Annotated in this window: 60 protein-coding genes and 1 pseudogene (2 of these 61 cut by a window edge); 51 read left to right on the top strand and 10 right to left on the bottom strand. The window is 46.2% G+C overall.

All coding sequences use genetic code 11. The annotated features are described in order from the left end of the window. On the bottom strand, window positions 1-571 hold the 5' portion of the coding sequence (locus tag ACQQ6X_RS17605; protein WP_149032714.1) for a methyl-accepting chemotaxis protein. It extends 1199 nt beyond the left edge of the window; only the first 571 of its 1770 coding nucleotides appear in the window; the start codon lies at window positions 569-571; its stop codon lies off the left edge, out of view. Between the two features lie 467 nt (window positions 572-1038). Here ACQQ6X_RS17605 and ACQQ6X_RS17600 point away from each other — a divergent pair, with 467 nt between their 5' ends. The 10 genes from ACQQ6X_RS17600 to ACQQ6X_RS17555 all read left to right on the top strand — a co-directional run bounded on the left by ACQQ6X_RS17600 (window position 1039) and on the right by ACQQ6X_RS17555 (window position 9419). Next, window positions 1039-1509 carry a GNAT family N-acetyltransferase gene (locus ACQQ6X_RS17600; protein ID WP_063209079.1) on the top strand — a complete coding sequence of 157 codons (471 nt, stop codon included), beginning with the start codon at window positions 1039-1041 and terminating at the stop codon, window positions 1507-1509. A 60-nt stretch (window positions 1510-1569) separates the two neighbouring features. Next, complete coding sequence (gene rpiA, locus ACQQ6X_RS17595; RefSeq protein ID WP_305166368.1) at window positions 1570-2238, top strand: ribose-5-phosphate isomerase RpiA; 669 nt, start codon at window positions 1570-1572, stop codon at window positions 2236-2238. Further along, window positions 2238-2672 carry a VanZ family protein gene (locus ACQQ6X_RS17590; protein WP_149032715.1) on the top strand — a complete coding sequence of 145 codons (435 nt, stop codon included), beginning with the start codon at window positions 2238-2240 and terminating at the stop codon, window positions 2670-2672. Before rpiA ends, ACQQ6X_RS17590 begins: the two co-directional genes overlap by 1 nt. 212 nt (window positions 2673-2884) lie before the next feature. Further along, window positions 2885-3346 (top strand): MarR family winged helix-turn-helix transcriptional regulator, encoded by a 462-nt coding sequence (locus ACQQ6X_RS17585; protein ID WP_029514766.1) that lies wholly within the window; start codon window positions 2885-2887, stop codon window positions 3344-3346. 181 nt (window positions 3347-3527) lie between these two features. Next, the gene (locus tag ACQQ6X_RS17580; RefSeq protein ID WP_305166367.1) at window positions 3528-4586 is read left to right on the top strand and encodes a cobalamin B12-binding domain-containing protein; all 1059 of its coding nucleotides are present in this window, start codon (window positions 3528-3530) and stop codon (window positions 4584-4586) included. A gap of 56 nt (window positions 4587-4642) precedes the next feature. Continuing rightward, the gene (locus tag ACQQ6X_RS17575) at window positions 4643-6358 is read left to right on the top strand and encodes an ATP-binding protein (RefSeq protein ID WP_305166366.1); all 1716 of its coding nucleotides are present in this window, start codon (window positions 4643-4645) and stop codon (window positions 6356-6358) included. 62 nt (window positions 6359-6420) lie between these two features. Further along, complete coding sequence (locus ACQQ6X_RS17570; protein ID WP_305166365.1) at window positions 6421-7674, top strand: MDR family MFS transporter; 1254 nt, start codon at window positions 6421-6423, stop codon at window positions 7672-7674. A gap of 19 nt (window positions 7675-7693) precedes the next feature. Beyond that, on the top strand, window positions 7694-8248 hold the full coding sequence (locus tag ACQQ6X_RS17565) for a nucleotidyltransferase family protein (protein ID WP_305166364.1): 555 nt from the start codon (window positions 7694-7696) through the stop codon (window positions 8246-8248). Window positions 8249-8289: 41 nt separating this feature from the next. Beyond that, window positions 8290-8712 (top strand): GNAT family N-acetyltransferase, encoded by a 423-nt coding sequence (locus tag ACQQ6X_RS17560; protein ID WP_063209064.1) that lies wholly within the window; start codon window positions 8290-8292, stop codon window positions 8710-8712. A 68-nt stretch (window positions 8713-8780) separates the two neighbouring features. Then, a complete protein-coding gene (locus ACQQ6X_RS17555) occupies window positions 8781-9419 on the top strand; it encodes a GDSL-type esterase/lipase family protein (RefSeq protein WP_305166363.1) in 639 nt (212 codons plus the stop codon). Window positions 9420-9525: 106 nt separating this feature from the next. On the opposite strand, the gene ACQQ6X_RS17550 is transcribed toward ACQQ6X_RS17555, so the two are convergent. The 3 genes and pseudogenes from ACQQ6X_RS17550 to ACQQ6X_RS17540 all read right to left on the bottom strand — a co-directional run bounded on the left by ACQQ6X_RS17550 (window position 9526) and on the right by ACQQ6X_RS17540 (window position 11919). Beyond that, entirely contained in the window at window positions 9526-10203 is a 678-nt protein-coding gene (locus ACQQ6X_RS17550; RefSeq protein WP_305166362.1) for a tetratricopeptide repeat protein, read from the bottom strand. A 180-nt stretch (window positions 10204-10383) separates the two neighbouring features. After that, a pseudogene (locus ACQQ6X_RS17545) lies at window positions 10384-10617 on the bottom strand (GNAT family N-acetyltransferase); the annotation flags it as partial. A 264-nt stretch (window positions 10618-10881) separates the two neighbouring features. Further along, the gene (locus tag ACQQ6X_RS17540) at window positions 10882-11919 is read right to left on the bottom strand and encodes a stalk domain-containing protein (RefSeq protein ID WP_305166360.1); all 1038 of its coding nucleotides are present in this window, start codon (window positions 11917-11919) and stop codon (window positions 10882-10884) included. Window positions 11920-12165: 246 nt separating this feature from the next. On the opposite strand from ACQQ6X_RS17540, the gene ACQQ6X_RS17535 reads away from it, so the two are divergent. Then, window positions 12166-13317 carry an iron-containing alcohol dehydrogenase gene (locus ACQQ6X_RS17535; RefSeq protein WP_305166359.1) on the top strand — a complete coding sequence of 384 codons (1152 nt, stop codon included), beginning with the start codon at window positions 12166-12168 and terminating at the stop codon, window positions 13315-13317. A gap of 159 nt (window positions 13318-13476) precedes the next feature. On the opposite strand, the gene ACQQ6X_RS17530 is transcribed toward ACQQ6X_RS17535, so the two are convergent. Continuing rightward, window positions 13477-13770, bottom strand: a complete 294-nt coding sequence (locus ACQQ6X_RS17530) for a MazG-like family protein (protein ID WP_305166358.1) — start codon at window positions 13768-13770, stop codon at window positions 13477-13479. 137 nt (window positions 13771-13907) lie between these two features. Between ACQQ6X_RS17530 and ACQQ6X_RS17525 the strand changes: the two genes are divergently transcribed. The 3 genes from ACQQ6X_RS17525 to ACQQ6X_RS17515 all read left to right on the top strand — a co-directional run bounded on the left by ACQQ6X_RS17525 (window position 13908) and on the right by ACQQ6X_RS17515 (window position 16094). Continuing rightward, window positions 13908-14330: a MarR family winged helix-turn-helix transcriptional regulator gene (locus ACQQ6X_RS17525; protein WP_305166357.1), complete on the top strand. Its 423-nt coding sequence runs from the start codon at window positions 13908-13910 to the stop codon at window positions 14328-14330. Window positions 14331-14402: 72 nt separating this feature from the next. Beyond that, on the top strand, window positions 14403-14984 hold the full coding sequence (locus ACQQ6X_RS17520) for an NAD(P)H-dependent oxidoreductase (protein WP_305166356.1): 582 nt from the start codon (window positions 14403-14405) through the stop codon (window positions 14982-14984). 270 nt (window positions 14985-15254) lie between these two features. Further along, the gene (locus tag ACQQ6X_RS17515) at window positions 15255-16094 is read left to right on the top strand and encodes a DegV family protein (protein ID WP_430493476.1); all 840 of its coding nucleotides are present in this window, start codon (window positions 15255-15257) and stop codon (window positions 16092-16094) included. 74 nt (window positions 16095-16168) lie between these two features. On the opposite strand, the gene ACQQ6X_RS17510 is transcribed toward ACQQ6X_RS17515, so the two are convergent. The 3 genes from ACQQ6X_RS17510 to ACQQ6X_RS17500 all read right to left on the bottom strand — a co-directional run bounded on the left by ACQQ6X_RS17510 (window position 16169) and on the right by ACQQ6X_RS17500 (window position 20335). Next, window positions 16169-16801: a BclA C-terminal domain-containing protein gene (locus ACQQ6X_RS17510; protein WP_305166354.1), complete on the bottom strand. Its 633-nt coding sequence runs from the start codon at window positions 16799-16801 to the stop codon at window positions 16169-16171. Window positions 16802-17012: 211 nt separating this feature from the next. Beyond that, a complete protein-coding gene (locus ACQQ6X_RS17505) occupies window positions 17013-18239 on the bottom strand; it encodes an MFS transporter (protein ID WP_305166353.1) in 1227 nt (408 codons plus the stop codon). Between the two features lie 68 nt (window positions 18240-18307). Further along, a complete protein-coding gene (locus ACQQ6X_RS17500) occupies window positions 18308-20335 on the bottom strand; it encodes a beta-galactosidase (RefSeq protein WP_305166352.1) in 2028 nt (675 codons plus the stop codon). 137 nt (window positions 20336-20472) lie between these two features. Between ACQQ6X_RS17500 and ACQQ6X_RS17495 the strand changes: the two genes are divergently transcribed. The 8 genes from ACQQ6X_RS17495 to coaD all read left to right on the top strand — a co-directional run bounded on the left by ACQQ6X_RS17495 (window position 20473) and on the right by coaD (window position 27571). Further along, window positions 20473-21309, top strand: a complete 837-nt coding sequence (locus ACQQ6X_RS17495; RefSeq protein ID WP_305166351.1) for a helix-turn-helix transcriptional regulator — start codon at window positions 20473-20475, stop codon at window positions 21307-21309. Between the two features lie 193 nt (window positions 21310-21502). Continuing rightward, the gene (locus tag ACQQ6X_RS17490; protein WP_142612936.1) at window positions 21503-23320 is read left to right on the top strand and encodes an APC family permease; all 1818 of its coding nucleotides are present in this window, start codon (window positions 21503-21505) and stop codon (window positions 23318-23320) included. 217 nt (window positions 23321-23537) lie between these two features. Beyond that, window positions 23538-24656, top strand: a complete 1119-nt coding sequence (locus tag ACQQ6X_RS17485) for an acyltransferase family protein (protein ID WP_305166350.1) — start codon at window positions 23538-23540, stop codon at window positions 24654-24656. A gap of 170 nt (window positions 24657-24826) precedes the next feature. Further along, window positions 24827-25459 (top strand): hypothetical protein, encoded by a 633-nt coding sequence (locus tag ACQQ6X_RS17480; RefSeq protein WP_305166349.1) that lies wholly within the window; start codon window positions 24827-24829, stop codon window positions 25457-25459. Continuing rightward, window positions 25452-25967 (top strand): accessory gene regulator ArgB-like protein, encoded by a 516-nt coding sequence (locus tag ACQQ6X_RS17475; RefSeq protein WP_326401633.1) that lies wholly within the window; start codon window positions 25452-25454, stop codon window positions 25965-25967. Before ACQQ6X_RS17480 ends, ACQQ6X_RS17475 begins: the two co-directional genes overlap by 8 nt. A 5-nt stretch (window positions 25968-25972) precedes the next feature. Next, window positions 25973-26095, top strand: coding sequence for a cyclic lactone autoinducer peptide (locus ACQQ6X_RS17470; protein WP_081276882.1), 123 nt, complete (start codon window positions 25973-25975; stop codon window positions 26093-26095). A 320-nt stretch (window positions 26096-26415) separates the two neighbouring features. Then, window positions 26416-27057 carry a 16S rRNA (guanine(966)-N(2))-methyltransferase RsmD gene (gene rsmD, locus ACQQ6X_RS17465; RefSeq protein ID WP_149032734.1) on the top strand — a complete coding sequence of 214 codons (642 nt, stop codon included), beginning with the start codon at window positions 26416-26418 and terminating at the stop codon, window positions 27055-27057. Further along, on the top strand, window positions 27050-27571 hold the full coding sequence (coaD, locus tag ACQQ6X_RS17460) for a pantetheine-phosphate adenylyltransferase (protein WP_064798126.1): 522 nt from the start codon (window positions 27050-27052) through the stop codon (window positions 27569-27571). The genes rsmD and coaD overlap by 8 nt, the downstream gene beginning before the upstream one ends. Here coaD and ACQQ6X_RS17455 read toward each other — a convergent pair. After that, window positions 27534-28817 carry a nucleoside recognition domain-containing protein gene (locus ACQQ6X_RS17455; protein ID WP_305166347.1) on the bottom strand — a complete coding sequence of 428 codons (1284 nt, stop codon included), beginning with the start codon at window positions 28815-28817 and terminating at the stop codon, window positions 27534-27536. The genes coaD and ACQQ6X_RS17455 overlap by 38 nt on opposite strands. Window positions 28818-29013: 196 nt before the next feature. Between ACQQ6X_RS17455 and ACQQ6X_RS17450 the strand changes: the two genes are divergently transcribed. After that, the gene (locus ACQQ6X_RS17450; protein WP_305166346.1) at window positions 29014-30045 is read left to right on the top strand and encodes a SepM family pheromone-processing serine protease; all 1032 of its coding nucleotides are present in this window, start codon (window positions 29014-29016) and stop codon (window positions 30043-30045) included. On the opposite strand, the gene ACQQ6X_RS17445 is transcribed toward ACQQ6X_RS17450, so the two are convergent. Beyond that, entirely contained in the window at window positions 30035-31270 is a 1236-nt protein-coding gene (locus ACQQ6X_RS17445) for a nucleotidyltransferase (protein WP_305166345.1), read from the bottom strand. The genes ACQQ6X_RS17450 and ACQQ6X_RS17445 overlap by 11 nt on opposite strands. Before the next feature lie 326 nt (window positions 31271-31596). On the opposite strand from ACQQ6X_RS17445, the gene ACQQ6X_RS17440 reads away from it, so the two are divergent. From ACQQ6X_RS17440 to ACQQ6X_RS17305, 28 genes are all read left to right on the top strand, one after another. Next, a complete protein-coding gene (locus ACQQ6X_RS17440) occupies window positions 31597-32115 on the top strand; it encodes a YceD family protein (RefSeq protein ID WP_064798124.1) in 519 nt (172 codons plus the stop codon). A gap of 190 nt (window positions 32116-32305) precedes the next feature. Further along, window positions 32306-32479 carry a 50S ribosomal protein L32 gene (gene rpmF, locus ACQQ6X_RS17435; RefSeq protein WP_013370634.1) on the top strand — a complete coding sequence of 58 codons (174 nt, stop codon included), beginning with the start codon at window positions 32306-32308 and terminating at the stop codon, window positions 32477-32479. 276 nt (window positions 32480-32755) lie between these two features. Further along, complete coding sequence (fapR, locus tag ACQQ6X_RS17430) at window positions 32756-33352, top strand: transcription factor FapR (protein WP_014599659.1); 597 nt, start codon at window positions 32756-32758, stop codon at window positions 33350-33352. Beyond that, entirely contained in the window at window positions 33336-34328 is a 993-nt protein-coding gene (plsX, locus tag ACQQ6X_RS17425) for a phosphate acyltransferase PlsX (RefSeq protein WP_305166344.1), read from the top strand. The genes fapR and plsX overlap by 17 nt, the downstream gene beginning before the upstream one ends. 8 nt (window positions 34329-34336) lie before the next feature. Beyond that, window positions 34337-35326 carry a beta-ketoacyl-ACP synthase III gene (locus tag ACQQ6X_RS17420; RefSeq protein ID WP_149032740.1) on the top strand — a complete coding sequence of 330 codons (990 nt, stop codon included), beginning with the start codon at window positions 34337-34339 and terminating at the stop codon, window positions 35324-35326. 81 nt (window positions 35327-35407) lie between these two features. After that, the gene (gene fabD, locus ACQQ6X_RS17415; RefSeq protein ID WP_305166343.1) at window positions 35408-36349 is read left to right on the top strand and encodes an ACP S-malonyltransferase; all 942 of its coding nucleotides are present in this window, start codon (window positions 35408-35410) and stop codon (window positions 36347-36349) included. A gap of 51 nt (window positions 36350-36400) precedes the next feature. Continuing rightward, window positions 36401-37150 (top strand): 3-oxoacyl-[acyl-carrier-protein] reductase, encoded by a 750-nt coding sequence (gene fabG, locus ACQQ6X_RS17410; protein WP_305166342.1) that lies wholly within the window; start codon window positions 36401-36403, stop codon window positions 37148-37150. A gap of 108 nt (window positions 37151-37258) precedes the next feature. Beyond that, window positions 37259-37492, top strand: coding sequence for an acyl carrier protein (locus ACQQ6X_RS17405; protein ID WP_007429985.1), 234 nt, complete (start codon window positions 37259-37261; stop codon window positions 37490-37492). A 228-nt stretch (window positions 37493-37720) separates the two neighbouring features. Then, window positions 37721-38959 carry a beta-ketoacyl-ACP synthase II gene (gene fabF, locus ACQQ6X_RS17400; protein WP_149032742.1) on the top strand — a complete coding sequence of 413 codons (1239 nt, stop codon included), beginning with the start codon at window positions 37721-37723 and terminating at the stop codon, window positions 38957-38959. Window positions 38960-38971: 12 nt separating this feature from the next. Beyond that, window positions 38972-39670, top strand: a complete 699-nt coding sequence (rnc, locus tag ACQQ6X_RS17395; RefSeq protein ID WP_305166341.1) for a ribonuclease III — start codon at window positions 38972-38974, stop codon at window positions 39668-39670. A gap of 255 nt (window positions 39671-39925) precedes the next feature. Further along, window positions 39926-43495, top strand: coding sequence for a chromosome segregation protein SMC (gene smc, locus ACQQ6X_RS17390; RefSeq protein WP_305166340.1), 3570 nt, complete (start codon window positions 39926-39928; stop codon window positions 43493-43495). Between the two features lie 38 nt (window positions 43496-43533). Continuing rightward, window positions 43534-44550, top strand: a complete 1017-nt coding sequence (gene ftsY, locus ACQQ6X_RS17385) for a signal recognition particle-docking protein FtsY (protein WP_149032744.1) — start codon at window positions 43534-43536, stop codon at window positions 44548-44550. Between the two features lie 156 nt (window positions 44551-44706). After that, entirely contained in the window at window positions 44707-45357 is a 651-nt protein-coding gene (trhA, locus tag ACQQ6X_RS17380; protein ID WP_305166339.1) for a PAQR family membrane homeostasis protein TrhA, read from the top strand. A gap of 166 nt (window positions 45358-45523) precedes the next feature. After that, window positions 45524-45892 (top strand): YlxM family DNA-binding protein, encoded by a 369-nt coding sequence (gene ylxM, locus ACQQ6X_RS17375; protein WP_305166338.1) that lies wholly within the window; start codon window positions 45524-45526, stop codon window positions 45890-45892. A 50-nt stretch (window positions 45893-45942) separates the two neighbouring features. Next, window positions 45943-47319, top strand: a complete 1377-nt coding sequence (gene ffh / locus ACQQ6X_RS17370; protein ID WP_305166337.1) for a signal recognition particle protein — start codon at window positions 45943-45945, stop codon at window positions 47317-47319. Between the two features lie 68 nt (window positions 47320-47387). Next, window positions 47388-47660 (top strand): 30S ribosomal protein S16, encoded by a 273-nt coding sequence (gene rpsP, locus ACQQ6X_RS17365; protein WP_013370647.1) that lies wholly within the window; start codon window positions 47388-47390, stop codon window positions 47658-47660. A gap of 23 nt (window positions 47661-47683) precedes the next feature. Further along, window positions 47684-47914 (top strand): KH domain-containing protein, encoded by a 231-nt coding sequence (locus tag ACQQ6X_RS17360; RefSeq protein ID WP_013309863.1) that lies wholly within the window; start codon window positions 47684-47686, stop codon window positions 47912-47914. A 97-nt stretch (window positions 47915-48011) separates the two neighbouring features. Further along, window positions 48012-48527, top strand: a complete 516-nt coding sequence (gene rimM, locus ACQQ6X_RS17355) for a ribosome maturation factor RimM (RefSeq protein ID WP_305166336.1) — start codon at window positions 48012-48014, stop codon at window positions 48525-48527. Next, entirely contained in the window at window positions 48527-49339 is an 813-nt protein-coding gene (trmD, locus tag ACQQ6X_RS17350) for a tRNA (guanosine(37)-N1)-methyltransferase TrmD (RefSeq protein WP_305166335.1), read from the top strand. The genes rimM and trmD overlap by 1 nt, the downstream gene beginning before the upstream one ends. A gap of 230 nt (window positions 49340-49569) precedes the next feature. Beyond that, window positions 49570-49914 (top strand): 50S ribosomal protein L19, encoded by a 345-nt coding sequence (rplS, locus tag ACQQ6X_RS17345; protein WP_007429998.1) that lies wholly within the window; start codon window positions 49570-49572, stop codon window positions 49912-49914. A gap of 101 nt (window positions 49915-50015) precedes the next feature. Further along, window positions 50016-50642 carry a signal peptidase I gene (lepB, locus tag ACQQ6X_RS17340; protein WP_149032750.1) on the top strand — a complete coding sequence of 209 codons (627 nt, stop codon included), beginning with the start codon at window positions 50016-50018 and terminating at the stop codon, window positions 50640-50642. A gap of 87 nt (window positions 50643-50729) precedes the next feature. Next, complete coding sequence (ylqF, locus tag ACQQ6X_RS17335) at window positions 50730-51590, top strand: ribosome biogenesis GTPase YlqF (protein ID WP_063209153.1); 861 nt, start codon at window positions 50730-50732, stop codon at window positions 51588-51590. Between the two features lie 206 nt (window positions 51591-51796). Further along, a complete protein-coding gene (locus ACQQ6X_RS17330; protein ID WP_305166333.1) occupies window positions 51797-52444 on the top strand; it encodes a ribonuclease HII in 648 nt (215 codons plus the stop codon). A 93-nt stretch (window positions 52445-52537) separates the two neighbouring features. Continuing rightward, window positions 52538-54664, top strand: a complete 2127-nt coding sequence (locus ACQQ6X_RS17325; protein ID WP_305166332.1) for a DNA ligase — start codon at window positions 52538-52540, stop codon at window positions 54662-54664. Then, the gene (locus tag ACQQ6X_RS17320) at window positions 54661-54960 is read left to right on the top strand and encodes an EscU/YscU/HrcU family type III secretion system export apparatus switch protein (RefSeq protein ID WP_017427916.1); all 300 of its coding nucleotides are present in this window, start codon (window positions 54661-54663) and stop codon (window positions 54958-54960) included. The genes ACQQ6X_RS17325 and ACQQ6X_RS17320 overlap by 4 nt, the downstream gene beginning before the upstream one ends. After that, complete coding sequence (locus tag ACQQ6X_RS17315; protein WP_305166331.1) at window positions 54960-55343, top strand: YraN family protein; 384 nt, start codon at window positions 54960-54962, stop codon at window positions 55341-55343. Before ACQQ6X_RS17320 ends, ACQQ6X_RS17315 begins: the two co-directional genes overlap by 1 nt. A 156-nt stretch (window positions 55344-55499) precedes the next feature. Then, window positions 55500-56051: a nitroreductase family protein gene (locus ACQQ6X_RS17310; protein ID WP_305166330.1), complete on the top strand. Its 552-nt coding sequence runs from the start codon at window positions 55500-55502 to the stop codon at window positions 56049-56051. A gap of 161 nt (window positions 56052-56212) precedes the next feature. Continuing rightward, on the top strand, window positions 56213-57396 hold the 5' portion of the coding sequence (locus ACQQ6X_RS17305; protein WP_305166329.1) for a YifB family Mg chelatase-like AAA ATPase. It continues 436 nt past the right edge of the window; only the first 1184 of its 1620 coding nucleotides appear in the window; its start codon is at window positions 56213-56215; the stop codon falls past the right edge of the window.

Genomic DNA, 57396 nt, shown 5'->3' with positions numbered 1-57396 from the left:
CATCAGCATCGACAGCAAAATAAGCAAAGATTTTGCCGCTAGGATCTTTAATCGGTGTCATCAAAGTTGTCCATGTGCCAAAAGTGTCATCATAGAAGCTGGTGAATGTAGGTTTGCCGGAGTCCAGCATACTTGTTACACCTACAGCCACAACATTGGGTTGCTCGTACATAGCGCCGACACCCATCTTGTCTTTTTCAAAGGATTCTCTCAGGTCTGTTGGCATGGCAATAATGGATGTCTGATTGCCATTTTCCAGCTCTGTTCCGAAAATATAGGCGTGAGAGATATTCGGGTTTGTCGCCATGATGTTATCAAGATAGGTACGGAGCTTGGTTTGAATGGGTCCATCATAATTTTTTTCTTGAACTGCCTGTGATACTTCATCGGAATTAATGCCTTGTGCCCACTTCAATGTGATTTTTTCCACTTGCCCATGCAATTGGTCAATCAAAATCGTACGTTGGATCAAATAGCTAGACACAATTAGGACTAGCCCGATCAGTACGATATTGAAGAAGGATAATAATAAGTTTTTGGTGAAGAATGATAAGCCACTCCACTTTTTCAAAATGTTCCACTCCCTGGTAGTATTTTTGTATATGGTGTTGAACCGCTTATCGAATGAGATAATCAAGTCCCCCTTACAAACACAATAAATAGAGATAATTGACCCTTGATTTTTTTGTAATAGGTCTTAAGTCTTTTGCGGACAAGTAATATATCCCTATATATATGTCGTACGAAAAGCTCTTGAAATGAATACCTAGCACAATAAAAAATTAATTTTTAATAGATAAACGCTGTGTGTATTTCAGTATTTTCCAGTTTATACTCACGCTTGAAATTCGAGTTCATTTCAGTCCATAAGCAACTATTCAACAGAAACCATCATACTTTATAATAGAGTCAAATGCACTTATGAATTTGGGACATTTTTCATATTTGATGCTGCAAATGCTTGATTTATCGCGGTTTTCGGGAATTGTTCGCGAATTGAGTCCATGTATCTATGTATAGAGAAGAGGGATGAGAAAAGTGTCCAAGCTTACAATTTTAAAGGTTGAGAGCGATCATGCGGATCTGCATGATTTGATTCATAGGCTGGATGAAGACCTGCTGGAAAGGTATCCTGCCGACCAAATTTACTTGGTGGATTTTTCCAATCCAAAAGTTAAAAATATGGTTTTCGCTGTTGTGTATGTAGATGAAAAGCCGGTTGCTTGCGGAGGGCTTAGGCCTATAGATGCGGAAGAGATGGAGCTTAAGCGATTTTATGTCGATTCCTCTTATCGCCGACAAGGAATTGCAGTTAGCTTATTATCTTTCCTGGAGGAGGAAGCCAGTAAACGGGGGATTATAAGGATTAAACTAGAGACCGGAGCGGCTCAACCTGAAGCGATTGCTTTGTATACCAAGCAGGGATACGAACCTATCGAACGCTTTGGGGAGTATGAACATGATGAAAATAGTCTTTGTTATGGTAAAAAGCTGTCTCTGTCTTTATAAAGCGTTCTCATATAAAATAGATGATGATCAACACTAGCCTATATAGCGGGAGAGATGATAATGAATTTGAAGCAAAAAGCGGCTGAGAAAGCAGTGGAAGCGATTCAGGATGGCATGAAAGTAGGACTTGGTACAGGCTCGACAGCCTATTGGGCTATTCAAAAAATCGGAGAGCGTGTGGCACAAGGATTACATATACAGGCTGTAGCTACATCCCAAGCCTCGGAGGATCAGGCCAGGGAGCTAGGGATTCCCATCATACCATTTGATCAGATTGGAAGGCTTGACGTTACCATTGACGGTGCGGACGAGGTGAATGAGCAGCTGGTATTGGTGAAAGGTGGAGGCGGGGCTCTGCTGAGAGAGAAAATTGTGGAAAGCAATACCGACCGATTAATTATTATTGTGGATGAGTCCAAGGATGTGAAGGTGCTAGGAGCATTCCCTTTGCCAGTCGAGGTGGTGCCTTTTGCCAGTGAATGGACGTTGGAGGCTTTGCGGCAGACAGGCTGTAAAGCGGATTGGCGTATGAAAGACGGCGAGCGCTATCTTACGGATAACGGTAATTATATTGCCGATTGTCGCTACGGTACGATCGAGAACCCGCACGAGCTGGAAATTCGCTTGAACCACATTCCGGGTGTAGTCGATAATGGACTGTTCATTAACATGGCGGACCAAGTCATTATCGCGCGAGCGAATGGACAAATTGACATCCGGAACAAATAATGTCAGGTAACCGTTTGTTTTATAATGTGGCATTCGTGTTATTGATATTGTATACAGGGCTTCTATTATATTGGATGTTTCTCGGTTTTGGTCGTACGTTACGGCCAGGACCTCCGTATTCATATAATATGGTTCCATTGGAGACGATCGGCCGATACTGGCGGGCAATGCATTTTTCCCCTTTTCGGGTATGGGGTGTTAATTTGCTTGGGAATATTGGTGTGTTCATTCCCTTCGGTATTCTTCTGCCCATCATTTGGGTGCCTATGCGCAGGGTAGGCAGAATGCTATTAGTAGTGCTGATCGCACTGGTCATTCTCGAAGTAACCCAGATGCTGCTGGGTGCAGGTACAGCGGATGTGGATGACATCATACTGAATGTACTGGGAGTATTATGCGGACGTGTTGCCTACGTATTTTTACGTAAGAAATGAGGGAATGCATCATAATCGCCTTGCTCTCGCAATCAGTGCTTAATAACTGGTTGAGAGCAGGCCTTTTTTACATAATCAACTACAACTTTTGCATACTAGATGGTAATTCCTTCAACACCGACCGTAAGAGCGGGAAAAAAGTGCTCAAACTTGACAAAAGCATGCAATTAAGATATCTTTGAATAAAGATATGAGTAACGGAGGCTGTTAATATGTCTGTAAAACCAGATGATCAGGACTTAGCGCTGAACTTGTTTGTTGTCCTGGCTCGTGCGTATAATTCGGTCACGTCTCGCACGAATCGGGACATTCATAGTCATGGATTAAATACAACTGAATTTGGTGTGCTGGACTTGCTGTATTATCGCGGACCCCAGCCTTTGCAGAAAATTGGAGAAAAGGTACTGATCTCCAGTGGGAATATTACGTATGTGGTAGATAAGCTCCAGAAAAAAAACTTGCTTACCCGCCGTGCGTCACAAGATGATCGGCGTGTAATTTATGCAGAATTGACTGACGAAGGACGTCATTTCTTTGAACAAATATTCCCGCAGCATCATCGTGTTATTATGGAGACTGTGGATGGCTTATCTGTGGAAGAGAAGGAGCAGGCTATTCATCTGCTAAAAAAGCTTGGGCTAACAGCTGAGGGACAGAAGAGTAACGGATCATAAGGGTTGCATATCTGATTAAATCAGCTTTGAGATAAAATACCGACTTTTCGGTATTTTATTTTTTTGTCTTATTTTGGGCAGTAGGGACGCAAATCAGGTATAATTGTCTAATAGTCTCGATCTGAGGCATCCCCCTAGAAGCTGTTCGAATACAAATACCTTGCCGGGGAAGGAGCTGTACATGAGTATACAGCAATACACCGCAGGTGAGTCGCTATTGATGCAAGCCGGAAATTTGGCTGAATTAGTTACCCATAAACAATACGAATTACAGCCGGATCTTTTGGAGCGCTTTGGGGACAACGGTAAAATAAAAACAAAACAGGACTCTATATATAGTTTGAACTATTTAGCTGAAAGTGTAATTATGAACAGTCCTATTTTATTTACGTATTATGTTGCCTGGTTAAAGAGACTTCTAGAAGGGTTCGGCATAACCCGAGAAGATTTAATCATCAATTTCCAATTAATTCGGGAGACCGTGGTAGAGCACTTCCATCACTCGGATAAAACGACAGTGCTGATGCATCTGGAATTGGGGATACAACAAATTGGGAAGAAAGAGGAGTATGCCTCTTTTATTAAAGATGATAATCCCTATGCTGCAGATGTGACTCAGTATTTGGAATATCTACTCTCAGGTAATCGCAGGCAAGCTTTGGAAGGAATCGTCCGATTGCTTGATGAAGGTACATCTATTCAACATACTTACAAATATATTTTTCAAATCTCGCAATACGAAATAGGCCGTTTGTGGCATGAAGGCAAAATCACGGTTGGTCAGGAACATTTTTGTACTGCCGCGACTCAGTTTATTATTTCCAGCTTGTATCCCAGATGGATAGGTACTGGAAATAAGGGGCGCAGTCTCGTAGCAGCGTGTGTAGGCAGCGAGCAGCACGAAATAGGTCTGCGTATGTTAGCTGATATATTCGAGATGGATGGATGGGATACGTACTATTTAGGGGCTAATGTACCTGACAGGAGTCTGCTTCAAGCTATTGTGAGTTACAAAGCAGATGTGGTGGCTATCTCAGCCACCATGGCTTACCATGTCCATCTGGTGAAAAAGTTGATTGCTGTTATCCGCCAAGATACAACTACTAGGCATGTGAAAATTATGGTCGGTGGTCTGCCTTTTAATCTCGATCCACAATTATGGCAGGAAGTGGGAGCGGACGGATACGCACCGGGTGCAGAGGAAGCGCTGGAGGTAACAGAGGACCTACTTTTCACTTAAGAGATAATGTTAGTGTTGGCAACCCGTAAGTCATTTTGTAAAGGGGGCCTTTTAATATGAAGGAACCGGCAGCAGAAATGGCTGTCCTGCGGAGAACGGTCGAACAATTAACGGACGAGGTTGTGAAAAGCAAAGCTGAGGAAGAAAAGCTGCTGAATGAATTTTCAGCGATGAACAACGAGCTGGTCAATCTGCAGCGTCAGCTTGCCAAAAGCAATGCGGAATTAAAGCGGACAAAGGAAGAAGCGATACGGGCTAATGATCTGAAGAGTACTTTTCTAGCCGTGGTTAGTCATGAATTCAGAACGCCAATGAACGGAATCCTGGGGATGATCGAAGTGTTAGGTTCATCCAAACTGTCTCCAGAGCAACGGCAGGCCATCAATGTAATACGTGAGTCTGCTTGTCTGCTCTTAAACATGATTAATAATTTGCTCGATATATCCAAAGTAGAAGCAGGACAGATGGAACTGGAGATCGGAAATGTCAGAGTCCAGGCGATTATGAGCCACGTTGCTCAGCTGTTGGAGCCGCAAATCTATCAGATGGGCAATCGTTTGAGTATAGAGACTGATCCTGGCGTGGCAGAGCATCTCGAAGGAGATTCGGCAAGGATCATGCAGATCTTGCTTAATCTGTTGAACAATGCGAATAAGTTTACGAGCGAAGGGAACCTTGTTGTTCGAACAAAATTGGTTGAGGAAACAGCAGATGCTCAACGTGTTCGTTTTGAAGTACAGGATTCGGGCATCGGGATTTCACCGGAGGATCAGGACAAGCTGTTTCAGCCTTATGTGCAAGCCGGTGAAAGCAGCGCTTCCCAATATGGAGGAACGGGACTGGGCCTGTGGATATGCAGCTCATTTGTGAAACTTATGCAGGGAGAGATTGGGGTCGTCAGCGAAGAAGGCCAAGGCTCCACGTTCTGGTTTGAAATTCCCTTCAGGAAGGCTTCAGGACAGGCAGACGAAATAGAGGAACATGAAAATGGTGAATTGACGGCACACAGCGAGTTGCTTCGTGAGCATAGTCATTCTCAAGCTATTTTGGTGGCTGAGGATAATCGGGTGAATCGTCAAGTGGTGCAATCACAGCTCAACCATCTTGGGTTCCAGCGTATTGACTTTGTGGAGGATGGACAAGCCGCAGTTAGAGCGGCTGCGGAACGATCCTACGCCTGTATTCTAATGGATCATCACATGCCTCTGCTAAATGGTCACGATGCGGCGAAGGCAATTCGTCAGTGGGAAGCAGAAAATCAGCAGCCGCCCGTGCCGATCATTTCGTTGACCGGAAATGGGTCTGGAGAAGACCAGGCCCGTGGGCGGGAAGCTGGAGTGAACGATTACTTGATAAAGCCAGTGACGATTGAAAATCTCACAGAAAAGCTGGTTAAATGGCTCCCCACGCCGGAGTCTGAGCCTATTTTGAATGAGGATGTTATTCGTGAAATTATGCTGCTGGACGAGGATGGCAGCACGGGATTACTAGAGTCATTGGTCGAAATGTATACCAGTGATACACCTGCCAAAATCAACAAGTTAATAGAACTGGTTGCTGCAGGCGAAACCATAAAAGTAGTAGAGGCTGCTCATGAGCTGAAATCAGGCAGCGTGAGTCTGGGGGTCGGACGTTTGTCCAAGTTGCTGTCTGATATTGAACAGCTTGCACGGGAGAACCGACTTGGGAATGCACATGTGAAGTTGTCTGCGCTCCAGTCCGTCTATCAGGCAACGTGTGTAGAACTGGAACGTTATATTCACCAGTGCTAGACTGATGCTTCCCCTTTGTTAGACTTGCACTTGCACCTAGAAGGAGGATCTAAGTTAAATATATGAAAGAACAGCTGCGTTCCATTCACCCGCTGGCCTGGACAATTATAGCGGGTACCATTTTTGGTCGGATGGCGACCTCTATGAGTATTCCGTTTTTATCTATTTACCTGACCACTCATCTAGGGGTGTCCCCCTTTCATACAGGGGTGATCGTGTCGGTCAGCTCGCTGGTTGGCATTTTTGCCAGTTTTTACGGTGGATATATTTCAGACCGGATCGGACGGCGTAAGGTGATGCTGGTATCCATCGCGAGTTGGGCGCTTGTATTCGTCGCTTTTGCGTTGGCAGAAGTGGCTTGGGCCTTTTTTGTCATTAATGCTCTGAATGGACTGTGCAGATCTTTATTTGAGCCAACTTCGCGGGCGCTATTATCAGATGTAACCCCCAAGGAGAAAAGATTGCTCGTCTACAACATGAGATATGCGGCGATTAATGTTGGTGTGGTAGCAGGGCCACTGCTTGGTTTGATGTTAGGATCGGCGTCTACAGGTACGCCGTTCATGGTAGCCGCTGGTGTCTATGCTCTATACGGGGTACTGCTGTTGATCCAGTTTACTCGGTATGCATCGGATCTGCATATCGGCACAACAGCGGGAGAGGCTCCGCTGCGGATGGGCGAAGCGTTCCGAACCGCTAGTCGAGATCCCATATTTATGCCGATTCTGCTGGGAACCGTATTCTGCGTAATGGGCTATGCCCATTCCAATTCGACGATGCCTCAATTTTTATCATTGTCCTTTGAGGAAGGTACCCGGTGGTTTACATATATGCTAACGGTCAACGCGGTTTGCGTCTTGGCTTTTCAGTATCCGCTGGTGCGGTTGGCAAGCCGCTTTTCTCCAGTGAATTCCTTAATAGCAGGGAATATATGTATTGCAGTCAGCCTGCTGCTGTGCGGTATGTTAAATTCAGGCTGGATGTTTATACTGGATATGGTGCTGTTTACAGTAGGTGAAGTGTTATTATTCACGATGCTAGACGTACTGATTGATCAAATTGCTGATGCTCAATATAAAGGGACCTACTTTGGTACGATCGGCTTTAATAATTTGGGCAGTGTACTGGCTCCTTTATTTGGTGGCTGGTTGCTGGATATTTACGGTCAAACGGCACCGCTTGCCGTTTTTGGTCCGGTTTCACTGTCGGTTGTGATTGGGATTCCGTTCCTGCTAGTCGCACGCCGCCGTCTGGCGCAACGTACAACTCGGTTTGCGGCCCAGGAAGGAGATTCCGTGCAGCAGCTGTCATCATAAAAAAGGGGCTGAGTACAGGATGCAGTCGGAAGAAGATGTGCTACGAATTATACAGTATATGAATGATCCACAGGTCTTGGAAGACTTGAGCTATGTGCGCGAGTTGAAGCTTCCGCAAGGCTGTATAGCCGCAGGCTATGTACGCAATCGTGTGTGGGACAAGCTTCATGGCTATACAACGGCCACGCCTCTAAACGATATCGATGTAATTTATTTTGACCCCAAAAATACGCTAGAGGAACGAGATGAGTTTCTGGAGCACTCCTTGAATCGTAAACAGGCAGGAAGCAACTGGTCTGTCAAAAATCAAGCGCGGATGCATATTCACAACGGGGAAGCTCCGTATTCTTCGATAGAGGATGCGATGAGCCGCTGGCCAGAGACGGCCACAGCTGTAGCCATTCGATTGAATGCCAAGGATCAAGTGGAGGTCATTTGTCCGTATGGATTGAAAGATTTGCTGGATATGCGGGTACGTCAAAGCCCCTTGTTCCGTCACACTACGGCTTTTCGCCAGCGTGTATTTGAGAAACAATGGTTAGATAACTGGCCATTGCTTATTATGGAGAATTAAAGTATAACCTCATTTTAGATGATAGGGAGAGACGACTAACGATGTTTAAAAATATAAAACCAGATTCAGATCGTGAGGAGGTGCTTGAGCTGCTTACCTACGCCGTGCTAGATCATCCTGAACGCGGGGAGGCTGCTTTGCGTGCTTATCAATCCTCGGATGAATGGAATTTGTTCGGTGTGGAAGATGAAGGACTTATTGTAGGTGTTGTCGGTTTTGAGGAGCGTGAGGATGAAACGATCGTGCTCCATCACCTGGCTGTATTACCTGAAAATCGTCATAGAGGCTATGGCAGAGGGATGTTGCTCACGCTTATTAAGGAACGTAGCCCGAAGCGCCTTACGGTGGATACGGATGCAGAGGGGGCAGATTTTTTCCGCAACGTGGGCTTTGCTGTCTATGGATCGGAGGATTTGCCAGATGGTGGGCAATTCCATTGTGTATATGAAATAGACGAAGAATAAGCGAATCTCCGGGTCCCGCTTCCTTTTTTCTACATAATATATGTTATGTCGGAGGGAGGTGGGTTTCATTGGCGTATCACTACACAGCGATAGGAGATTCTTTAACGACAGGTGCAGGGACGTTGCTGGGTGGCGGCTTTGTACCTGTCTATCAGCGAATGGCGGAAAGATATCTCCGCGCACCAGTCAGTTACGAGAATTTGGGAATCAACGGATTGACGTCGCAGGAGCTGCTGTCCATGGTTCGCAACAATTCGTTTTTTCGGTCGGCGATCAGCCGGGCTGAACTCATAACGGTGACGATCGGCGGGAATGATCTGCGTCCATATATCAGTTCACTTGCTGGAAGCCGAGGCTTGTCGGGTTCTTCCATTCCACAAGCGCTGAATCACACCAAAGAACATGTGCGCCAAATTGTACATGCCCTGTATCAAATCAAGCTCGGTCAGCGTGAGCCATTTATCATCCGAATGGTAGGATTGTATAATCCTTTTCCAGGGGTGAGAGAGGCGGGAGTATACGTGCGTCAATACAACTCGTTTCTCTATACATTGGGCGGACCCAATTACCGGGTAGCAAATATTTACCCCGCATTTGAAGGCAATGAACGGGCACTGCTTTCGCTGGACCGGATACATCCGAACAGCCGTGGTTATCGTGTAATTGCGGAAGAGCTGAATCGGCTTGGTTATGCGCCGTTACGGTGAGCGAAAGAGGATGCTCTGGACCAGAAAAAAGTATAATAAAAGAAGAGGTTCATCATGGCAAATTAACTGTTCATGTTGAACCTCTTTTTGCGTTTCAGCATGCGGTTTAGCTGATTATTTTACGGAATAAACTGCGTGCAGCCCACTTGCGCTCACTTCGTTTGCGATATTTCGGCAGAGAACGATAGACAGCAATGGATTGGTTAAATGCAGCGATGGCCTCATCCTTGCGTCCCAGCATACGGTACATCAGGCCTGTCAGATAATAGCCTTCGCTGGAGGAAGACTGAATCTCCTGAAATTGCTGTAGATAGTGTAGTGACTTATTTACGTCCCGTTCCTTGAAAGCTGCAGCTAAATGCAAATAGGGTTCACCGTATTGTACTCGCGGGTTAATGTTCAGTGCTTTGAGTAAATGTCGTTCTCCATCCTCCAGATGGTTTGTGTGTACTTCAGCCGTACCCCGCGCATTCCAATAGTCTGCTGAATCTTCATATCGGGATTGTATTTCCGATAGCAGTTCCAAAGCCTGATGATATTTCTTGCTTTCGATCCAAATACGAGCCAACTCGAACTTGGCAGCCACATCGTTGGTGTTTAATACAATCTGCTGATGCAATCGCGCTGCATTGCGTCTTCTTTGCCATGGTTTGCTGATGCTGGGCAATACACCAACAAAGCTGCGATCCAATATATAGATCACGATTAGGAGTACGAGCATTGCTAAAAACGGGTTGCCGAGCAAACTCCATAATAGAGAGAAAATCAAAAACTTCCCAATCATTCTGCTCCAATCCTCCTGTATATGTATCTATCCATACTTTCCACATTATAGCATAGGGGTAGGAGTAACAGCCAAATGATGTTTGCTACGCTAAAACCTCTTTCATTCGCGTTTAATGTTGCGGGTTATCATTATGCGCTAAATATTCTGCAAAAGTTTCCATGTTGTTCCCTCTTAAAATCAAAATTGTATCGTTTTATATTCCTCAGCAAGAATAGAGTACAAATATGAATCATGAAACTCGCCTTTGTAGTACCAGTGTTCTCGCATTATTCCTTCACGTTGCATTCCAATCTGTTGCATAACCTTCTCAGAAGCTTTATTTTCTGGACGACATGTTGCATAAATACGATGGACATGAAGTGTGTTAAATCCAAATCCAAGCAGAGCTCGTGCCGCTTCTGTTGCATAACCATTCCTCCTATTTATAATTGGCATAGAGATTCATGTTTTCTGCACAATCTATTAAACCTATTGAAGCAGATTTGATGGGAAAGATGCAAGATTTTGAGTGAAGGTGTTAACGAAGAGGATCGGATTACGTATTGAACAATGGGAACGAATCAAAACCTTTTGCCGCCTAGACGCAAACCGCAAGGGAGCGTCTGGCAAAAGGCAATCAGAAAATATTGGTTGTGGTAATGAGACAGCCTGTATTTATAGGTTATCCGGCTTGTCCTAAAACATCCTGCGCGCGGTTACAAAACGTTTCTTCCATTTATCGTCAAACGTGTCAAAATGAACGCCACGTTCTTTGGAAAAAGTATGCAGCAATTTGTTGTCCCCTGCATAGATCGCCACATGGCCGATCTCCAGCCCACGCGCACTGAAGAACAGCAGGTCGCCTTTGCGCAGCTCGTTCAGCCCGACCTCCCGGCCTTCTTTAGCCTGATCGTAAGAGGCACGAGGGAGGTCGATGGAGAGGGTATGCCGGAACACTTCCCCGACAAAAGAGGAACAATCAAAGGTCGATGTCTGTCCGGTTGCTGCGCCGAATTCATAAGGGGTGCCGAGAAATTTCTCCCCATAGGCGATCAGTTCATCTCCCTGCTGTTCCGCCAAGGCTGGGCTGGAATAGTCGCTGTATTTTGGTTTTGCCGATATGTATCCGGTCAGGTTGTCTTTCGTGCGCACTTCCAGCCAGAGAGCATTGACCTCGCGGATGACCTGAACCTTTTCACCAGTTGGAATAAGCCGTAGCGAAGGGGAGGCTTCTGATGAATCCGGTTTGCTGCGCAGGTTGACCCCGGAAAGAATCGTTGTGGAAAAATCCTCTTTTTTGGAGCTGATTCGGATCGTCCGGGTTAGGGCATCCCACTTCACTGTGCTTCCAAGTGCTTCACTTACAAAACGCAATGGAATCATTGTGTTGCCCTCAACAATCTTTCCGGGAACGCTCAGGGATATCATTTTACCGTTTAAGTTGGCGGTGACTTCCCCGATACGATAGGTCAGCGTCGTGCTGCTTTTAGTTGCTGTTACGGTTTTGCTGGGTCTGTTCCAGGAAAGCACAGCTCCTTGCGCCTCAAACAACTGCCGCATGGGAACGAGTGTTGTCCCGTTTAGCATGAGTGGTGGCGCAGCAAGCTGGAGCAGGTGGTCATCCACATAAACGCTTGTCACTGGAGTGAGCGGCACCGACTTGGCGTAAGACGGAGTTGTCTGGAGCAGTGTTCCTGCCAGCAGAGCCAGCAATATTTTCTTATTCATTGTCATGCTGTCATCACCTCGTTGTAAATGTGTTCATCTAAGTTGTACGAAGCTGCCTCCGATTAGTTGTGTACCAAATACTGGACTAATCGACAAACCAATATAAACAAAAATAAAACAAAGTTATATCTGTGTTTTTATATTGACATCAAAATTAAATAAAGATAAAATTACAAATGTGAAATATTTCACTTTGGAATAGTTCTGTATTTAGCGAGGGATCAAAAGTGAATCCTTAGGAGGCAGATTTTTATGAGCGCACATGTATTTTTTGTACCATCTATCAATCTGATGGGAAAAGGCTGTTTGCATGAAGTTGGACCCTATATAAAAGAACTACATTTAAACAAAGCGCTGGTTGTGACGGATAAGTTTCTGATGAAGAGCGGTATTGCAGGCAAGGTTACCTCCTTGCTGGATGATATAGGTATGGACTATGTGGTATACGATGAGGTCAAGCCTAATCCAACCTGTAAAAATGTGCATGATGGCGTTCAATTTCTACAAGAAAATGGCTGTGACTTTTTAATTTCCATTGGCGGAGGGTCTCCACAGGATACGGCCAAGGGAATCGGCATTATTGCTACCAACGGGGGACATATAACGGAATATGAGGGCGTTCATAAATCCAAGCATAAATCACTGCCGATTGTAGCTATTAATACAACGGCAGGAACTTCCGCTGAAATTACGATTAATTATGTCATTACGGATGAAGAGCGTAAGATCAAAATGGTTATGGTTGACAAGAATAGTGTAGCTACGATTTCGGTCAACGATCCTGAATTAATGGTAGACAAACCCGCCGCATTAACGGCAGCTACAGGACTAGATGCTTTGACTCATGCCATTGAAGCTTTGGTTACTCCAGGTGCCTATCCTGTAACGGATGCAACTGCGCTAGCAGCAGTAGAGCTTATTTTTAGCAATTTGGCCCGTACGGTGAGCGACGGTCATGATATAGAAGCACGAGAACAGATGGTTTATGCTATTTTCTTGGGAGGACTTGCATTTAATAATGCCGGATTGGGTTATGTTCATGCTATGGCGCATCAGCTCGGCGGGGTATACGATTTGCCTCATGGTGTTTGTAATGCCATGCTACTGCCCATTGTGGAGGAGGAGAATGCCAAGCATGTTCCAGAGAAGTTTCGTGCCATCGCTAAGGTGATCGGGTTTGAGGATAAGGGGAAAACGGATAAGGAATGTGCAGACTATGTAATTCAAAGGATCAGGAACCTGTCCAAGGAAGTAGGGATTCCTGCCAAACTTTCTGAACTGGGTGTAAAAGAGGTGGATTTGGATCTGCTTGCCGAGAATTCTATGAAGGATGCTTGCGCTCCAGGCAATCCGTTCATACCTAGTAAAGAACAAGTTATCGAGATGTTTAAGAAAATTCTTTAAATAATAGTGCAATTATTCGTTACATGCTAATAGGGCTGTCCCGGAAATGAGCGAAGAACAATGGGAACAGCCCTTTCTTCGAATTTTCTGCTAAGAGATAGTTAGACCAGAGATAGGACAACCCCATAGACGTAGCAAGGGTAATGGTGGCCTTTTGGCTTAAGTCATTACAGATTCCCATTTGTCCACTTTTTTGCTTAAGAACTGCTGAAGCTCTTCTTCGTCGCTGCTTAGCTTATAAAATAAAGAAAGAGCGACCAGAATCACGTCTGCACATTCCTCTCTGACATCGGAAATATTCAATTGCTTGTATTCGCTTCCGTTTGCATTCATATAAGACAGCATGGCTTGAGAAGTTTCTCCTACTTCTTCGGATAATTTAAGAACCATCTGCTCTAACGTCTTCTTTTCTTGGGTGCTCAAGTATTGGATTTTCTTCAAAATTTGATCCATTTAACAAGCTCCTAACCTATTTTTAATCTTATTATAACAGACTAAAATCTAGTTCTTTGAAGTATTTCATACGTTAAAATCAGATCAGACTAAATAAACACCTTGATATATATAGATGTCTATGTAATAATGCTTGTATGTTAAAAAATAATGCAGCTGCCCTTATAGGAACCATTAGAGACTCGATTAATAAATTGATTGTATCTGAGCTCGAATCCTATGGAGTCGAAGGGATTGTACCTACTCATGGTGGAATACTGATGTTCCTGTATCAAACGGATGGACTTTCGATTAAGGAATTGACGCAAAAAATTGCTCGTCAGCAGCCCACTGTCACTGTTTTGATCGACAAGCTAGTAAAGTTGGGGTATGTAGAAAGAAAAAAAGAAAGGGAGGATAGCCGAGTTACTCTGATCTATCTTACCGAGAAGGGGAAAGAACTGGAGCCTGTATTTAAGACGATCTCTAATAAATTAAAAGAAACCATCTATGGTGGTCTTAAAGACGAGGAACAAAAACAATTGGAATATCTGCTGGAGCATGTAAAAAACAGGTTTTAAATTTTTTTAAGTAAATGTATAGATATCTATACAAATGTCAAAATAACTATAAAACATCTGGAGGTTATTAAAATGAAACATCTCATTATCTACGCTCACTCTAACGCTGAAAGCTTTAATCACGCGATACTGGAAACGGTTGTATCTACCTTGAAGGAAAAAGGTGACGAAGTCGTTGTACGTGATCTATACGCTCTTGATTTTCAACCGGTATTAAAACCTGAGGATACTGCTGCAATGAGAGCTGGACAAACACCGGCTGATATCAAAGTAGAGCAGGAGTATATCACGCAGTCCGATACGATTACGTTTATTTCGCCCGTTTGGTGGACAGGTCTTCCTGCGATCCTGAAAGGATACGTTGATCGTGTATTTGCATACGGCTTTGCATATACGGCTGGTGCAGAAGGGATTAATAAGCTGTTAACAGGTAAAAAGGGGTTTATCGTGAACACACATGGTACGCCCAACGCAATCTACGATGAAATCGGTATGACCGCAGGATTGAAGCTCACATCAGATACAGGGATTTTTGATTTTGTTGGAATTGAATCGGTCGGTCACCTGCTGCTTGGAAGTATCGGCTACCTTGATGAAGATGGTTACAAAGGATTGTTGAAGCAAGTACGGGACACCGTTCAAACAGTGCTGTGAAGTTAGTTCATACTCGTTCAGAAGCGTAGAAGGTTCTTTAAACGATCAGGCCAACCAGTATTTACGGGTTGGCCTTTCTTATACATGCTAATACAGAGATTAGCATAGTTCCAGCCGAGCATAATAATTCACAAATAATTCATTGTTATTATCATTGGCAATTCATTATAGTACATAGTATCATATTTAGCTCAACGTCGAGATAATGAAATTAACCTTTCCTTGAATATGATGAATGCGGATTCTAATGAAAAATAACATAATGTGAGGGTGTACTGGGTGAGATATAAAATCATAGCAGATAGTTGCTGCGACTTAACGACAGAGCTTAAAGAAGAGATGCAAGTAACTACGATTCCATTAAACATGACATTGGGTGAAAAATGCTTTATAGATGATGACACATTGGACTTGCCTCAGTTTATGGAAGAGATGAAGGCCTGTACAACCAAGATTGGTTCCGCTTCCCCATCACCTATGCTATATAAGGAAGCTTTTCAAGGTGTGCATACTTCATTTGCTATTACATTATCCAGCAACCTGTCCAGTTCGTATTCCTGTGCATTGGTAGCAAAGGATATGGCGGAGGAAGAGGGGGCGGATGTTCATGTATTCGATTCAAAAAGCGCGTCAGCCGGACAACTCCTGCTAGTTCTAAAACTACGCAAGCTGATCGACGAAGGATATCATAAAAGCGAGATTATCTCCTCACTTGAGAGCTTTATTAGCAAGATGAAAACCTATTTTGTTTTAGATAACCTGGATAATTTAGTCAAGAACGGACGGATGAATAAAATCACTGGTAAGATACTCTCACTCTTGCATATCAGACCCATTTTAGGTTCGGATGGTGACGGAAACATCGCATTATTTACTCAAGCCCGTGGTCAGAATCAAATCATTGAAAAGTTGGCAGATACTATTGAAAAAAGTGGTCGGAGTACCGAAGGAGAAAGCATCGTTATTACTCACTGCAATAATCCAGGACTGGCACAAAAATTAATGAATACCTTAAAGAATCGCTATCAATTTAAAGATATTCATATTGTGCCCACCAGGGGAATTAGTTCAATGTATGCCAATGACAAAGGAATCATTATCGCCTTTTAAAAGTAATTTGGGTTTATCCTCGTACGATGGATAAACCCTTTTTTAGTATACGAGATCTTTGCAGGAGCATAAGCCTATCCCAATTTTCGAATGAGGACAGAGGCGTTTACGCTGGTGTGAGTTCCTCCTGCCTGTGTTTGCAGGGTAACAGCAGCAGTAGAGCTATGGTTACGCAGAGTAAGAACATCACCGCAAGCCAGGGCGAGAATGGCTTGCCCGGTGTTCTGCTGTGTCCCGGCTCCTGAGCCGTACACAGTTCCCTCGGCCAGTGCACCATTAATAAAGATGGCGAATTGATTAGGTTCTACACCCGACACTGAAAAGTGAATTTCATACTTCCCCGCATCGGCTACAGCAATCTGTGCAGTCCCTGGAAGGTGAGCAATACCGGGCGTAAGTATGCCGTTCGTATCGAAAATGACCTCCCCTTCAATCGGAACGACTTGGGGTCTCACATTATAAATATACCCGAACTGCGCTAAATCACCTGTAGTTCCAGAATCACCTTCAGCGGCATGGTTAATATTCACATGAACCACTTGCTTTTTGACAATAATGTCTTTGTCTTTACCCAATGATTTCCGTTTCGGGCGGACTCTTTTTTTGGGGGGCGTTTCCTCAAATTTCTTTTCTAGCTTATCAAACCAGGCACGGACAAAAACATCTTTTTTACGGCCTTTTTTTCGCTTCAACTCAGGACGACCCAATACAAACACCTCCAGATGGTTTGTTGTATAGTACTCCATTCATCTAGGGGAGGCATGGATGTCTGTCCTGTGTTTCATAGGAAACCAACTATTTTGACCAAAAACAGGCTTCTGTACAAGGTACTTTCGTCTAGTATGTAAAAAAGCACCTTCAAATGTATCCTTGGTTGTCATCTAAGGATACATTTGGGATGCCAATAGTGGGCTTATATCATGATGAAATGGTTTGAAGCCGCTTTTTGCGCACATATAGGGCGTATAGAATGCCGCCAAGCAGGCACAGGATACAAGCGAAGCCCGCCAGTAACCATGCTGAAGCGACAGCTCCTCCACGATCCATACTGTTTCCAAGCCATAAGGGAAGCAGAGCTCCTCCGACTCCGCCTGCACCGATAAGCAAGCTGGTGGTCGATTCTTCTGTACCTGGCATCATTTTACTGGCAAAAACGAGCGCGATAGAAAAGATGCCGGACATGCCGAGTCCCAGCAGTGCTATAAGGACAAAGGCGCCAGCAGTGCCTTGGATCAGCGGGAACACGCACAGTAGCAGAGTGGCTGCCAGTGAGCTCAGAGCGACAAAGATACCGTAGCCGTATCGATCGGCAATGTAGCCTGTAAATAACCGCCCGAAGGCCATTGCCAACCAAAAGCAGGTAACACTGAGTGCTGCTTCGGCTTGCGTGAGACCGAGTCGCTCGATGAACATGGAGGGCAGGAAGTTGGCCAGGCTCATCTCTGTTCCTACGTAGATAAAGAAAAAAACAATAAATAGTATAAGAAGCTTCCAATTGCCTACAGGACTGCTTTTAGAAGCCTTTACTGTAGGAGAATTCAGTGTATTAGTGGAACGCTTATGGTTGTCACCACGGTGTTCTTGTTCGTCCAAGAGAACGTTTAGTGTGCCGAAGGACCCGCGCAGCCAGGCAATAGTGGCTATGGCTGCAAACAAGGAGATGATGGGAAATGCCAGCCGCCACCAACCGAGCGCAATAAACTGGCTGGCGATAGCCGGCATAGCCAAGGCGCCGATTCCGAAAAAAACTTCCAGACGGCTCATGGCTGCGCCCGTTCCTTGGGTAATACCCCCAATCACAATAGTACCTATGTCTGCTTCAACCATGCCGAAGCCAAATCCGGCTGCTGCCCCGACGGCATATAGCCAACCCCAAGGCGGAAGTATGGAATACAGCACTTCAGCCGCACACAGCAGGAGCAGGGCAAATACCAGACTTCGGCGTTTGCCGAAAGTCCGGGCAAGCCACGGTGACAGTAGGACTCCAGCCAGAAAACCGGAAAATTGAGCGAAAATCAGGCTTCCGCCATCTGTATAGCTTCTACCATAATGCTCTAGCAACACGGGCAGTAGAGATCCTACAACCACATGTGCCAGACCAATTAAAAAATAAGACAAGCTGCCGATCCATAGCAGTCGTTTCATGATTAACTCCTTTGGTACCAAATTACCTTTATGCAGTAAAGTAAATGATATAAGTTAGATTTGATGAATTATGCAAGCTCCAGCACCTGGAAGCCATAACCTTCGATAGAAATATCTCCTTCCAGGAACTTGCCAGTGATCAGCTCTTTTCCTTTTTGGTCATCCAGATGATATTGCTGCGTCTGGGCATTATGATTCAGAACGAATAGATATGACTTTCCATCTTTGGACCGTACAGTGGCTTCTATGCCCGCAGGTGCCCGCAACAGGGATGAAATCCCTTTTTGCTCACAAATGTAGGCCAGCAGACCATCGAGGAAAGATTCCTCCGGGTCAGAAGCAACGTACCACGCTTCACCTTGGCCAAAACGATTGCGTGTCAGCGCTGGCATGCCCTGATAGAAATCATCGCCGTATTCTGCCAGCACCTCAGCTCCCTCACTATGCAGCAAGTCGCAGAGCAACCCACATTTATATTCACCTTGTAATACGCCCACTTGTTCTTTCAATAGAATACGATTGATTGAATCCGGCAGAAGTGCATCAATTTCTTCTACCCAGATTCCGAGCAGATTACGCAGCTTACCAGGATATCCTCCGGTTGTGACCAGATCGTTTTCATTTACAATGCCGCTGAAAAAGGTCGTTAGGAAGGTGCCGCCGCGCTCTGTGAATTGTTCCAGCTTCTCTGCAGTCCCCGGCTTGACCATGTAAAGAACAGGCGCGATAATGAGATCATATTTTTGGAAATCTGTGTCCACTGAAATCAGATCTACCTGTACGTTACGCCGGAAGAGGGTGGCATAATATTTATGCACCTGATCTAGGTAATTCAAGGCGACGGAAGGGCCACTTGATTTTTCCAAAGCCCACCAATTATCCCAATCGAATAAAATAGCTACTTTGGCATTAACAGTGGCATCAAGCAGTGTGTTGCCTAAAGCGCCAAGCTCATTGCCAAGCTGCGCCACCTCGCGAAATACGCGTGTGTTCTCATGCCCCGCATGTTCAATTACGGCCCCGTGGAATTTCTCACACGCACCGATCGAGCGGCGAAGCTGGAAAAACATGACTGTGTCCGCGCCATGCGCTACGGCCTGATAACTCCATAACCGCATAACCCCGGGCCGTTTAAGCGAATTATAGGGCTGCCAGTTCTGCTGGCTCGGTGTTTGCTCCATCAGCATAAAGGGCTGCCCATCCTTCAAGCCGCGCATCAGATCGTGCGCCATCGCCGTATAGCTGATCGGGGTATTAGCTCCGGGATAGCTGTCCCAGGATACAATATCCATGTGCTTAGCCCATTTAAAATAATCCAGCTGTTTAAAAAAGCCCATCAGATTGGTTGTTATCACAGCATCGGGTATATGCCTTTTAATCGCATTATATTCCAGCAGGTAGCAATCCAGCATACTGTCTGAATTAAAGCGTGCATAGTCGAGGGATATGCCCTGGAATGTGGAGTGATTCTCTCCCCAATGTTCGCTCAGATTATTTGGAGGTACAATTTCATCCCAATCATAGAAGGTGTGACCCCAGAAGGACGTATTCCAAACTCGGTTTAGCTCTTCCAGTGATCCGTATTTTTGTTTGAGCCACACCCGGAACGCTCCGGCACAGTTGTCACAATAGCAGTCCCCGCCATATTCGTTGGACACGTGCCACACGAGGATCGCGGGATGATCTTTGTAGCGCTCTGCAAGTCGGTCAGCTATCTGCTCCGCGTATTTTCGATAGGTTGGACTGTTCGGACAAGAGTTATGGCGTCCACCGAATTTTCGCTTGCGTCCATCAGCATCGACCCGAAGAATGTCGGGATAACGGGTAGCCATCCAAGCCGGATGCGCCGCCGTACTAGTTGCTAGACAAACAAAGATATCGCTTTCATAAAGGTTATCAATCAACTGATCCAGCCACTCAAAACGATATGTGATTTCGTCAGGCTGATTTTTAGCCCATGAGAACACGTTGACCGTGGCGATATCAATCCCTGCCTGCCTGAACATCCGTAAATCCTCCTGATGCGTGGCCTCATCCCATTGCTCAGGATTATAATCCCCACCATAAAATACTTTAGGAAGTTTGCTGCTTATCACGCTAATCACCTCTGTATATAAGAATAATCCTATCTTATAATACAAATAACTGCTTTTAAATATAATAAAATGAACATGTATATAATAATAGGGAACTACATGAGAAATAAATAACGCATACGCCGGAGGTGCTTTTTATGATTTTGACTCCCCATCATTTGCGATTTTTCCTGACTACTCGTGAGCACTCTTTACCCCTTTTTATTGAAAGCATCGGATTCAATAGCAGGCAAGAGGATGTATCCCGTCCAGAGGGATATCCGTGTTTTCACTGGATTCAGACGGTCTCAGGTGAAGGGATGTTTACATATAAAGGGGGAACCTTTCGTTTGGGTGAGCATTCCGGGGTGCTACTGCTGCCGGGTGAAGCCCATGCATATAGACGGGCGACCAAGGTATGGCGAACCTTATACATCACATTCGACGGACCCATCGCCGCTGCTGTATTGGCTGCACTCGGATTGAAGCATACGCGAGGGTATCATTGGGACCCGGATAGCGATCTGCACAGCTTTGGGGAAAACATGCTGCACTCCATGGTTAGTGAACGTGATTTGTCCGGATTAGATGCCTCAGCCAATATGTATCGTTTTCTGACTCTGCTGCGTAAATATGGACAACATAGCTCGATGCCTTCCCTATCTCATAATGTGGAACGTTTAACCCCTGTACTGACCTTTATGGAGCAAAATTATGCCAGCCCAGATGTGGGTTTAAGGGATATGGCCGTTATGATGAATGTCAGCGCTCGTCATTTAAACACATTGTTTAAGCAGGCGTTCGGTGTGACTTCCTATGCCTATCTGATTGTAATTCGATTGCGGAAGGCAAAGGAAATGATGACAGAGTATCCGCAATTAACAGTGAAGGAGATTTCGGAGCGCGTAGGCTTCCGAGATGTCAGTCATTTTGTGGCAACTTTCCGCCGTGCGGAAGGAATTACGCCAGAAAGGTTCAAAATATTGTATACATAAGGGTATTTTATCGAAATACTCTTTCTTACTCGAGATTTCTCTTTTTAGGGGGCATTCCTTATTGTTTTTTTCTGGATGAGGGAGTATAAAATAATAGTTCATTTGTTTCATCAATCTGATGTGCAGGTGACATAATAAATATACGATTTATAGTTCTTTTGCAAAACCCTCATCCAAAGAAGGAGTCAACGAAATGCTAAGTAAAGTCAAAAGGTTATTAATCGGTCGTCCGCGAAAGTCGACGGCCCTTGAAGATGAGAAACTGAATAAGCTAAAGGCACTGGCCATTCTGTCCTCAGATGCATTGTCCTCTGTAGCTTACGGAACGGAGCAAATTTTGCTGGTTTTAATTACAGCAGGCTTCGCTGCCTTATGGTATTCGATCCCTATATCCATTGCGGTATTGGGTTTGCTGATCATTCTGATCCTGTCGTATAGACAGACCATTTTTTCCTACCCTGGAGGTGGGGGAGCTTATATTGTCGCACAGGACAATTTAGGTAAGAGCCCGAGTCTGATTGCAGGCGGCTCTCTGCTGGTCGATTATATTCTAACGGTAGCTGTAAGCTCATCGGCAGGAACAGATGCCATCACATCGGCGTTCCCATCGTTACATGATCACCGGATCGCCATTGCTTTGGTGATGATTATCTTTTTGACTATTATGAACTTACGAGGGGTAACGGAATCTGCCTCGGTGTTGGCCATACCGATCTACTTATTTGTTGTTGCCATTTTTGTTTTAATTATTAGTGGTATTATTCATTACGTGGCAGGAGGAGCCCATGCGGCAGCGCCGCAATTCGGAGCCACGGTATCCAATGTTAGTCTGTTTCTTTTACTTAAAGCTTTCAGCTCGGGCTGTTCGGCGCTAACCGGTGTAGAAGCTGTTTCGAATGCCATCCCGAACTTCCGTAAGCCTGCTGCCAAAAATGCGGCAACTACATTGATGATGATGGGCTTGATTCTCGGCTGCATGTTTATCGGAATTAGTTTGCTGGCTTATTGGTATGGTGTTCGTCCTAATCCGCAAGAAACCGTAATTTCGCAAATTGCGAATGCCACTTTTGGGCGCGGTGTGATCTATTACATCATTCAAGGTGTGACGGCGCTTATCTTGTTCTTGGCGGCCAACACAGCTTATTCTGCCTTTCCGTTGCTTGCTTTTATGCTCGCGAAAGACAAATACATGCCGCATATGTTCATGGTTCGTGGAGATCGACTTGGCTATTCTAACGGCATCCTGTTTCTGAGTATCTTCTCAGCATTGCTGGTCATCGTTTTTGGTGGCAACACAGAAAATTTGATCCCGCTTTATGCCGTAGGGGTATTTATCCCATTCACCTTGTCACAGCTTGGTATGATGATCCGATGGATTCGGCTCAAACCTGCTGGCTGGGTCGTCAAATTGGCTATTAATACGGTTGGGATGCTCACTACACTGTCAATTACGCTTATCTTTATCTTTACTAAGTTTAGCCAGGTGTGGGTAGTCTTTATCTTCCTGCCTTTGGTACTGTATTTCTTTATGAAGATTAATAAGCATTACAAAAATACGGCTGAACAACTGCGCATTGATATCACGAAGGACAAACCTATGGTCAAAGGCAACACGATTATTATTCCGGTGGCAGGCATTACGCGTGTCGTCATGAATACCATCAGTTATGCCAAAACCCTGTCGGACAATGTGGTTGCCGTATATGTTGGTGTGGATGATGAAGCGATTCAAAAAATGGAGCAGAAGTGGGAAGAGTGGGATGTGGGTATACGTTTAGTAGTGCTGAGATCCCGTTATCGCAGCATCATCAATCCGCTCCGCAAGTTCATTGATACAGTAGAGTGGAAAAAAGCAGATGAGGATCATATTACAGTTCTCATCCCACAATTTATCACTAAACACTGGTGGGAAAATATATTGCATAATCAGACTAGTTTGCTGATGAGAGCTTATTTAATTAATTACAAAGACGTCATCGTAACGACTGTGCCTTTTCACTTAAACAAATAAAGTCAAATGCATACTACTGGCATCATCTCTAGTTCGTTTTTGTATTAAGGGAATTAGGAACAGGCTGAATGATAGTATGACAAATTCAACACTCTCCGATCGCATCTCTGTGCGGTCAGAGGGTGTTTTTTTGCATCAGGGAGAGTTTACTTGGGTGATACATTTTGTGTATTATAGATACAAAATGTATCATAGAGAATTATCTTGGAGGGATACGATGCCTGAAGACAAGGGGAATAGGGAACAAGACAAGTTGCAATTTGTAGATACGTTAAGGGCGTTGGCGATTCTCGGAGTATTGCTTGTTCATGTCAGCCAGCATGTGGACGGTTTAAACGGTTGGTTGCAAAAAGGCTTAGGTCTGGGAGCTAAAGGAGTCGCCTTATTTTATATGGCGAGCGCTTTTACGCTGTTTCTATCCCTGAGCAGGCGTTCGAGTGACAAGGGAGAAGGAATGACGGCCTACCTGTTGCGTCGGTTTTTCCGGATTGCACCTGTGTATTACGTGATGTTAGGAATCTATTTAATGGTGAATGGGACAGGTCCGCGATTTTGGCTTGGAGATCAGGAGGGAGTTACTGCCACTAATATTGCCGCTCATGTTCTATTTTTGAATGGTCTCAATCCGTATTGGATCAACAGCATTATCGGTGTGGAATGGTCCATTGCGGTGGAATGTATGTTTTATCTATTTATCCCCCTCTTATTTAAGCTGATTCGATCGGTGCGCCATGCGACTTGGTTCATCGTAATGATGCTTGTGGCAAGCTTCGGGCTCAATACAGTGTTTGCTCAATATTCATTGATTAGCGATCACTCTTTATGGGGGCATTATTTATATTTATGGTTTCCGAATCAGCTGCCTATTTTTGGTCTAGGGATATTGTTGTTCTTCATTTGGAAAGACGAGCGTCATTGGAAAAGCGTAGACCCGCTCAGTGGAGGTTTGTTGCTTGTTGCTGTGCTGTTTGCATTTGTTGAAGGTATAACGGATTATCTCATAGGTGTCGGGCTGCTGCTGGGTGCGTATGGTTTGTATCATTGGCAGCCAATGTGGCTGCTTAATCAGGTATGGTCATGGATCGGTCGCCTCAGCTACAGCATGTATTTGACGCATATGTTGGTCCTATGGCTAATCGCACAGATTAAATTACCGTTTGCTCCCCTAGTCAGCCTCACCCTTATGTTCATTATAACGCTGCTATGCACCGTGGGACTTTCCTGGTTAACCTATACATGGATTGAACAGCCCGGCATCCGATGGGGCAAAAAGCTTATATCACGTATAAAATCAGTACGCGAGCAGGAAGATTCGGTCAAAGAAAGTGTAGCCTAGTTGCAACTTGAAGCAGCATCAGATAACATTTGATTGAAGTGCTTGAATAAATCTACGAAATTATTGAAAAGACCTCTTGAAAAGTAGCTCCCAGCCCTTTATATTCGATGTACATCCAAGTTTTTGAATACACCGATGAGGTTTGTTGGAATTGTAAAGGAGATGCACGTATGCTTTTGGAGCCGCTTGGCTTTTTACTTTTCTCTACACTGGAAGGAGTAGCTGTTTTTGCGCTGATTTTAAGTATTTTTAAAGTTAGAATGACTCCTTATCTATGGCAGGCTATTTTTGTAAACCTGATTATGAATATGCAAAGCTATTTGCTCCGAGAGGAATTTTCACTCTCCTATTTGGTACCTGTCATTAATATGCTGTTTTTTATTTTTTTACTTGCTACGGTGGTGAAGATTCCGATTGTTTGGTCAGGTATTATGACGGTTACAGGTTATTTTGCCTATGCTGTTGTTCAGTCGGTACTTCTGAAAGCTATGTTTGGTAACCTGCCAGTATCTGAGCTGCAGGACGGTTCCTTGAAGGGGTATCTGTTACAAGTAGTTAGTGCAGCCACAGGGCTACTTATTTCATTTATATTGTATCGAAAAGGGATCGGCTTTTCCCCAAATTTCAAAAAGCTCAAGTTCAAAGAGGAATATGGCATTGTCATCACGCTGATCATTTTGTCTCTCATTTCAACATCTATTGTGCTTTACTATAATGAAATATGGTTGAGTATGATATTTTTTGCACTGGTATCGGGCTTTTTTATCTACTATGCAGTCGGAAAGGAATACCGGGATGATTGAAACGATGGCTTTGAAACTTGCTAATCAGATTAAACGTACTGTGCCTGATCATCCGGCCTCCGTCCCAGTACTTAAATATGCACTTGCTCTCATCCTGAATGCGACCATGATCATCGTGTTGACACTATTCGCTTCATTCTTCACGGGGCGGACGGTAGAGGCTGTAACGATTCTCGTTGCTTTTGCCTTACTGCGCCAAGTCTCTGGTGGCATTCACTTGAAAACGGGTATGGCATGTGTGCTGGTCACCTCTGTAGCTTTTACATACATATCTTGCATTTCCTTAAATAATGGGTGGACAAACCTGTTTACCGGAATCGCTCTCATTCTTGTTTTGTGCTTTGCCCCTTCCAGAATTGAAAAGCAGTCGCGCATTCCAGTCCGGTTTTATCCCCTCTTGCGATTGTTATCTTCCTTGCTTGTATGTACTAATTTTGTAATTGGTTCTTCTGTAGTAGCTGTTGCTTTCTTGGTTCAAAGCCTAACATTGATTCGAGGAAGGAGGTGAATGGAATGATGAAAAAAATCGTATACGGGTTAGCCACATCGTTGTCTATGTTTGCGACCTTTGCTGTATCAGTGGCAAGTTATGTGTATGTTTATCAAGGGGATACACCCGAGGAACTGCTGAAATAAGAAAAATGCAGAGTAAAAAATAATACATATGAGCTGCTATTGCTATAAAGCAGCTCCTTTTTATGCAAAAAAACAGGCGCTCCACGAAAGAGCGCCCGAATGGGAGAGGAGAAACCGGACGAAGAGCTTATGGGGAAACGTAAGTCTTCTCCGCGGTTGTCTACGACATTGGTTGAATGCCGATATCTTAAGGATGCCCAGGAGATGGTTTTTTATACCTGCTTTATCACTAAGTTTTTCAAACGGCGATGCATGTGGTACGATAACGTCATAATCTTTATATGGTTATGAACACATATAGAAAATAGGTGAGTTTCAGCGTGAGAGTGGTATCGGGTAGTGCCAAAGGAAGGCCGTTAAAGGCAGTTCCCGGCACCGGGACGCGACCGACCACGGATAAGGTCAAGGAAGCGCTATTTAGCATGATAGGTCCTTATTTTGATGGAGGAGTCGCGCTTGATTTGTTTGCTGGCAGTGGCGGCCTCGGTATAGAGGCGCTTAGTCGGGGAATGGACAAGGCAGTTTTTATTGATATGGAATCCAAAAGCATTGATGTCATTAAAGAAAATTTGCGAAAAACTGGATTGGAAGAAAAGGCAGAAGTGTTCCGCAATGATGCCGGACGAGCGCTCAAGGCGCTGGCAAAACGTGGAGCTCTTTTTGATGCTGTTTTTCTGGACCCGCCTTATCGTCTCAAGCACGGAGATGAGTTAATGAGTCGCATGGCTGAGTTGGACTTGCTTCGTTCAGGTGCAATCATCGTACTGGAGTATGAATCGGGACATGAGTATCCGGTAAGTTTCGGGCCGTTTGAACAGGTTAGAAAAGCGGTCTATGGTGAAACGGCGTTATCCATTTATCACTTTGCAAATGATGCTTTGTCGGATGCCGAAGAAGATACAGAAGCCGAAGAGGTCAAATTCGGTATCACCGAATCAGACGGGGAGGACCATCATGATTGAGCACAAACCACGTATTGCCGTTTATCCGGGAACCTTTGATCCCGTGACGATGGGGCATCAGGATATTATTCAAAGAGCGGCTCGACAGTTTGATCTACTGATTGTCGCGGTTCTTAACAATATTAGTAAAAATCCACTGTTTTCACTTGAGGAGCGAATGGAGCTGCTGCGGACGGTAACTCGCGATATTCCGAACGTGGAAGTGGACAGCTTCCGTGATCTGACAGCCAATTATGTACGCCAAAAAGGGGCTCAGGTTATTGTCAGAGGAATTCGGTCAGTGACCGATTTTGAATATGAGCTGCAATTAGCCTCCACCAATCATAAGCTGAACCCCGATGCGGAAACGATCTTTATGATGACCAATCCAGCTTATTCATACCTGAGTTCCAGTATGGTGAAGGAAATTGCGCATTTTGATGGCAAGGTCGTAGATCTGGTGTCACCAGAGGTGGAAGACGCACTGCGTGCCAAGGTCAACGCGATTCGCGGTGGCTCCACCATGAAGTCATAAAGGAAACGGCGAGCAGAGCAAGTATAATTGTGCTCAGGAGTGCAACGGACAGTACGGTTAGTTGCCAGGGATACATGGATGTTCCTTCTATTTGTGTTAGTAAACTGCTAGCTCCAGCCATAACAGATTGCGAGTTGGAATCATCTACACTTTCCGCAAAAGAAGATACAGAACTGCGACTGATGTAAGCAGGGATTGTATTACTGACAATGCGGGTAAGCGGAGTCCATGCCGCTAAGGTAAGACCAAAAGCAATGATCCCATGGAGCACGCGTGATAAGGTAAAGGTGATGCCCTTGTCGGAAGGTCTGGTGACGGCGGTGATTTGAAGCCAGCCGCACAGGCCCCCCCAGCCCAATACAGCACTGATCAATGCTGCTTGTGTACGGAGATCGCTGGGCATCCGGCTGATTTCATGGGAACCCAGATGGATTTCCATCCAGGCGGGCCACACCAGTGAAAGAGTCCCTTGGCCTGAGTATAGGGTTAGCAGCCGAATCAGGACGGAAAAGAAAATAATGAATCCACCTGTCACCATCAGCGTCTGTACAGCATGGGATACGGTTTCGCCTAACAGTTTTCCAAAACTGCGGCCATCCCGTTCTCTGGCAGAGCGGGTAGCTTCCCATGCAGATCGGATCAGGGAGGTGGTAGTGCGGGAATCAGTAGCGCGCCGAATGGCAGCTGGCGTTTCCCGTTTTTTTGATTTTCCGGACGATTCAGGGAGTCTAGCTGTGATCCAGCCTGCTAGCAGCCCGGAAATCCAGTGAACGGCAAGTAACATCCCGCCTGCGGCAGCGTTATGCAGCAGTCCTGTTCCAATGACGAGCAGGATCGTAATCGGATTGCAGAAATGAGCGATAGCAGTCAGACGTCGAAGCTGAAGCGCGGTCATGTCTTCTTGCTGTGCCCATTGGCGTACCGCTTCGGCAGCAGCCGGAAATCCTGCAGTCAGGCCGAGGGCGAGCACCCAGCCGCTTCGTCCGGGTAGTCGGAACCAGGATCGCATGAACGGCTCCAGCAGTACACCTAGACCATGTACCAGACCAAAGGCAATAAGCATTTCGGACAGCATCAAAAAAGGCAGCATGGCCGGGAAAATAATGCTCCACCATAACTTAAGCCCCTGGGTAGAGGCTTGAAATACTTCTTCTGGTGAGGCGACGATAGCCGCTACAAGCAAAATGGCTCCAAGGCCAAGCAGCAAGGTTGTCCAATAAGGAGCAGGGCGGGCTTCCTTTTGCATCAAAGTGTTCACCTCTCATAAATATACTAAGGAGAGTCGGTGCTGTTTCCAGCGTTTATTCACGTTCATTATCTTAGTATAGGTTGCTCGTACGCGTTGTCGTAAACAATGTATGCTTTTTTCGAAGGCTTGAGAACAGATGGTGCAGAGGCACTTGGGTAAGATAGGAGAAGTTAGGCTGCAAGGGGGAGAAGCAATGAAGCGAATAAACCGGAAAAGAGCGTTTTTTACAACCGGTTATGTTTTAATGCTGGCTGTAATGGCCTATGTGCTGGTCTATATGCCAACCCCTTATCTGATCTATGGACCAGGTGGGGCAAACGAGATCAAACCGATGGTTAAAGTACAGGAAGGGGATAGCAGCGAACGAGGGAGCTTTATGATGACGACGGTATCGGCGCGTTATGCCAATCTCATTATGTTGGCGCTGTCCAAGCTGGACAGCAACTCGGAGGTTCAGCGCAAAGAAGATCGTCTGCATGGCAGAAGTGAAGATGAATATGCGGCAGAGCAGGTATGGTATATGGGGGATTCCCAATCTTCTGCGATGGAGGCTGCATACACACGTGCTCATGTCCCTTATCGTATTGTGCCAGATTATGTGTATGTATTTAAGGTTCCGAGATCCAGCAGCGTGTTTGAGCCCGGAGATGAAATATTAGAGCTAAACGGTACGAGGGTAACTGATAATCGCTCCATTCGAAATGCCTTGGGAAATGAGAAACCGGGAACGACGGTGAAAGTGAAGCTAAAGCGGGATGGAAAGTTGCTGGCTGTGCAAGCTCCATTAACGACCATCACGGACAGTGAGACGGGAAAACAACGTTCCGGGTTTGGTGTCAGTATCGCCACAGTACAGAAAGTGGAGCCGAAGGATGGACGTAAAACAATTCATTTTACATCCACAGATGTCGGAGGCCCTTCGGCGGGTTTGATGTTTACTATGGAAATCTACAACCAGTTGACACCAGGTGATTTAAGTAAGGGATATCGTGTAGCTGGTACGGGTACCATTGATAAAGACGGTCAGGTTGGAGCAATTGGTGGCGCCAAGTATAAAATTGTTGCTGCTGACCGTCAGGGCGCGGAATTGTTTTTCGTCCCGGCAGATAATTATAAAGAGGCAAAAGCCAAAGCAGAGCAAATCGGGAGCCAGATGAAGCTTGTTCCGGTTCGCAAGCTTGGCGATGCACTGAATTATATGGAAAAGCTGCCTATTAAACCATAAGGGGCGGTCGCAAGTAATCAGCATACATGGCATGGATGGCAGGACGCGGCATCCCGGCTGCATGTATTGCCGCTGCGGCAGTATCCCAGTCCAGATGTGAATGTGATCCGGCAGACGGCTTGACCCATACTGGCAGGAGGGCTGTGTCTTTCATTTGCGCCAGCAGCTCGCGTCCAGTTCTGTTAAAGCCGAGCACGCGGATATAGCCGGGACCTTTCGCTAGCTCAGCGGGAGTCATATCGACTTTGGCATGATTCAGCAAAATATGTGTACACATTCGCTGAAGCTTCGTACGAGTATAGCGTTTTGTTTTGACAGCGGCAAACAGGGCCTCCACAGAGGGCTGGGGCAGCGTGTACAGCGATTGCTGCAGACGATGCTCCAGCCCTTCGGTAACCTCGTGCAGCTCCGCCAGCTGCTGCGGGCTGCGCGTGATCAGGGCGTTCAGCAGCGGCTGGCAGAACGCTTCCCAATGCAGCGGTGCGCGTCCGGCTTGCCACTCGCGCTGCAAAATCTCCAGGGTCGCCGCAGGTACGTACGGCGATGCGGCCTCCGGCCCGCCGTCCAGCAGCAGCCGGCGGATGGCCGTGGCGCTGGCGATGACTCCGTCCGCAGGCGCCGCGGCTTCGTGGTAGCCCGATCCCGTACGGGCTACCGTAAAGGGCTTGATTGTGCTGTCCAGCCGCTCCAGCGCAATCAAGTAATGCAGCCCGAGCGTATTGTTGGGCTGCTGCATAAGAGCGGCGAGCGCAGCGCCATCCGCTCCTTCGGCCGCCAGCTCGGCTGCGGCTCCTGCGTAGGCGGCGGGATAACTCGCGCCCTTGCTCAGGCGCTGGGCGATGCCGGCTTTGAGTTCAGCCGGCTCTGCCGCCAGCACGCGGGCCAGTGAGTGCAGTGGGGCGATATCCCCGCTCTCGCTGCCAAAGCAGAGCGCATCGACGATGCCCGTCGCGCAGAGCAGGGTCACCGCGCCGCGGGCAAACCATTCTGCGGGCTGGACAGCATAAGCCACAGGCAGCTCCAAAACCAGGTCTACGCCCATAGCGAGTGCCATTTCGGTGCGTGACCATTTGTCTGTAATCGCGGGTTCGCCCCGCTGAAGGAAGGGACCACTCATCACAGCCACCGTGTGCTGTGCACCAGTGATACGGAGAGATTCCTTCCAGTGATGAACATGTCCGTTATGCAGGGGATTATACTCTACAATTATACCGAGTGTTTTCAAAACTGTATGTCGGCTCCTTTCTTTTGGTAGCTTATTACTATCAGTAAATGATGTTTTTGGGTCAGCTATCTGATATTTCATCATGCACATGAACAAGACCATTGAGACCTAGGCCAAAAAGCTTTATACTCGCATTATTGTACACGAAGAGTGGCGGGGGTACGAATACTCATAGGTACATGATGAACACAACACTTTTTCACTCTGCATAGATCTTAATGAACCATTAGAAAACTGACGGATTTGCAAGTGGTGTAAAGTGAAAGGTGTTGACAAACGACTCAATCAGTCGGTATAATAATTTTTGTTTGTTTGGAGTGATAGTGATGCAACTATTTTTTCGCAAAGTAGCAACAAGTGATGGTCCCGTTCCAATTCGTGAATCTCTTAATGTGAGTGAATTGGTAGCGGATCGTGCTGATGTTACAGCCGTTTCCCCGCTGGAGACCGACTTGGTCGCTGTTAGTCTGGGTCAAGGCTCGATGAGCGTGGAAGGCACGTTGACCGCAGGTCTGGACATGCTTTGCTCACGCTGCTTGAGCCCAATGCACGAGGATTTGAAGATTGAATTTCGTGAACGGTTCAAGCAAACCTCATCTTCAAGTGTTGAAGAAGAGGATGAAGATGGCGATTTTATCGCAGTGACGGAGGATTCCTTCGACATTGCACCGTATTGTGAAGAACTGTTTGTATTGCATGTGCCGTTTGCGCCGATATGCAGTGAGGATTGTCAGGGGATCGCACCAGCGGCCGGACAAAACTGGAGCATTGGCTCCGACGACAGTAACGGTGATACGGAAAAGATTGATCCGCGTCTGGCAGGGCTTAAGGATTTTTTTAAATGAGAATTAAGTTCAATTTTGAAAAAAATCATCATCCGCTTGTGCCGGGAAGTTATTGAACCGATACGTGGATGTTGCAGACTTGATTCACCGGCTGTAAGATTATTGTCTTTTGGCATTTTCTTTCAGTCTTGAATGAGATAAGAAGTCATACCCGTCATGCGGGGTTGATCTGTTTAAGGAGGTGGGAATAATGGCAGTACCTCAACGGAGAACATCCAAAACTCGTCGCGACAAACGTCGTACTCACTTTAAACTGGAAGTACCAGGTATGGTGAAATGCTCCGAATGCGGCGAATTGAAACTTGCTCACCATGTGTGCAAAGTTTGCGGAACGTACAAAGCTAGAGAGATCATCTCTCAATAATATCCGATAAGCGGATTCTTTGGAATATTCGCAGAGAAAGTAGCGCTTCACTTCCGTGAGGCGCTACTTTTTTTATCAGCATGCTTTCTTTTTGCGTCAGCATGCTATATACTGTTTTAGTACCAGGTTCTAAGAAAGAAGGGCCTAAGGGGTTCCTTTATACATACAAGAAGACAAACTGGCTTGAAGCTTAGCCGTTAGAATGTAAAATAACTTGAACTGTCGGCTGAACGGCAGTTTACTGTAGGGAAAGGAGGCGTCACTGATATCGAACGTTTGCCGAAGAGACAGAGGCAGCAACGGCTGACTCAATTAATTGATGATAATCCGTTCGTGACGGATCAGGAATTGACAAGACAATTGAAGGTAAGCATTCAGACTATTCGGCTGGACCGAATGGAGCTGGGAATTCCGGAATTGCGGGAGCGGCTAAAGTTGATGGCTGAGCGCTCCTACGATCAGGTTCGTTCCTTGCCTTTACATGAAGTAATTGGGGACATTGTTGATCTCCAGTTGGATCGAAGCGGTATTTCGATTTTCGAGATCAAAGAGGAACATACCTTTTCACGGACAGGCATTGCGCGAGGACATTATGTGTTTGCGCAGGCCAATTCATTGGCCGTTGCCGTAATTAACGATGAGATAGCATTGACCGCTTCAGCGGATATCCGCTTTGTTCGTCCAGTTCACTTGGGTGAAAAATGCATTGCCAAGGCATATGTGCGTTCAAATCCAGAACAAAAAGGGAAGGCCAAGGTGGAAGTGTTTGCCTACGTAGGAGAAGAGATGGTATTCCAAGGTAACTTTGTTATTTATCGCTCCACGGAGGAAGAGTATAGCGAAGGAGGAAGTCAGCATGCGGATCGCCATTGATGCCATGGGGGGAGATAATGCTCCTGAGGCGACAGTAGAGGGCGCGTTATCTGCGGCAGCGGAATGGAAAGATACAGACATTACGCTGGTTGGTGACCAGGAACGGATTGAATTGGTTCTGAACGGCAGGACGCTGCCTACGAATCTCAGTATTCGCCATGCGTCTGAAACGATAGATGCGCAAGACGAGCCTGTAAAGGCCGTGCGGCGTAAAAAGGATGCCTCGATGGTCGTAGCTGGTCGAATGGTTAAGGAAGGCGAAGCGGATGCCATGATATCCGCAGGTAATACAGGCGCTCTAATGACTACAGGATTACTGGTGGTTGGTAGAATGGAGGGCATTGAGCGTCCGGCTCTCGCGCCGATGATACCGACGATTGACGATCAAGGTATTTTGGCGCTGGACTTGGGGGCCAATATGGATGCCAAGCCTGAGCATCTTGCTCAGTATGCACTGATGGGGAGCTTGTACCGTCAGAAAGTTCACGGTGTGGCTTCTCCAAGGGTAGGGCTGCTGAATGTTGGAACTGAAGCTGGAAAGGGCAATGAACTGACAAAGTTGGCATTTCCTCTTATTGAGCAGCTACCTGTCAATTTTGTGGGAAATGTCGAATCCAGAGATGTGTTAACAGGGAATTGTGATGTACTGGTGTGCGACGGATTTGCCGGAAATATTATGCTAAAATCGCTGGAGGGAACAGCTGGAGCGATATTTTCTCTCCTTAAAGAGCAGTTCACCAAATCCTTAAAGACCAAGCTTGCGGCAGCCTTGATTATGCCAGAACTTCGAGGTCTGAAAGGGAAAATGGATTATAAAGAGCACGGCGGGGCCCCTTTGTTGGGGTTGAGCGGACTCGTCTTAAAAAGTCACGGTTCGTCTGATGGCATTGCCGTCAAAAATGCGGTTAGACAGGCTCGCACGGCCTTACAAAACCGGTTGGTGGAAAGTATATCTAAGGAAATCAGCAGGAAGTGAGTGACGATATGAATAAATTACGGCCGGTTGGTGTTATCGGAACAGGGAAATACGTACCTGAGAAAATTCTGACCAATAAAGATCTGGAAGAAATCGTTGAAACAAGTGATGAGTGGATTGTCAGCCGTACAGGGATTCAGGAGCGCCATATTGCTGCTCCAGAGCAGGCTACATCTGATTTGGCATATGAAGCAGCAGTTAAGGCATTGGAATCCGCGGGTATGACGGCACAAGATTTGGACCTGATTATTGTAGCTACGGTTACACCGGATATGGCATTTCCGTCAACTGCTTGTATTCTTCAAGATAAGTTGGGTGCCAAAGGTGCAGCGGCCTTTGATTTGTCAGCTGCCTGCTCAGGTTTTGTGTACGGGCTGGCTACGGCAACGAGCTTCATTAAGACAGGAATTTATAATAATGCGTTAATCATTGGTGCAGACTGCCTTTCCCGGATTACAGATTATACGGACCGCAATACCTGTGTTCTTTTCGGAGATGGAGCAGGAGCTGTAGTGATTGGTGAAGTACCTGAAGGTAGAGGATTCCAATCCTTTGATCTTGGAGCTGAAGGCGCTGGAGGCACCTTGCTCAAGTTGGAAGCTGGAGGCTCACGTTTGCCTGCGAGTACGGACACACTGGAGAATAAACAGCACTATATTTACATGAACGGGCGCGAAGTGTTCAAGTTCGCAGTTCGCGTTATGGGAACTGCAACGGTGGATGTGTTGGAGAAAGCTGGGATGTCCAAAGACGACATTGATCTGTTTGTCCCGCATCAAGCCAATATTCGTATCATCCAATCAGCAATGCAACGCCTGGATCTGCCTGAGGAAAAGGTAGTTATTAATGTTAATAAATATGCAAATACATCCGCAGCATCTATTCCTCTCGCTCTTGTGGAAGCAGCTGAGGAAGGCCGCATGAAGGAAGGCGACCGTATACTCATGGTGGGCTTTGGCGGCGGTTTGACTTGGGGTGCGTCGGTTCTTATCTGGTAATTAAGTGCAATTTTTGATATAATATTGAATTTGACTGGTGTTTTACAGTAGAAGTATGGGAAACAGAGAGGTGCATGCACGATGGGCAAAACGGCATTTATATTTCCTGGTCAGGGTTCACAAGCTGTAGGTATGGCTAAAGATGCTTATGAAGCAGTTCCAGCTGCAACAGAAGTATTTCGTAAAGCAGACGAACGTTTGGGTTTCGCGCTAAGCACACTGATATTTGAAGGGCCGGACACAGCCTTGAAGCAAACATCCAATACGCAGCCTGCACTGTTAACGGCGAGCATTGCGTTGTATGAAGCGTTCAAGGACAAGGGCATCCGTCCTGATTATGTGGCTGGGCACAGTCTAGGAGAGTATAGCGCGCTAGTGGCTTCTGGTGTCCTCACATTCGAGGATGCGGTTGAGACTGTTCGTGCACGTGGTCAGTTTATGGAACAGGCCATACCTGATGGACAAGGTGGGATGGCTGCTGTGCTGGGGGCTGATCGTGAAGCATTGGCCGCATTGTGCCGTGATATCACAGAATCTGGTCAACTGGTTGAGCTGGCTAACATCAACTGTCCCGGACAAATTGTTGTATCGGGTACAAAGGCGGGCGTAGCTGCCGTCGCTGAGCGTGTGAAGGAAGCAGGCGGCAAGCGTGCTATCACCTTGGAGGTTAGCGGTCCTTTTCACTCCTCCTTGATGAAGGAGGCAGCGGACAAGCTCTCTACTAAATTGGAGACTGTGAAATTTGCCGAAGCTCAGGTTCCGGTGGTGACCAATGTAACAGCAAAACCTGTACGTGAGGGAAGTGAAATTCGCCAACTATTGGTGGAACAGGTCTATTCCCCGGTGCAATGGGAAGACAGTGTAGCATGGCTACTGGAACAAGGTGTGGACACCTTTGTGGAGTTTGGACCAGGAAGTGTCTTGACCGGACTGGTTAAAAAGATTGACAAAACGGTAAAGCTGTATAATATTAGTAGCCTGGAGTCGTTCGCTTCTGTAACAGAAGCCTTGGAAGCCCGCTAAAAGTATTAATGATTGCCTTTACGGGTTAAATACTTGCAAGGGAGGACTATGATGTCTAAGCCATTAAGTGGAAAAACAGCGCTGGTTACGGGAGCATCGCGTGGAATTGGTCGTAGTATCGCACTGGCGCTGGCTGAAGCAGGCGCTAATGTTGCGGTAAACTATGCTGGTAGCGAAGCGGCTGCGACTGAGGTAGCAGAATTGATTCGTGCCAAAGGCGTGGAAGCTATTACAGTCCAGGCTAATGTCGGGCGTGCTGAAGAAGCTGATCAGCTAATCAAGGATGTGATTGAGGCTTGGGGCAAGATTGACATCCTGGTGAATAATGCTGGCATAACAAGAGATAATTTAATCATGCGCATGAAAGAAGAGGAATTCGATCAGGTGATCGAAACAAATCTTAAGGGTGTGTTTAATTGTCTCAAGGCGGCCACACGCCCGATGATGAAGCAGCGTTCCGGCCGAATCATCAATATCTCTTCCGTTGTCGGTGTACTTGGCAACGCAGGACAAGCCAACTATGTTGCTGCTAAAGCGGGAGTGATTGGGCTTACCAAATCCTCCGCTAGAGAGCTTGCCTCAAGAGGGATTACAGTGAACTGTGTAGCTCCTGGATTCATTGATACTGAAATGACGCAGGTGCTGGCTGATGATTTGCGTGACAGTATGCTTAGCGGTATTCCGCTGGCCCGTCTTGGACGGCCTGAGGAAATTGCTGATGTGGTGCTCTTTTTGGCCTCGGATGCTTCCTCATATATGACGGGCCAGACCTTGCATGTGGATGGCGGCATGTATATGTAGTTCATGCTGCCATCCACATGCCCCGATGGAGAGTAGTTGATGAAAACTCTCTTCTATGGCATTTTAATTGTAATTTTCGTATAATACCATAAGGAGGAGGTGAGCCGGATGTCCGATGTATTGGAGCGCGTAAAACGCATTGTCGTTGACCGTTTGGGAGCCGACGAAGCCGAAGTTACACTTGAAGCATCTTTTAAAGATGATTTAGGCGCTGATTCTCTCGATGTAGTTGAATTGGTTATGGAATTGGAAGATGAGTTTGATATGGAAATCTCTGATGAAGATGCAGAGAAAATTACAACTGTAGGTGAAGTTGTAAAGTACATACAATCTCATACCTAATTCATGTCATCAAAAGTCCCGTTCTGTTACAGGCGGGACTTTCTCCTAATTATACAGATTGAACTAAAGACGGAATTGCCGCATGTTTTTGAGTTTGGCTCAGCTTCACTTTGTCGAAGGCTGAGTATAATGCGGCATTACTAACTTTAGTTGATTCTATATTATTTTTGTACACAAGCGTGCGCGATCTAAAAATACAATTTGCAGTAGACATAGAGGTGATTATCTTTGAAACAACGAGTTGTCATAACAGGAATGGGTGTAATCACTTCGCTGGGACAGGATTTGAGTACATTATGGGATAATCTGATGGCTGGAAAATCTGGTATCAGTAAAATCGAAGCTTTCGATACAAGTGATTACACTACGAAAATAGCCGCTTCCATTAAAGATTTTAATCCAGAGGATTATATCGATCGCAAGGATGCGCGTAAAATGGACCGCTTTGTGCAGTTCGCGGTTGCTGCTAGTAAAATGGCGCTTGAGGATAGCAAACTCGTAATCGGAGAAAATGTTGATGCCGAGCGCGTGGGTGTATCTGTTGGTTCTGGTATTGGTGGATTGGGTACTTGGGAAGATCAACACAATGCATTGATCGAAAAGGGACCTAAACGCGTAAGCCCTTTCTTTATCCCGATGATGATTGCTAATATGGGTTCCGGCCAAGTTTCGATTTCACTCGGTGCTAAGGGTCCTAATACATCGCCGGTTACGGCTTGTGCCACAGGCAGTCATGCCATTGGTGACTCCTTCCGCATGATTCAGCGCGGTGACGCTGACGCTATGATTTGCGGAGGTGCCGAAGCAACGATTCGACCGATTGGTATTGCTGGATTTTGCTCCATGCGAGCGATGTCCACGCGTAACGATGAGCCGGAAAAGGCTAGTCGTCCATTTGATACTGAACGAGACGGATTTGTTATGGGTGAAGGCTCCGGTGTTCTGATTTTGGAATCGTTGGATCATGCTTTGAAGCGTGGTGCACATATTTACGGTGAAGTAATTGGCTATGGCCTTTCTGGCGATGCCCATCATATGACAGAGCCTGATCCAGAAGGAGCAGCACGCTGCATTAGAATGGCGATCCGTGATGCTGGATTGAATCCTGAAGATATCGATTATATCAATGCACACGGTACATCTACACCGGTTGGTGACAAATCGGAAACAGAAGCAGTCAAGAAAACGCTTGGAGAGCATGCCTATAAGGTAGCGATTAGCTCAACCAAGTCGATGACAGGACATTTGCTAGGTGCAGCGGGTGGCGTTGAAGCTGTAATCTGTGGTCTTGCGCTTCAACATCAGACGATCCCGCCAACGATTAATTTGGATAATCAAGACCCGGCTTGCGATCTTGATTATGTACCTAATAAGCCAAGAAAAGCGGATCTGAATGTGGTAATGTCCAATTCCTTTGGTTTTGGCGGTCACAATGCTACGGTTATTTTAAAAAAATATGAAGCGTAAGGGGTCAGTTCGTTGAGTGGAGACTTGAAGCAATTACAGCAGAAACTTCATATTCAATTCAACAATCGGCAGCTTCTGAAGCAGGCCTTTACGCACGCTTCCTACGTAAACGAACATCGGTTCAGTCAGCATGCAGATAATGAGCGTTTGGAATTTTTGGGTGACGCTGTTCTGGAACTGACGGTGTCTGAGCAATTGTACAATCAGTACCCTAACCGGCCCGAAGGCGAACTAACCAAGCTGCGTGCAGCTATTGTCTGTGAGCCTTCTTTGGTGAAGTTTGCTGTCGGGCTTGAGTTCGGGCAGTATGTACTGCTTGGAAAAGGTGAAGAGCTGACAGGCGGACGTACTCGTCCGGCTCTGTTGGCTGATGTGTTCGAGGCGTTCGTAGGCGCGCTTTATTTGGATCAGGGTCTGGAAGTCGTCCGGTCGTTTCTGGAACGTTATATTTTTCCTCAAATTGTATTAAACGGTAAGCTTCAGATGAGTGATTTCAAAACAGAGCTTCAGGAACTGACGCAGCATCATAACATGGGGATGCTTGAATACAAGATTGTCGAGGAACGCGGACCTGCCCATGAGCGCGAGTTTGTAGCCGAGGTATACATGGACAGCGAACGGCTGGGGGCAGGTACAGGACGCTCCAAAAAAGAAGCTGAGCAGCAAGCGGCGGCAGTTGCTTTAAACCGTTTGAAGCTGGCGGAATCGTAATCGGTACCTGAGCGGCCCGAACGGGTGATGCAAGCAGAGGACACAAAGTAAGAGCAAAGGGCAGTCCGCGGGGAGTCCCGGCCCATATTGGCGAATGGACTGCGTTTTGCTCTTTTTTCGTGGCTTTACTGCTGTAACGTGAGCGTCGATACTGTGCTTTTTTCAAATTAGTCTTATGCTACAATAGGGATAATTCAATCAATCAGATTAATGGAGTTGTACAAGCACATTTGAATGTTAGAGGTGAGATTGAGCATGTTTTTAAAGCGCATTGAGCTGGCGGGCTTCAAATCGTTTGCAGATAAAACGGAAATGGAATTTGTCCGCGGCATTACGGCTGTCGTCGGACCCAATGGAAGCGGGAAAAGTAATATTTCTGACGGAATTCGTTGGGTGCTGGGCGAACAGAGTGCCAAATCACTGCGTGGCGGCAAGATGGAGGACATTATTTTTGCAGGTAGTGATGCTCGTAAGGCTGTTAATTACGGTGAAGTATCGCTCACGCTGGATAATGAAGATCAGGCGTTGCCTCTGGATTTTGGTGAAGTGACGGTAACGCGACGTGTGCATCGGAGTGGGGATAGTGAATATTTCATTAATCGGCAATCATGCAGACTTCGGGATATTACAGAGCTGTTTATGGATACAGGCATTGGTAAAGAAGCTTATTCAATTATTGGACAAGGACGTATTGAAGAAATTTTAAGTACCCGATCTGAGGATCGACGGGGTATTTTTGAGGAAGCCTCGGGTATCGTAAAATATAAATCACGTAAAAAAGATGCAGTTCGCAAGCTGGACGAAACAGAGCAAAATCTGCTGCGTATTCACGATTTGGTCAGTGAACTGGAGGATCAGATTGGACCTCTTAAGGAGCAGTCTGAAAAAGCGATTCATTTTAAAGAGCTGCGCAGTGAATTAAAATCAAAAGAAATTTCGATGTACGTCCACCGAATTGAACAGATTCATACTTCATGGAGCGATGCAACTTCCAAACTAGCTTTGTTGCAGCAAGAGCAGCTTCAATTATCTACAGTGGTGTCCCGCCATGATGCAATGCTGGAAAATGACCGTAATGAATTACGGCAACTGGAAGAGCAAGTAGAACGTCTGCAAAGAGATCTGCTGCAATACAGTGAAGCTACGGAAAAAAGTGAAGGCTATGGTGAATTGCTCAAAGAGCGTACACGTAATTTGGAGGCCAATCGGGAACAATTGATTTTATCCCTCAGCACAAGCGAATCACGGCATTCCGAACGCAAAAGTGAACTGGATCAACTGAATGAGAAGCTGTCAGCGCTGAATGTTGAGCTGGACGAGTTGCGTGCGCGACTGTCTGACGAAGAGGCCAAACTGATTGGCGTCACAGGTGGAATCAGCCAGGAGCAGGAAGAAAGCCTAAAGGGTGGCCTGCTGGAGCTGATGAACCAGATGGCGCAGGCGCGTAACGAAATTCGTTATACCGACCAACAGAAGGAAGCGTTGGAACGCCGAGTGAATCGCGTGAGTGATGAATCTGGCAAATGGGAAGTGCAAAAAGCCGAACTTGAACAGCGCAAAAAAGGATTGGAAGCGGCGATTCAGAAGCTTGGACAGGAAATTAGCAGTTTGCGCAGTGGCTATATCCAGGGAAGTGAACAGTACCAGGCCTTGCAAAAACTACTGGAAGAAAACCAGGGCACAGTTCGTAAATGGGAACAAAAACGAGAGGCCCAAATTTCACGGCGAGATACGATGAAAGAAATGCAGGATGACTTTGACGGCTTCATGCTCGGAGTTAAAGAAGTGTTAAAGGCTTCACGCAAAGGAACTTTGCATGGTGTGCATGGAGCAGTAGCAGAGCTGATTCGGGTACCTGAGCAATTAGAACAGGCGATGGAAACTGCTTTGGGCGCTTCAGTTCAGCATATTGTGATGGAAAATGAATCGGTATCCAGACAGGCGATCAGTTTTCTAAAGCAACGTCAACTGGGCAGAGCGACATTCTTGCCAATGGATGTTATCCGCCCGCGTCAGATCGGTGCGGGGGAACGCCAAATTGTAGAAAGCGCTGAAGGCTTTGTCGGAATCGCTGCAGATCTTATTCAGTACGATGATCGATATGCCGGAATTATAGGCAGCCTCTTGGGGAATGTGGTCATCGCTCGTACGTTGGAAGATGCCAATCGTATTGCGGCCCGCTGTCAGTATAGATATCGCGTTGTCACGCTGGAAGGCGATGTAGTCAATGCAGGCGGTTCTATGACTGGGGGGAGCCAGTTCAAGAAAAATGCTAATTTGCTAGGTCGTAAACGTCAGCTGGATCAGTTGGATCAAGACATTCTGGATACGGAACAGCAAATTGCCAGGTTGCGTCAGAGTGCAATAGATACCAAACGACAGCTAGAGGAGACTCAGACCCGTCTGGACGAACTGCGCCAGGGCGGCGATGTGAAGCGGACCGAAGAGCAGCAAATGGCAATGGAACTCAAACAACTTGAGCATGAACTTCGTCATGTTCTGGAGCAGGTAGCTGCGTCTGGTCAGGAGAAAAAAGGCTTTGATCAGGAAATCAAGGAACTGGAAGCTTCCCGTGCAGAAGCGCTGGTCAAGTTGGCTGCGCTGGAGGAAGAAGAGAAGAAAACGCATCAGGCTATTCACGCTGCCGAATTTGCGCGTAAAGCGAATGAATCAGCTAAAGAGCAACTCCAGGGAGAACTCACGAATCTCAAGGTAAGAGAAGGCAAGCTGGACCAAGAGCGCTTTTCGCTGGAAGAGCAGATTCGCAGATTGCGTGGAGATTATGATACCCTTGGTAAAGATTCAAGACAAAATAAGACCTTGCTTGCTTCCATCGAAGCAGATCTGCTCACTAATGAGCAGGAGACCGTTAAGCAGATTGAGAATCTCAATCAATATCGGTTGAAAAAGGAAGAAGCTGCACAGCAATTGGACCTCAAACGGGCTGCACGCAGTAGCTTGTCCAAAAAACTGGAAGTAGCTGAGAATGATACGAAAGAACAGCGAATCCAGCTTAAGTCGGTGGAGGAACAACTCCGTCAAACGGAAATTGGAGTAAACCGACTTGATGTGGAACTGGAAAATGTTTTGAAAAAATTGAGTGATGATTATGAACTCAGCTATGAGCTGGCCAAACAGCGTTACCCTATACCGGAAGATATTGAAGGTACGCAGAGTGAGGTGGAAAGACTCAAACGCGGGATTTCTGCGCTAGGTGAGGTCAATCTGGGTGCCATAGAAGAATACCAGCGTGTACATGAGCGTTATACGTTTCTCGATGAGCAAAAGTCCGATTTGGTAGAGGCTAAGACAACGCTCTATCAGGTAATTCGTGAAATGGATGATGAAATGTCCAAGCGCTTCAAGACCACGTTCGATGCGATCCGTCGCGAATTTGGAACGGTTTTCTCCAAGCTGTTCGGAGGTGGACGTGCAGACCTTGTGTTGCTTGATCCGGAGCGATTGCTGGAGACGGGAATTGACATTGTAGCTCAGCCGCCAGGCAAGAAACTTCAGAACTTGCAGTTGTTGTCAGGTGGTGAACGGGCTTTAACAGCCATGGCATTGTTGTTTGCCATTTTACATGTTAAACCTGTCCCATTCTGTGTACTTGATGAAGTAGAAGCAGCATTAGACGAAGCAAATGTGGTGCGTTTTGCTCAGTATTTACGTGAATTCTCAGAGCAGACACAGTTTATCGTAGTTACACACCGTAAGGGCACCATGGAAGAATCTGATGTGCTATACGGGGTTACGATGGAAGAAGGCGGGGTTTCCAAACTCGTATCTGTCAAGCTGGACAACGATGAAGCTGAGATTGCCTGACATCAAATAACATACTTTCAGATCAACGGAGGGAATCTATGAGTTTCTTTAGAAAATTGAAGGAAAGCATTGCGAGCAAAACGGAATCAGTCACCAAGCAGTTCAAAGATGGCTTGGAAAAAACACGTAAAGGTTTTGTTGAAAAAGTAACGGACCTAATGATTCGCCGTAAAAAAATTGATGAAGAATTTTATGAAGAACTGGAAGAAATTCTGATCGGAGCAGACGTAGGCGTCAACACGGTTATGAACCTCATTGAAGACTTGCGGGTAGAAGTGAAAAAACGCAAAATCGAGGATGCATCCGAGTTACAGCCTGTATTGTCGGAAAAGCTGTCCGAGTTGCTGCGGGGCAATGACAATAGTCAACTCAAAATGAACCCTGACGGGATTACAGTCATCCTATTCGTAGGCGTCAATGGAGTCGGCAAAACAACGACCATTGGTAAGCTGGCGCACCGTTTTAAACAAGAGGGCAAAAAAGTATTGTTGGCTGCTGGAGATACGTTCCGCGCGGGCGCGATTGAACAGTTGGAGGTTTGGGGTGAGCGGGCAGGTGTAGAGGTTATTAAACAGCAATCTGGTTCTGATCCAGCTGCGGTTATGTTTGATGCTGTACAGGCTGCCAAGCAGCGTCAAGTAGATGTTTTGTTATGCGATACAGCAGGACGTCTTCAGAACAAAAGTAATCTGATGGAAGAATTGAACAAAATATTCCGCGTTATCCAGCGTGAAATTCCAGATGCTCCTCATGAAGTGTTGTTGGTACTTGATGCGACGACTGGACAAAATGCACTTAACCAAGCCAAACTGTTTGGTGAGAAGAGCGGCGTAACCGGTCTGGTACTGACGAAATTGGATGGTACAGCAAAGGGCGGGATTGTCGTGGCCATCCGTCAGGAATTGAATTTACCTGTTAAGCTGGTGGGTTTAGGTGAGAAAGTAAATGATCTTCAACCGTTCGATTCAGAACAATTCGTTCATGCGTTGTTCGCTGGTTTGATCCAAGAAGAGGCTGCCGAAGCAACTGCTGCTGGCGAGGAAGAGCAGAACTAATCCTGCTTGTTTAGGCTTGCTTATAAGTCCGGAACTAAGCAGTGCTCCTGTTGCTGCTTAAGTCCGCCCGGCTGTATAATGAAAGCAAGAGGTTTGACAATGCCGGATAAGTTTTTTGTATGAAAAATATTACACAGGAAGCCGGGTGAAAAAACGATGGCAAACACCTATACTTATTCCCGACGGGAAGAAGTAGCCAACGCGATTACACATGGTATTGGAGCCGTTTTAAGTGTGGCGGCACTTGTGCTGCTCATTGTTTTTGCTAGCATGAAAGGAACTGCTTGGCATGTCGTAAGTTTTACAATTTACGGGATTACGATGCTGTTGCTGTATACCAATTCCACGTTGCTCCATAGCCTGCGTGAAGGGAAATTGAAGGATTTGTTCGAAATATTCGACCATTCTTGTATTTACCTGTTCATTGCGGGGAGCTATACCCCTTTTATGCTCGTTGCATTGCGAGGTACGCTGGGATGGACGCTGTTTGGAGTGATTTGGGGGATCGCTCTGTTTGGTGTATTGTTCAAGGCGTTCTTCACTAAACGCTTCCTGTTTATGTCTACAGCGTTTTACATTATAATGGGCTGGCTCATTACTATTGCCTGGAATCCCCTGACGGCTATTGTTCCCGCCGGAGGGATGACGTTATTGTTTGTAGGTGGTCTCATGTATACGTTGGGCACCATTTTTTATGTGTGGCGAGCATTTCCGTATCACCATGCAATCTGGCATCTGTTTGTTTTAGCAGGCAGCATACTTCATTTTTTGGCTATTCTGCTGTATCTTACTCCTGTAAGGGTGTAAGTGAGAGAGGGGAAAAAGCCGATCCGTACTCCCATTTAGGGGCAGTGGGTCGGCTTTTTTTTGTATGACAAGGGATAACGCTTGACATCTTCTTTTCTTTTATGTATGATAAGGAACGTTGAAAAGAACTGTAAAGTGTTTTTCCTTGACGATGGAGGTATATACGATGAGTCAGGAGAATCGGCTGGAAAAGACAAACCGGATTAACCGACTGTTTGACTTCTATGAACCTCTACTTACAGAGAAGCAACAGATGTTTTTAAAATATTACTTCCATGATGATTTTTCTTTAGGGGAAATTGCATCGGAATTCCAGATTAGCCGTCAGGCAGTCTATGAACATATTAAACGTGCTGAACAGGTATTGGAAATGTATGAGGACAAGCTCGGATTGCTAAGTAAGCATGAGCGGAGAATCCAAGATTTAGAAGAACTCAATGCGACATTATATGATGCGTTCGGTAAAGTTGGTAAGCCCGATGAGGGCACTCTGCAACATGTCCAACAGATTGTAAATCGCCTGCAGGAATTGTAGGTTATATAAAGAAGAACTAACGACCCTGGTAGACAAGGAGGTGCGAAAGTATGGCATTTGAAGGATTATCGACTCGCTTACAAAATGTATTCAGTAAACTGCGCGGCAAAGGAAAAGTGTCTGAGGATGATGTGGCTCAGGCGATGCGTGAAGTGCGCTTGGCTTTGCTAGAAGCGGACGTTAACTTCAAGGTTGTAAAAGACTTTATTGCCAAGGTAAAGGAGAAATCCGTTGGTAAGGAAGTGATGGACAGCTTTACGCCAGGTATGGTCATCATCGACATCGTGAACAAGGAATTGACTGAGTTGATGGGTGGCAGTCAGGCCAAGCTTGCCAAAGCCAACAAACCGCCTACAGTCATTATGATGGTGGGTCTCCAGGGCGCAGGTAAGACGACGACTTCCGGTAAACTGGCGAAGTTGTTGCAAAAGCAAAACCATCGTCCATTGCTTGTAGCGGGTGACATTTACAGACCTGCCGCGATCAAGCAGCTTCAGATTCTCGGCGAGCAGATTAATGCACCTGTATTTACGATGGGAGACCAGACAAGCCCGGTGGAAATCGCAAAACAGGGTTTGCAGCATGCTAAGGATAACGGCAATGACTACGTTATTATAGATACTGCCGGTCGTCTTCATGTTGATGAAGAACTCATGGAAGAGTTGCGCCAGATTCATACTAACGTCAAGCCTGATGAAGTTCTGCTAGTAGTAGATAGCATGACAGGACAGGACGCAGTGAACGTTGCAGAGCACTTTAACAATAGCCTTGAGTTAACAGGTGTTGTACTGACAAAGCTGGACGGCGACACTCGTGGGGGCGCTGCCTTGTCAGTTAAAGCTGTGACAGGATGCCCGATCAAGTTTGCTACATTAGGTGAAAAGCTGGATGCAATGGAGCCGTTTCACCCCGAACGGATGGCTTCACGGATTTTAGGCATGGGTGATATGTTGTCCCTGATTGAAAAGGCGCAGTCCAATATCGACGCCGATAAGGCGAAGGAAATGGAACGGAAAATGCGTAATGCCGAGTTTACGTTCGAGGATTTTCTGGAGCAAATGGATCAGGTTAAGAAGCTTGGCCCAATTGACCAGATTCTCGACATGATTCCCGGTATGGGCAACATGAAGCAAATGAAAGACATCAAAGTGGATGACAAACAGATGGGCCGGATTGAGGCTATCGTTCATTCGATGACTACACAGGAAAAGCAAAACCCGGATATGATTAATCATAGTCGCCGCAAGCGGATTGCTGTAGGTAGTGGAACATCACTGGCTGAGGTAAATCGTCTGATAAAGCAATTTGACGAAATGCGTCGCATGATGAAGCAGTTCTCAGATATGATGGGACCTAAGGGTGGTAAAAACAAGGCTCTGAAGCAGCTGAAGAGCATGGGCAAAGGTATGAAGTTTCCTTTCCGTTAAAAGGTCAGTAGGCCTTTGGAGTATGGGATAGCAATATACAGTCTACTTTTTGAAGGAGGTGAATTTTCGTGGCAGTTCGTATTCGTCTGAAACGTATGGGTGCACATAAAGCTCCTTTCTATCGCGTCGTGGTATCTGATTCCCGTTCCCCGCGTGACGGTCGTTTTATCGAAGAAATCGGTTACTACAACCCTATTACAGTACCAGCGGTTGTAAAAATTGATGAAGATAAAGCGCTGAAATGGTTGCAAGATGGTGCACAAGCATCCGACACTGTTCGCAACTTGCTTAGCAAAGCGGGCGTGTTGAAAAAGTTTCATGAACTTAAAACACAGAAATAAGGTGCTGATACGGAGGGTCAACCATGGAAGAATTAGTGATAATCATTGCTAAGGCTTTAGTCGATCATCCGGAAGATGTGACCGTGAAGACCTTGGAGAAGGATCGGCTTGTAGTGTATGAGCTTAGTGTACATCCTGAGGATGTAGGCAAAATCATTGGCAAGCAGGGTCGTATCGCCAAGGCGCTTCGCACTGTGGTTGCATCAGCAGCCGTTAAGATGGATAAACGGGTTACCGTAGACATCATATCTTAAAGATATACGAAAGTGGGTTAGGATGTATGTCCTAACCCTTTTTCGTACATGATGAAGATGATATGGAGCGGAACCGATTACGTGCAGGAGGAACACGATGCAGCAAATGTTTAATGTCGGAAAAATTGTGAATACACATGGAATTCGCGGCGAGCTAAAAATATTAACGACAACTGATTTTCTTGAGGATCGTTTTGCCAAGGGCAGTGAGCTGTTGATTGTTCCGGCAGATGGTAAAGCACCGGTTCCCGTAACTGTCGAAACAGCGCGTTTTCAAAAAAATATGGTTATCGTTAAATTTAAGGAATATCACAATATCAATGATGTTGAAAAATATAAAGGTACTTTGTTGAAGGTCTCTGCTGAACGGCTAGGCGAATTGGAGGAAAACGAATTCTATTTTCATGAAGTAATCGGTATGGAAGTAGTAACGGAAGACGGAACTGAGCTCGGTGTGGTAAAAGAAATTTTGACACCGGGAGCGAATGATGTATGGGTCGTCCAAATGCCTAAAGGCAAGGAATTGTTGCTGCCGTATATCGAAGATGTTATTTTGGATGTAAACGTGCGTGAAAAACAGGTTACGGTACGGCTAATGGAAGGTTTGCTGTAATGCGAGTGGATGTGCTAACCCTGTTTCCAGAGATGTTTGACGGAGTTTTTAATGCAAGCATTTTGGGAAAAGCAAGGGATAAGGGGATTGTATCACTGCAAGCGGTTAATTTTCGCCAGTATGCCGGCAACAAACATGGGCAAGTGGATGATACGCCCTATGGTGGTGGGGGCGGCATGGTTTTGAAGCCTGAACCTATTTTTGCTGCGGTGGAAGCGCTGCTGGATAAATCAGAGCGACCAACATCTGAAACTCCCGATGAAGCTGTCCGAGATGAAGATGTCGAACATTACGCAGGCATAAAGGCTCCGCGTATTATTTTGATGTGTCCACAAGGCGAGACTTTTACGCAAAAGAAGGCGGAAGAGCTGGCCAAAGAGGACCATCTTATTTTTGTATGTGGGCATTATGAGGGGTATGATGAGCGTATTCGGGAGCATCTGGTGACAGACGAGCTTTCGATTGGCGATTATGTTTTGACTGGTGGGGAATTGCCGGCTATGGTAGTCATTGATAGTGTGACACGGTTGTTACCAGGGGTGTTGGGGAATGAAACGAGTGCAGTAACAGATTCGTTTAGTACAGGGCTGCTGGAATACCCCCATTATACCCGGCCTGCTGAGTTTCGGGGCTGGAAAGTGCCTGATGTACTCTTGTCAGGCCATCATATCAATATTGACTCTTGGAGACGACAAGAAGCGTTACGTCGCACGATGGAACGTCGACCGGACCTGCTGGAACAGGTTGAGCTGACAGGTAAGGAACGCGCGTGGATTGAAGAGCAGCGCCAATCGGACAAGTCCGGAGACTAGCGATAAAGCGCGATATACATGAGTGGATTTGAAAGCAGGCGGTGACCTGTTTTATAATAAAGTCAATTAAATAATGTTTGGTCAAATCCCTTTTTGTTGTTGCAATGCGGTAACCTCCATGATACAATACATCTGTTGTGTGTAATACGGTGGTCCTCTGTGGATGATGAAGGAAACGAATGTGTTTCCAGAAGAAACATGAACACCTGTACGGAAGGAGGGAGTCATAGATGAATATCGTCCAAGCGATTACTGAAGAACAACTTCGTAAGGATCTGCCTAACTTTCGTCCTGGTGACACTTTAAAAGTGCACGTGAAGGTTATCGAGGGAACTCGTGAGCGTATCCAGTTGTTTGAAGGTGTAGTAATTAAACGCCGTGGTGGTGGAATCAGTGAGACTTTTACAGTTCGTAAAATTTCTTACGGTGTAGGTGTGGAAAGAACTTTCCCACTTCATTCCCCAAAAATCGATAAAATCGAAGTGGCTCGCCGTGGTAAAGTGCGTCGTGCGAAGCTTTATTATCTTCGTGAACTGCGCGGTAAAGCAGCGAGAATTAAAGAAATTCGTCGTTAATACAACGAATAACGAAAGGGGCTTGTTTACAAGCTCCTTTCGTTTTTTCTACGTACATAGGGAACTGTGGATAATTGACCGTAAAGAGAGGACAGTGAGCTATGGAGCAAGAAGTAGGACAAGGAGCTGTACAACAGCCAACTGATCAGGATGGTACGTCCAAGCGTAAACCAAAAAATGAGATTTTTGAGTGGCTCAAGGCCATCATTATTGCGTTAGTGCTTGTCTTTTTAATCCGCTGGCTTCTCTTTAAGCCTTTTATTGTGGATGGCCCGTCGATGCAGCCTAACTTTCATACCGGAGAACGCGTCATTGTAAATGAGATACTGTATGATTTTCGTGCTCCTAAACCGGGTGAAGTGATTGTATTCCATGTCCCGGAAGAAAAAAGAGATTTCATCAAGCGCGTCATTGCTGTAGCGGGCGATACGGTCAAGGTAGAAGGCGACACGATTACAGTAAATGGTAAGCCGATTCAAGAACCTTATCTCAAGGCTCCTTTGGAAGAAGCACATCAAAATGGCGAACTTTACAATAAGTTTACCAATTTTCCAAATGAGAAATTTAAGGATGGAAAAGTGCCAGAAGGGCATATTTTTGTTATGGGCGATAACCGTTCAAATAGTACAGACAGCCGGATGATTGGATATATTGATTTGAAGGAAGTCGTGGGTCGGGCTGATGTGATTTTCTGGCCAGCGAAGGATATGCAGTGGATTAACCACTAGAACTAACAAATAAGCAGCATAGCTGCCGTAATTCTAACGATAAGCCTGAGGGTGAAAGTAGGAGTTACGCTCAACGGGGTGATGACGGTGACGATTCAATGGTTTCCTGGTCATATGACCAGAGCGCGCCGCCAAATTGAAGCAAAATTAAAGCTGATTGATTTGGTTATTGAGCTGATTGATGCTCGATTGCCGCTTTCCAGCCGAAATCCAATGATTGATGATATTTTGCAAGGCAAGCCGCGAATGATTATTTTGAACAAGGCAGATTTGGCGGATCCTGTAGTATCACAGCAATGGATTGCTTATTTTAAGGAACAGGGGCATGTAGCCTTTCCGGTGGATGCCACAACAGGGACGGGGCTCAAGGAAATCCCGATTCAGGCTAAGCTGTTGCTTAAGGAAAAAATAGACCGGCAGATTTCAAAGGGAATGAACCCTCGTCCTATACGTGCCTTGATTGTTGGTATTCCGAATGTAGGCAAATCGACATTGATCAACCGAATGGCAGGACGTAATATTGCAGCTACAGGTGATCGCCCAGGAGTAACGAAGGCACAACAGTGGATCAAGACCGGTGAAATTGAGTTGCTGGATACACCAGGTATTTTATGGCCTAAATTTGAGGATCAGAACGTCGGTTATCGTCTGGCAGTTACAGGAGCGATCAAGGAAGAAATTCTGAATGTAGAGGACATTGCCTTTTTCGCGACAAAGTATTTTATCCAATATTATTGGGATGCCATGGCAGAGCGTTTTGAGCTTACTGAACGTCCTGAGGATACAGAAAATCCAGATGATGTTGTAAGTGTTATGGAGGCTATCGGACGTAAACGTGGCTGTATCGTTAGTGGCGGACGTGTAGATCTCGAAAAGGCCTCAAAGATTATTTTGCGTGAGCTACGTGCAGGAAAGCTGGGGCGGTTCAGTCTAGAGGCTCCATACTGATCGTATTAGTAACCAATATAGAACATTGCATTTTGTGGCAAGGAAGAACCTTCCCCATCTCTCCGGAGAGGAGGAAGGTTTTTTGGTATGTAAAGGTAAATAGAAAAGGGTTTTGAACGGTAGAGGTCTGTGGTAAGCTGAATTCAATCATTAGAGCTACGGCAAGAATGAAGCTTAAACTACGTAAAGATAGGTAGGTTTTGAATATGGAAGCTAAAGAGAACACAGTAAAGGACATGCTACATTATGAAAAAAAATGCTGGGAACAATCTTGTGAGCGGATTGCAGGTATTGACGAGGTAGGTCGTGGATGTCTGTTTGGGGATGTTGTGGCAGCAGCAGTCATTTTACCAGTAGGTGAGTTATTGGAGGGGGTAGATGATTCCAAAAAATTGACGGACAAGAAAAGAGAAGCCTACTACGAACTGATTATGGAGAAGGCGATTGCTGTAGGAGTTGGTTATGTAGACGCGCGGACGATTGATGAAATCAATATTAAACAAGCGGCTCGTTTAGCTATGAAAAAGGCTGTAGAGGCTTTACATATATCTCCTGATTATTTACTTGTTGATGCAGAAAAGGTAGATGTGCCTATTCCTCAGCTATCCATCATTAAGGGAGATGCGAACAGTCAGTCTATTGCGGCGGCTTCTATCATCGCTAAGGTGACCCGTGATCGGCTGTGCAAAGGCGAATGGGATGCGAGATATCCGGAATATGGGATCGGTATACATAAAGGTTACGCTACCAAGTTGCATAGAGAACAAATTTTGGCGCTAGGGCCTACAGAAATGCATAGACGCAGCTTTCTAGGCAATTTGTTGACAGAGCAACCAACGTTGTTTGATCTGTAGACTACTTATTATGAATCGTCACAATACCGATATAAAGTATATCTAATATTACAGGCCCCTTTGAAATAGGGGGAGAGTGAGAGGAGGGGCGATATGAACATCGGATCTGTATTCCGTGGATTACTTGGAGATGTGAAGGCAGGAGAGGCTAAAAAACTTGATATGCAGCCAGGCCAGATCGTAAGAGGAGTCGTATTAAAGGTGTCCGAGGACGGTGATGAGGCTGTGTTGCAAATACAGGGTTCTCAGGTCAGGGCAAAGCTGGAGACCCCTCTTCAACCTGGACAGACTGCAACGTTTCAGGTACAACCGGCTTCTCCCAGCGGAATGACTGTGCTTAAGCCTCTGAACGACGCTGCCAATATGCCACAGCAAACCGTAGCGCTGGCAGACGTATTGGAATCGGTGGGACTGCCGGATACAAATCAGAACAGGGAGCTTATCCAGGCGATGCAAAAGAATGGTGTGCCGTTGACATCGGAAAATGCAGCTTCTTTACGAGACGCATTGTCGAAGCAAGGGGGCAATGTACAATTAGGAACGTTTGTGCAGGCAGCGGCCGTCGCCTTTCAGCGTGGACTCCCATTAACGGCTGAAAGCATAAACGGTTTGCGTCAAACGATGTTTGGGCCCCCTTTAAACGATCTGTTGTCATCGCTGGAGCAAGAACTTGAAACGGTGCTAAAGCAGCAAGGACAGGGAACGCCCACTGACCATTCAATAGGGGAAGCAACCGCGATAAAAAGCGCTGACCGAACGTTAGCTAGTCCAACTGGCACTTCTTCTGTGGTGATTGCAGATGGACAGGAAGGCCAGGCTCTTACATTGTCCAAAGATGTTTCTGCCTCTGCAGCTACAAAGCAGGCAGAAACAGGACAACAAGCCACAGGCGGCAAGGAATTGTTTAAAGGGACTCAAGCAGCCAATCTTGCAGCTACAGTAAGTGAAGCGAGTGTCTTGACTACAGATTCAGATACTCCGGCAGGGTCCACAGTATCTGTAGCCAACGGGACTGCTCAAGGAGAACCGGAGGTAGTTAGTGGGCGTGGAGCGACAGTGGTATTAGATGCTGGCGCAAATACGCCTGAATCGGGCGCTGCTGATGCATTAAACGGCTCGCGCGCTAAAGTGGAGCAATCACAGCAAGCTACTGCGGCAGGTACGCAGCTTAAGGATGCTGATGGTGCTCCGGCATCGGCCTCGGCAGAGCCAACGGGGACGAAGCCTGCCTTAAGCGCAGTCACGGCAGACCGTCCCTCTGCACAGCCAGCGACTGGCTCTGCGCCGCCATCTGCGGCGGGCAACGCTGCTGCGCCAGAGGCGCCGCTCCAGCGGCTGCGCCTCCTGCTGCAAGAGCTGCGTGCAGCAGTGCCGCCTGAGCTAAGCACGGCTGCGCCAGAGCAGCCCGCCGCAGAGATAGCGCAGCCAGCGGCTGGTGCTTCGCGCACGGCAGACGTTGCGGCCTCACAGTCTGCGGCGCCAAGCATGCAGCTTACCCCCACGGAGGACCCGTGGGTGGGCCGTGTGCTGAAGCTGCTCGGTGCAGAGCACGAGCAGCAGGTACTCCGCTCGACTGCGCAGCCCGCGCATGGGGCGGCGGCACGTACGGAGCCGCCCGAGGGAGTACCGCAACCGCTGCCGGGGTTAGCGGCTGCGGCTGACGATTCGGTGTCAACGGCCGCAGACACCGTAAAGGGGGCGCTGCTCCAGCTACTGAGCAGCGACGACCTGCCACCCGCTTTGAAAGAAGCGGCTCAGCAGGTTGTACAGCATCTGACAGGTCAGCAGCTGCTGTTAAATACAGACCGAACGGCGCCTTTTGCACAAGTGCACATGTTTATACCATTCATCGGACCGGATGGTCGTGAAACAGCTACAATCCAGATTCAGTCCCGCCGCGGCAAACGGGGAGAACTGGATGCCTCCAACTGTCGTCTTTGGTTTGATTTGGACATGAAGGGGCTTGGTCCTACGCTAGTGGATGTACAGGTTGTAGATCGGATTGTAAGCCTCAAGCTTCATAATGATCAGGAATGGGCGGCTTCGCTGTTAACCAGTGGACGTGAGTCCATTCGTACCTCGCTGGAGTCGCTAGGCTACCAACTGCTAACACTGCGAACCGAGCCTATGCCCATAAGGACTGAACAGAGCAGCTCCGTCTCTTCAGAGGTACAAAGCTATGTACCTCAGCCATATAAAGGAGTCGATCTTAAAATATGAAAGAGCCCTTGGACCCTCCCTCTCCTTCCATGAAGAAGGCGGTCGCCCTTAAATATACGCCCGGTGAGAGCGAAGCGCCGATTGTTGTTGCCAAGGGAAGCGGCCGCATTGCGGACAGTATTTTAGAAAAAGCCAAAGAGCATGGTGTTCCTGTTCAGGAGGATGCCGCGCTGGTTGAAGTACTATCCAAACTTGATTTGGACGAACAAATCCCGGCTGAGCTCTATCAGTTGGTAGCAGAGGTGTTAACCTATATATACCAAATGGATCGGCTTGCTCCAAGGGACGACTGGTGATGGAGGATGAAATGAAGACTAGAAGCAAGGATCAGCGGAAAGCCAAAGGAGCGATGGGTGAAGAAGCCGCGGCCTTGTTTTTAGAAAACCTGGGTTATCGTATCTTGGAGCGCAATTGGCGATGCCGTAGTGGAGAAATAGATCTGATTGCCAAGCAGGAGCACATACTCGTGTTTATTGAAGTACGTAGCCGGAGCAGTTCCAGATATGGGACTCCAGCCGAATCAGTTACTGCACGTAAAATAACCCAGGTTCGCCAAACAGCCGCAGTATACTTGCATATGAACAGAATGGGAGAAGCTCCGATCCGTTTTGATATGATTTCTGTACGATTATCTGCTGAAACGTCTGTTGTTACAGACCATTTTATAAATGCCTTTTAAAAGAGTAAGAACTTTTTTAGGAGGTTGAAGCACAGGACTGAATTCATATGTACAGGTTGACAGAAAGGAAAGCTGCAGGTATATTTTATTGAGAATAGTTATCATTTTCATTTTATAATGAATATCTAGTCATTGTACCTGCGAAGGAGGATTTACGTGACAAAGCATACCTTTAGTGAACATGTCATAGATGTAATTCAGGAACGCCGGACGATTAAAAAATTCAAACCTGACTCTATCCCGGTAGATACGATTAAAGAACTGCTGGACGTCGCTGTATGGGCTCCTAATCATAAAATGCGTGAGCCGTGGCGTTTTCTGTTGTTTACTGGTGAGGGACGGAAAAAGCTTGCAAAAGCAATTGCAGCCGATATCGGTAAAGACAACAAGTTTGAGAGTGGAATTTTGCATAATCCGATTCAGCTTTTAGTGGTGATGGAAGAAGATCCGCGCCAAGCGGTTTGGGATGAGGATTTTGCAGCAGTCAGCACGCTTGTACAAAACTTTATGCTTGCGGCATGGAGCAAAGGGATCGGAACATTCTGGGTGACAAAACCATTTCTGTATTCGCCTAAGTTCCGTGATTGCTTGGGTATTAAACCAGGTGAGAAGGTAATTGGAATGATATATGCAGGCTATCCAGATGTTATCCCGGAACCAAGACCACGTACTCCAGCGGCCGACAAGCTAACCTTGATTGACAATTGATCTTTTGTCAGATACCTTTGGTAAAGGATTTGAAAACAGGGTTGAGTAGTTAAAATTTAGATCATATATTTGCAGTAAATGAAAATTTGGAAGCACCTTTTTTCATATAGTCAATGATTCCCGGGTGGGACATTTCATATGAGGAGAGGTGCATTTTTGATATGTATGGAAAATTACATGGGGCTTGTCTGTATGGGATAGACGGCGTACTGATCGAAGTTGAGACTGATCTGTCTAATGGTTTGCCTCAAACCGCGATTATCGGATTGCCGGATTCAGCGATTCGAGAGGCAGTAGAGCGTGTGAGAGCAGCAATCAAAAACTGTGGTTTCAAATATCCATCTCAGCGTGTCACGATTAATTTAGCTCCTGCTGATTTGCGTAAGGAAGGCTCATCTTTTGATCTTGCGATCGCTTTAGGCTTGCTGACAACCAGTGAGCAGATTGTATTACCAGTGAAGGAACGAACCCTGTTTATTGGCGAGCTGGCGCTGGATGGCAGCATTCGTTCTGTAAATGGAGTGTTATCTATGGTAGATCTGGCCAAGCGAGAAGGATTCGATTCTGTGCTGCTTCCTCAGGAAAACGCAAGCGAAGCCCATCTAATTACAGATATACGCATTTACGCTATACGTCATCTGACAGATCTTATCCCTGTTAATGATCATGCACAAGATATCACAAATGGTCAAATGACCAATGAGAATTGTACTGCCAGTAAACAAGTGATGATCCATTCGTATGACCATTTACCTCAAGCAGAGCATATACCGTTGTGCGAGCATGAAGCACTAGCCAGTAGTATGGAGGATTACAGCGATGTGCTGGGTCAGCTACACGCCAAACGTGCGTTAGTCATCGCTGCAGCGGGGATGCATAATATCCTTCTTATGGGGCCACCGGGCGCTGGAAAAACGATGCTCATCCGCAGGTTACCGTCTATTTTGCCGCCTTTGACGGAAAAGGAGTCGCTAGAAGTGACCAAGGTCTACAGCGCAGCGGGGAAGTGGAAGGAGTCCTCGCCGCATCTCATGCATGTTCGTCCCTTCCGTGCGCCTCATCATACGATCTCTGCTGCTGGTTTGGTGGGTGGAGGAGGTATACCTAAACCAGGAGAAATCAGTCTTGCACACCGAGGAATTTTGTTTCTGGATGAGTTGCCTGAGTTTAGTCGTCATGTGCTAGAAGTGTTGCGGCAGCCTCTGGAAGACCATCAGGTTACAATCAGTCGTTCACGTGCAGTGTTTAAGTATCCAGCGCATTTTTTACTTGCAGCTTCTTTGAATCCGTGTCACTGTGGATTTTTCGGGACTGACACCGAACATCAGCGCTGTACCTGTTCACC

The organism is Paenibacillus ottowii (assembly GCF_050516475.1).
Lineage (GTDB): Bacteria > Bacillota > Bacilli > Paenibacillales > Paenibacillaceae > Paenibacillus > Paenibacillus ottowii.
The sequence above is the reverse complement of the archived record's forward strand: the minus strand, read 5'-3'. Positions and strand labels throughout refer to the sequence as shown.

Excerpts from the sequence above, each read along its gene's own strand:
- rpiA (WP_305166368.1), top strand. The coding sequence starts at position 1,570 with ATGAATTTGAAGCAAAAAGCGGCTGAGAAAGCAGTGGAAGCGATTCAG.
- ACQQ6X_RS17590 (WP_149032715.1), top strand. The coding sequence starts at position 2,238 with ATGTCAGGTAACCGTTTGTTTTATAATGTGGCATTCGTGTTATTGATA.
- ACQQ6X_RS17585 (WP_029514766.1), top strand. The coding sequence starts at position 2,885 with ATGTCTGTAAAACCAGATGATCAGGACTTAGCGCTGAACTTGTTTGTT.
- ACQQ6X_RS17580 (WP_305166367.1), top strand. The coding sequence starts at position 3,528 with ATGAGTATACAGCAATACACCGCAGGTGAGTCGCTATTGATGCAAGCC.
- ACQQ6X_RS17575 (WP_305166366.1), top strand. The coding sequence starts at position 4,643 with ATGAAGGAACCGGCAGCAGAAATGGCTGTCCTGCGGAGAACGGTCGAA.
- ACQQ6X_RS17570 (WP_305166365.1), top strand. The coding sequence starts at position 6,421 with ATGAAAGAACAGCTGCGTTCCATTCACCCGCTGGCCTGGACAATTATA.
- ACQQ6X_RS17565 (WP_305166364.1), top strand. The coding sequence starts at position 7,694 with ATGCAGTCGGAAGAAGATGTGCTACGAATTATACAGTATATGAATGAT.
- ACQQ6X_RS17560 (WP_063209064.1), top strand. The coding sequence starts at position 8,290 with ATGTTTAAAAATATAAAACCAGATTCAGATCGTGAGGAGGTGCTTGAG.
- ACQQ6X_RS17550 (WP_305166362.1), bottom strand. The coding sequence starts at position 10,203 with ATGATTGGGAAGTTTTTGATTTTCTCTCTATTATGGAGTTTGCTCGGC.
- ACQQ6X_RS17540 (WP_305166360.1), bottom strand. The coding sequence starts at position 11,919 with ATGACAATGAATAAGAAAATATTGCTGGCTCTGCTGGCAGGAACACTG.
- ACQQ6X_RS17535 (WP_305166359.1), top strand. The coding sequence starts at position 12,166 with ATGAGCGCACATGTATTTTTTGTACCATCTATCAATCTGATGGGAAAA.
- ACQQ6X_RS17530 (WP_305166358.1), bottom strand. The coding sequence starts at position 13,770 with ATGGATCAAATTTTGAAGAAAATCCAATACTTGAGCACCCAAGAAAAG.
- ACQQ6X_RS17525 (WP_305166357.1), top strand. The coding sequence starts at position 13,908 with ATGTTAAAAAATAATGCAGCTGCCCTTATAGGAACCATTAGAGACTCG.
- ACQQ6X_RS17520 (WP_305166356.1), top strand. The coding sequence starts at position 14,403 with ATGAAACATCTCATTATCTACGCTCACTCTAACGCTGAAAGCTTTAAT.
- ACQQ6X_RS17505 (WP_305166353.1), bottom strand. The coding sequence starts at position 18,239 with ATGAAACGACTGCTATGGATCGGCAGCTTGTCTTATTTTTTAATTGGT.
- ACQQ6X_RS17495 (WP_305166351.1), top strand. The coding sequence starts at position 20,473 with ATGATTTTGACTCCCCATCATTTGCGATTTTTCCTGACTACTCGTGAG.
- ACQQ6X_RS17490 (WP_142612936.1), top strand. The coding sequence starts at position 21,503 with ATGCTAAGTAAAGTCAAAAGGTTATTAATCGGTCGTCCGCGAAAGTCG.
- ACQQ6X_RS17485 (WP_305166350.1), top strand. The coding sequence starts at position 23,538 with ATGCCTGAAGACAAGGGGAATAGGGAACAAGACAAGTTGCAATTTGTA.
- ACQQ6X_RS17480 (WP_305166349.1), top strand. The coding sequence starts at position 24,827 with ATGCTTTTGGAGCCGCTTGGCTTTTTACTTTTCTCTACACTGGAAGGA.
- ACQQ6X_RS17475 (WP_326401633.1), top strand. The coding sequence starts at position 25,452 with ATGATTGAAACGATGGCTTTGAAACTTGCTAATCAGATTAAACGTACT.
- ACQQ6X_RS17470 (WP_081276882.1), top strand. The coding sequence starts at position 25,973 with ATGATGAAAAAAATCGTATACGGGTTAGCCACATCGTTGTCTATGTTT.
- coaD (WP_064798126.1), top strand. The coding sequence starts at position 27,050 with ATGATTGAGCACAAACCACGTATTGCCGTTTATCCGGGAACCTTTGAT.
- ACQQ6X_RS17455 (WP_305166347.1), bottom strand. The coding sequence starts at position 28,817 with ATGCAAAAGGAAGCCCGCCCTGCTCCTTATTGGACAACCTTGCTGCTT.
- ACQQ6X_RS17450 (WP_305166346.1), top strand. The coding sequence starts at position 29,014 with ATGAAGCGAATAAACCGGAAAAGAGCGTTTTTTACAACCGGTTATGTT.
- ACQQ6X_RS17440 (WP_064798124.1), top strand. The coding sequence starts at position 31,597 with ATGCAACTATTTTTTCGCAAAGTAGCAACAAGTGATGGTCCCGTTCCA.
- rpmF (WP_013370634.1), top strand. The coding sequence starts at position 32,306 with ATGGCAGTACCTCAACGGAGAACATCCAAAACTCGTCGCGACAAACGT.
- plsX (WP_305166344.1), top strand. The coding sequence starts at position 33,336 with ATGCGGATCGCCATTGATGCCATGGGGGGAGATAATGCTCCTGAGGCG.
- ACQQ6X_RS17420 (WP_149032740.1), top strand. The coding sequence starts at position 34,337 with ATGAATAAATTACGGCCGGTTGGTGTTATCGGAACAGGGAAATACGTA.
- fabD (WP_305166343.1), top strand. The coding sequence starts at position 35,408 with ATGGGCAAAACGGCATTTATATTTCCTGGTCAGGGTTCACAAGCTGTA.
- fabG (WP_305166342.1), top strand. The coding sequence starts at position 36,401 with ATGTCTAAGCCATTAAGTGGAAAAACAGCGCTGGTTACGGGAGCATCG.
- ACQQ6X_RS17405 (WP_007429985.1), top strand. The coding sequence starts at position 37,259 with ATGTCCGATGTATTGGAGCGCGTAAAACGCATTGTCGTTGACCGTTTG.
- smc (WP_305166340.1), top strand. The coding sequence starts at position 39,926 with ATGTTTTTAAAGCGCATTGAGCTGGCGGGCTTCAAATCGTTTGCAGAT.
- ftsY (WP_149032744.1), top strand. The coding sequence starts at position 43,534 with ATGAGTTTCTTTAGAAAATTGAAGGAAAGCATTGCGAGCAAAACGGAA.
- trhA (WP_305166339.1), top strand. The coding sequence starts at position 44,707 with ATGGCAAACACCTATACTTATTCCCGACGGGAAGAAGTAGCCAACGCG.
- ylxM (WP_305166338.1), top strand. The coding sequence starts at position 45,524 with ATGAGTCAGGAGAATCGGCTGGAAAAGACAAACCGGATTAACCGACTG.
- ffh (WP_305166337.1), top strand. The coding sequence starts at position 45,943 with ATGGCATTTGAAGGATTATCGACTCGCTTACAAAATGTATTCAGTAAA.
- ACQQ6X_RS17360 (WP_013309863.1), top strand. The coding sequence starts at position 47,684 with ATGGAAGAATTAGTGATAATCATTGCTAAGGCTTTAGTCGATCATCCG.
- rimM (WP_305166336.1), top strand. The coding sequence starts at position 48,012 with ATGCAGCAAATGTTTAATGTCGGAAAAATTGTGAATACACATGGAATT.
- trmD (WP_305166335.1), top strand. The coding sequence starts at position 48,527 with ATGCGAGTGGATGTGCTAACCCTGTTTCCAGAGATGTTTGACGGAGTT.
- rplS (WP_007429998.1), top strand. The coding sequence starts at position 49,570 with ATGAATATCGTCCAAGCGATTACTGAAGAACAACTTCGTAAGGATCTG.
- lepB (WP_149032750.1), top strand. The coding sequence starts at position 50,016 with ATGGAGCAAGAAGTAGGACAAGGAGCTGTACAACAGCCAACTGATCAG.
- ACQQ6X_RS17330 (WP_305166333.1), top strand. The coding sequence starts at position 51,797 with ATGGAAGCTAAAGAGAACACAGTAAAGGACATGCTACATTATGAAAAA.
- ACQQ6X_RS17325 (WP_305166332.1), top strand. The coding sequence starts at position 52,538 with ATGAACATCGGATCTGTATTCCGTGGATTACTTGGAGATGTGAAGGCA.
- ACQQ6X_RS17320 (WP_017427916.1), top strand. The coding sequence starts at position 54,661 with ATGAAAGAGCCCTTGGACCCTCCCTCTCCTTCCATGAAGAAGGCGGTC.
- ACQQ6X_RS17315 (WP_305166331.1), top strand. The coding sequence starts at position 54,960 with ATGGAGGATGAAATGAAGACTAGAAGCAAGGATCAGCGGAAAGCCAAA.